We start from the raw sequence: 53,585 nt of genomic DNA, 5'->3' as shown, positions 1-53,585 counted from the left end.
GCCCCCCGCGCGCCCCCCCCCCCCCCCCCCCCCCCCCCCCCCCCCCCCCCGCCGCACCGCCTCGCGCAGCCGGTCCACCGACCGCAGCGGACGCGACCGCGCGGTCACGAGCAGGCGATGATCGACGCTGGCCCACAGCGTCGAGATATCGGTCGATGACACGCCGAAGTTGTAGATCACGTCGTTGACCACCGCGAGCAGGGCGTCGTCCTGCCGCTCGATACGCGTGGAATGCGACCCCTGCCGCAGCGCGGCGAAGAAATCCTCGGACAGGCCAAGCTGGCTCTTCATCCAGCGTTCGCAGGCGCTGTTCGAAAGATTGAAATGGAGCCAGAGAAAGCCCGCCCCTTCACCCGCCGGGTCGCCATGCAGCCACGCGATGGCCCGATGCGAGTCGATCTCGCGCGCGGGCTCGCCCGGCACGAACAGATAACCGCTGACCAGCCCGACCGGATCGGAACCATAGCCGGATTCGACGATGGCGGATGGCATGGGAAAGGCTCCGTCGATAAACGCAAAACCGAGACGGTATCACGGCACCATGGCAGTCAGTGCGAAACGTGCATGGCGCCTCGCCAAAAACAAAAAAGCCCGCTTTTCGCGGGCTTTTTTGCGATGGAACAGGGCTTAGGCGAAGTTCTTCGCGGCGAAGTCCCAGTTCACGACGTTCCAGAATGCCTCGACATACTTCGGGCGGGCATTGCGGTAGTCGATGTAGTACGCGTGTTCCCACACGTCGCAGGTCAGCAGGGCCTTGGCGTCGGTGGTCAGCGGCGTGGCGGCGTTCGAGGTGGACACCAGGTCCAGCGAGCCGTCGGCCTTCTTGACCAGCCAGGCCCAGCCCGAACCGAAGGTGCCGACGGCGACCTTCGTGAATTCTTCCTTGAACTTGTCGAACGAACCCCACTTGGCGTTGATGGCATCGGCCAGCGCGCCGGTCGGTGCGCCGCCGCCGTTCGGCTTCAGCGATTCCCAGTAGAAGGTGTGGTTCCAGACCTGGGCCGCGTTGTTGAAGATACCGCCCGAGGACTTCTTGACGATGTTTTCCAGCGACTCGTTCTCGAACTCGGTGCCCTTGATCAGGTTGTTCAGGTTCGTGACGTAGGTCTGGTGATGCTTGTCATGGTGGAACTCCAGCGTCTCCTTGGAGATGTGCGGAGCGAGGGCATCATGCGCGTACGGCAGCGGAGGAAGTGCGTGTTCCATTGTTCGGTCTCTGCGGGTTGTTTATAGGTGGGGACTGACGATTGTAGGTGACTTGCCAGACCCGCGCAAACGCAGGCGGAAAGCCCCCTGGACTCATGCTAGTTTGTCCTCGCCCGCGCGGTACGCATTCCCATGCGTCATCAAAAGGTCGCGAGCTTGGCCTGTACACCGGCGATTTCCACATCGGCCACGCCCTCCGCCAGATGCGCCTCGACAATGGTGCCGGCGCGCATCTCTTGCGGCGAACGCAGCGCGTGGCCGCGCTGGTCGATCAGCACCGCGTAACCGCGTTCCAGCGTACGCTGCGGTGCCAGCAACTCGAGCGCACCCGCGGCGCGGGCAAGCCGCGCGCCGGCGCGTTCGTGCTGTCGGTTGGCGGCCGCGGCGAGCCGCGCGGACAGGCGGCCGAGGTCGGTGCGCGCGCGGGCCACATCGGGCATGCACGCGCGCCAGCGCATGGCCAGCACCTGCTGGCGGTGACGTTGCACGGTCACCGTGTCGCGTAATGCCGCACGCAAGTGTCGGGCCAGATTGTCCACGCGCGCGCGGCGCTCCTGCAGTTGCGCCTGCGGGCTGCGCAGCCGGCGCGCGAGCCAGTCCAGATGCTGGGCGCGGCGGTCCAGCTGGCGCGCCATGCACTGGCGCAGCGCGTCCTGCGCGCGGCGCGCGAGCTGCAGCAGATGCGCGCGGTCGGGGCTCACCAGTTCGGCGGCACCGGTCGGCGTGGGCGCGCGCACGTCGGCGACGAAATCGGCAATCGTGAAATCGGTTTCATGCCCCACGCCCGACACCACCGGCATCGCACTGCGCGCGATCGCATGCGCCACCACTTCCTCGTTGAACGACCAAAGGTCCTCGATACTCCCGCCACCGCGGCACAGGATCAGCACATCGCACTCGGCCCGCGCGCTCGCGGCATCGAGCATCGCGGCGATGCGATCGGCCGCGCCCGCGCCCTGGACGGGGACCGGATACACGATGACAGGGACATGCGGCGCGCGCCGCCGCAGCGTGGTCAGCACGTCGCGCATCGCGGCCGCCTGCAGCGAGGTGACCACGCCGATCGCGCGCGGATGCGTGGGAATCGGGCGCTTTCGTTCATTCGCGAAAAGCCCCGCCTGTGCAAGTTTTTCCTTGAGCCGCAGGAACGCTTCGTAGAGATTGCCGAGCCCCGCGCGGCGCATCGCCTCCACGCCGAGCTGCAGTTCGCCGCGCGCCTCGTACATGGAGACCAGCGCGCGCACTTCCACCGCTTCGCCTTCGCGCGGCGAGAAATCGACATGCTGGTTGCGGCCGCGGAACATCACGCAGCGAATCTGCGCGCGGGCGTCCTTGAGCGAGAAATACCAGTGACCGCTGGCGGCCCGCGTGAAATTGGAGATTTCGCCACGCACCCAGGCAAGCGGAAATGTGCGCTCGAGCACCGACGAAATCGCGTGGTTGAGCTCGCTGACCGCAATCACTTCACGGCCGCCAGCCGAGGCGTTGGACGGCGTTGCGCGGGGAACGTTCGGAAAGTCGGGCATGGTCCACTGCCGCGCGGGCGGCGTGAAATTGACATGTCCACAGCATAACCGCTCTGTCAAGAGGCACACCTCACGCGACCCGTTTGATCTCGTAACCCGCTTGTCTCCGTACAACCCTTTGATTCTTATGCCTTTTCCGTCCAAGGCAAAAAATAGGCAATGTAAGAGAAACGCTTACGCGTCAACGACTTACGGCGCGCACCCCCGCATTGTTCACAAAGTTATCCACAGAAGTTCTGGATAAACGGCAACGCGCTGTGCGGCGCTGTGGATAATCGCGATCGCGGTTGCGCTGCTCGCGCTGGAGCAATCGCGCGGTCGGGAAGCATCACTTCCCCGCGTCGCGATGCGTGGGCGAGGGCCACACTGGCGTTTCGGCCCGATTTGCCTGTTTTTTAGGCAGAGATCGATTCGCCTTTACAAAACAAGGGGTTAGATACCCTGTCCGGTATTTGTCCACAACCCGTCCACAAGACTGTCCCGCAGGAATGTGGAAATTCGTCACAGTGTCGACACACTCGCCCGGCCGTCAACTGGGACCGCATTGCCCGTTTTTTGGGCAACGCGAGATTCTTCCTTTGCAATCAACGGGTTGAGTCAGTTTTGCGCAACCTGTCCACAACCGATCCACAATCCTGTCCCGCTCCCGTGTGGATACCGCGGGGTTCGGGGCAGCGCGGATGCGGTGCCCATTTTTCGGGCAGCCCGCGCGACACCCTTTACGATCAACGACTTAGCGCATCTATCCGGCGCGTATCCACAAGCGGTCCACAGTGCTGTCCTGCCCGTCTGTGGAAAGCCACAGGCGCCGAGAGCGGCTTGCCGCGCGCGAACGCGCGGGGTAGAGTGGCGCCTGATTTTTTCGAGCACGCCGCTGCGCGCCGCCGTCGGGCAGCACGCATCAAAGGCTGCCTAGGTCTGCTGTGTTTCGGGTCTGTTTTTTAGTCGATCTGTCGTCGGCTAGTCGAATCGGGGGTCCACGTGTTTTCCATCATTCAAGCGGCCGGCTGGCCGATCTGGCCGCTGCTGCTCGCCTCGGTCATCGCGTTGGCGCTGATCGTCGAACGTTTCCTGTCGCTGAAGCGCAGCAAGGTGCTGCCGCCGAAGTTATACGACGAAGCGCTGTCCGCCGCGCAACAGCGCCGCGCCACGCCCGAGGTCGTCAACAACCTCGAGAAGAATTCTCCGCTCGGCCGTATCCTGGCCGCCGGCCTGCGCCACGTCGTGCTGCAGCCGCATACCTCGCGCGATGCCGCCAAGGACGTGGTCGAGGAAGCGGGCCGTGCCGTCGCCCATGACCTCGAACGTTACCTGAACGCGCTGGGCACCATCGCTTCGGTGGCGCCGCTGATGGGCCTGCTCGGCACCGTGATCGGCATGATCGAGATCTTCGGCAACCAGAACGGCACGGGCGCCAATCCGGAGCAGCTGGCACATGGTATCTCGGTCGCGCTCTACAACACGGCGTTCGGCCTGATCGTGGCGATTCCCGCGCTGATCTTCTGGCGCTACTTCCGCCGCCGCGTGGACGACTACGTGGCCGAGCTGGAATTCCGCGCGACCACGTTCCTCGACGCCATCCTGCCGCAACGGCGTTCGTAAGCGCGCGGGAGCACGCCATGCACTTCCGTTCCCGCCAGCGGCGCGAGGAGCCGGAGATCAACCTGATCCCGCTCATCGACGTCCTGCTCGTGATCCTGATCTTCCTGATGATCACGACCACCTATTCGCGCTTTACCGAGCTGCAGATCCAGCTGCCGACCGCCGACGCCGAACGCGCCCAGCAACGGCCCAGCGAGATCGTGGTCTCGGTGTCCTCGCGCGGCGTTTATTCGGTCAACAAGCAGGTGCTCGAGCAGAAGGACGTGACGAGCCTCGCGGACCAGCTGCGTCATGCGGCCGGCCCCACGGGCAACGGCCCGCCGCCCGTCGTCATCGTCAATGCCGATGCACAGGCCACGCACCAGGCGGTGATCAACGTGATGGAGGCCGCGCGCGTCGCGGGCCTGTCGCGCCTGACCTTCGCCACGCAGAGCGCGCAGCCGCGCTGATCCGCCCGGCCCCGGGCGGCCATCGGCCCGGCGTCGTTGTACCATGCGGGCATTGCCGCTTCTGACCGCACTGCCCGACCTTTCCCCAATGCCCGCACCCCGACACGCCCTCGCCGCCTTTGTCACCGACCAGTGGCAACGCCGCGGCTGGTTCGCCTGGCTGATGCTGCCGTTCTCGCTGCTGTTCGGCCTGATCGCGCGCGTGCGCCGCTACGGCTATCTGCATGGCTGGTTCCGCTCGACGCGGCTGCCGATGCCGGTGGTGGTGGTCGGCAACGTCACGGTTGGCGGCACCGGCAAGACACCGGCCGTGATCGCGCTCGCGCAGGCGCTCGTCGAAGCGGGGCTGCGCCCGGGCGTGGTGTCGCGCGGCTATGGCGTCAAGCTCACGCACCCGCGCCGCGTCAAACCCAATTCGAACGCGGCGGACGTCGGCGACGAACCGCTGCTGATCGCGCGCGCCACCGAGGTGCCCGTGTGGGTGTTCCCGGACCGCGCGCTGTGCGCGCAGACGATGCTGGTCTCGCACCCCGGCGTCAACGTGCTGCTGCTCGACGACGGCCTGCAGCACTACCGCCTGCAGCGCGACTTCGAGATCGTGATGTTCGACGGCCGCATGGGCGGCAACGGCCTCCTGCTGCCGGCCGGCCCGCTGCGCGAGCCGCTGTCGCGGCCGCGCGACGCCACGCTGATCAACGACCCGCACTTCCGCGCCACGCCCGACAAGCCCGATGTCTACGGCATGCGGCTGGAGCTGGACGTGGCCTGGCAACTGTCCGACCCGACCATGACGCGCCCGGTCTCGGCGTTCGCGGACCGGCGCGTGTTCGCGGCCGCGGGCATCGGCAATCCCGAACGCTTCTTCGCAAGCCTGCGGCAGGCCGGCCTGAACCCGGCCACGCTGCCGCTGCCCGACCATTACGACTTCGCCGACGATCCGTTCGCCACGCATCCGGCCGCCATCGACGCGGAGGTGATCCTGATCACCGAGAAGGATGCCGTAAAATGCGAGCGCTCCGAGTACCATGGCGACCCGCGCATCTGGGTCGTCGCCACCACGCCCGTGATCGACGCGGGGCTCATCGATAAAATCCGCCGCGCCGTGACGGCGCGCGCGCCGGCTGTCGCCACCCCCGTGACCACGGGTTCGGCCGGCCTAGACAAGGAACACCAGGATGGACAACCGGCTGCTTGAGATCCTCGTTTGCCCGCTGTGCAAGGGCAAGCTGGAGTACAACCGTGCCGCCCAGGAGCTGATCTGCCATGCGGACAAGCTCGCGTATCCGATCCGTGACGGCATTCCCGTCATGCTCGCCGACGAAGCACGCCAGTCGGTCCCCGGCCGCGTGATCGACACCGACGCCGACAAGCCGGCCGCCGGGAGCGGCAACGCCAACCCCTGATCGTCCCCGCGCAGTCATGACCCTTCCGGACTTCACCGTCGTCATTCCCGCGCGCATGGCCTCCACGCGCCTGCCGGACAAGCCGCTGGCCGATATCGGCGGCCATCCGATGATCGTGCGCGTGGCCGAACGCGCGCACGCGTCGTCCGCGCGCCGCACGGTCGTGGCCACCGACGCGCCCGCCGTGGCCGAAGCCTGCGCCGCGCGCGGCGTCGAGGCCGTGCTCACGCGCGCCGACCATCCGTCCGGCACCGACCGGCTGGCCGAAGTGGCCACGCTGCTCGGCCTCCCCGACGATGCCATCGTCGTGAACGTGCAGGGCGACGAGCCCCTGATCGACCCGCTGCTGATCGACGAGGTGGCGCTGCACCTGGCCGCGCATCCGGACTGCGCGATCGCCACGGCCGCGCACCCGCTCCACGACATTGCCGACGTCTTCAACCCGAATGTGGTCAAGGTCGTGTGCGACGCCGCGGGCCGCGCGCTGTATTTCTCGCGCGCCCCGATCCCGTGGTCCCGCGACGCGTGGTCGGCCGTGCCGGCCCAGCCCGCCGCCGGCGCACAGGTCGCGCTGCCGTCGATGCCCGTGCTGCGCCATATCGGCCTCTACGCCTACCGGGCGGGCTTCCTCCGCCGCTTTCCGACGCTGGCCGCCGCGCCGCTCGAGCAGACCGAAGCGCTCGAACAGCTGCGCGCGATGTGGCACGGCGAACGGATCGGCGTACTGGTCACGGCCGCCGCGCCCGCACCGGGCGTCGATACGCCCGCCGACCTCGAGCGCGTGCGCGCGCTGTGGGCGGCCGGGATGGCGCAGGAAGGCCCCTGACCGTATCTCTTCACTTAAGTTCACACTGCTGCAACCGAAGCGGAGGCCGAATTCGCGCCGCCCATGGCATAATGCCTGCCGAAACAGAGCCTGCGCCGCGTGCTCGAGAGCGCGCGTCGCACAAGGCTCGGTGGGGAGATAGAACGAGCCCGTCCGGCAGGAACCCTCCGCCATCACCCATGGCAGCAGGTGTCCCTTGCCGTAAGTCCCGCGTCAAGTTGCGGCGTTACCCTCCTTCGAAGTCTCCCGCGTTACCAGATTCCAAAAAACTTCTGAGGACCCGTAAATGCGTTTGATCCTGTTGGGCGCTCCCGGCGCCGGCAAAGGCACGCAAGCCAAATTCATCTGCGAAAAATTTGGCATTCCGCAAATCTCGACCGGCGACATGCTGCGCGCCGCCGTCAAGGCCGGCACCCCGCTCGGCCTCGAAGCCAAGAAGGTGATGGACGCGGGTGGCCTGGTCTCCGACGACATCATCATCGGTCTGGTCAAGGATCGCCTGAAGGAATGCGACTGCGACCAGGGCTACCTGTTCGACGGTTTCCCGCGCACGATTCCGCAGGCCGAGGCCATGAAGGAAGCCGGCGTCGCCATCGACTACGTGCTGGAAATCGACGTGCCGTTCGACGCGATCATCGAGCGCATGAGTGGCCGCCGCGTGCACGCCGCCTCGGGCCGCACCTACCACGTCAAGTACAACCCGCCGAAGGTCCCCAATGTGGACGACGTCACCGGCGAGCCGCTGATCCAGCGCGACGACGACAAGGAAGAGACCGTGCGCAAGCGCCTGGACGTATATGCCAGCCAGACGCGCCCGCTCGTGGACTACTACTCGGGATGGGCCGCCAACGGCGATGCCACGGCCAAGGTTGCCGCGCCGAAGTATCGCAAGATCTCCGGCCTCGGCGACGTGGACAAGATCACGGCCAGCGTGTTCGAAGCGCTCAAGTGACCGGCGCCTCCCGCAAAAAAAAAGCGACCCCTCGGGGTCGCTTTTTTCTTTCCGTCGTACCGAAGCCGCCGTAGAATTGCCTTGAATTGACGTATACGTAAAGTAAGTACATCGATCCCACAACAAGAGGAAGAGACGGCATGGACATCCAGGGCAACGTATTCATCGTCACGGGCGGCGCGTCCGGACTCGGCGCGGGCGCCGCGCGCATGTTCGCGGAGCACGGCGGCAAGGTCGTGATCGCGGACCTCAACGAGAATGCGGGTCTCGCGCTGGCCAAGGAGCTCGACGGCGCGTTCGTGCGCTGCGATGTCACCTCGGAAGCGAATGGCCAGGCCGTGGTCACGGCGGCGCAGGCCATGGGCCGCCTTGCGGGACTCGTGAACTGCGCGGGCATCGCCACGGCCGCCAAGACCGTCGGCAAGAACGGCCCGCATCCGCTCGACCAGTTCGAGAAAACCATCCGCATCAACCTGATCGGCACGTTCAACATGATCCGGCTGGCCGCGGCGGCGATGGTGCAGAACACGCCGGACGCCGAGGGCGAGCGCGGCGTGATCGTGAATACGGCGTCGGTGGCCGCCTATGACGGTCAGATCGGGCAGGCCGCATACGCGGCGTCCAAGGGCGGCGTGGTGTCGATGACGCTGGCCATCGCACGCGACCTGTCGCGCGACGGCGTGCGCTGCATGACGATTGCCCCCGGCATCTTCGAGACGCCGATGCTGCTCGGCATGCCGCAGGAAGTCCAGGATGCGCTGGGCCGCATGGTGCCGTTCCCGCCGCGGCTTGGACGGCCCGCCGAGTATGCGCGGCTCGTGCGCGCGATCGTCGGCAACACGATGCTCAATGGCGAGGTGATTCGCCTCGACGGCGCGATCCGGATGCAGCCGAAATAATTCCCCTGGCCCGGTCACCGCGCGGGCAGCAGCATGACGAGCATCGTGCCGGGTGCCGCGGGCGGGATAAACGTCAGCTGCTCGAAGTAGACGGCGGCGCCCGCGCCTTCGCCCGTGGCGGTGTGAAATCCCCGCCTGCCGCCCTGCCGCTCCTCAACATCCTGCGACGCCCACGCGTCGCGAAACGCAGGACTTGCCGCCTGCAGTCCCGCCACGAGCGCGCGGGTCGGCGCGTCGCCCGCATGGCGCAGGCTATGCACGCGAAACTCGGCCACGAGCCGCGCCGCGCGATGCGGCCAGTCCTCGACGCGCGCCTGCAGGCGCGGCGACAGGAACATCGCGCGCAGCAGGTTGCGATCGTCGCTCTCCGCATCGAGCCATCCCACGAACAGGTCGGCGGCCGCCGCGTTCCAGGCCAGCGCCGTCCACTGGCGGTCGAGCAGATACGCGGGGCCCGCGATCGCCTGCACGCTCTCGAGCAACGCGGCCGGCACGGATGGATCGGCCGCCGCGCGTGGCTCTGCCTTGCCCGCGAGGGCGAACAGATAGGCGCGTTCGGCCCGCGAAAGCCGCAAGGCCTGCGCGAGCCCGTCGAGCGCGCGCGCCGACATCGCCACGGGCCGGCCCTGCTCGAGCCACGTCACCCACGTCGCGCTGAGTCCGGCGAGCTGGGCCACTTCCTCGCGACGCAGTCCCGGCGTCCGGCGGCGCCTGCCCGGCGGCAGGCCCACATCGGCCGGCGTCAGCCGCTCGCGATGATTGCGGAGGAACGTCCCGAGCGCGCTGTCTTTTGAAGAAAATTCGGAGGGAAGTTCGGAGGCAGGTGCGTTGGAGGGGGCGTCGGCGTCCATTGGGTGGTGCGATTTATACCAGGATAAACAAGTGAGTTGTACCGGGACAACCGGCCATCTACAGTACGTGAAGGTTGCCGCTCCGGCAACTGCCTGCCCCTCTTCCCACAAGAACAAGGTCGATCGTCATGCAACAACAGGAACTCGTCGCCGCCCAGTTCGGCGCCACCGCCAATGCCTACCTCACGAGCGCGGTCCACGCCCAGGGTGCGGATCTGACGCAGCTGAAGGAGATACTCGGCAAGCTGGAGACGGTGCGCACGGGCCGCGTGCTCGATCTCGGCTGTGGCGCGGGCCATGCGGGCTTTGCCGCCGCAGCCGTGGCCGCCGAGGTCGTCGCCTACGATCTGTCTTCGGAAATGCTCGACGTGGTCGCCAATGCCGCGCGCGACCGCGGCCTCGCGAATATCGGCACGCAGCAGGGTGCGGCGGAGACGCTGCCGTTCCCCGACGCAAGCTTCGACGCGGTGGTCTCGCGCATGAGCGCGCATCACTGGCGCGACGTGCCCGCCGCGCTGCGCGAAATGCGGCGTGTATTGAAGCCCGGCGGCACGGTCGTGATGATCGATATCGCGGGCGCGGAAGATCCGCTCTGCGATACGTGGCTGCAGTCGGTCGAGCTGCTGCGCGACCCGTCGCATATCCGCGACTACTCGCCCACGGTGTGGCAACAGATGTTCGAGGCGGCCGGGTTCGGCGCCGCGGTGGCGCCGCTCTGGCATATCGACCTCGAGTTCGGCACCTGGGTGGCGCGCATGCGCACCCCCGACGTCGCCATCGCGGCCATCCGCTATCTGTGGGAGAAGGCCCCGCGCGAGGTCGTCGAGCGCTACCGCGTCAAACCCGACGGCAGTTTCTCGCTCGAAACGATGATGCTGACGGCCAAGGCCCCCTGATCAGGCCGCCATCGCCTCGGCCGGGATCGGCAGGTTCTGGATCATGTTCCAGACCGCCGCGGCCGCGGGCGACAGCGAGCGGTCCTCGCGCCGGACCATCACGATGCTGCGCTCCTCGCGCGGCACGAGCGGACGCGACACCAGCGGCGAGGCGGCCGGCAGCGGCAGCGAGAACGACGGCAGCACCGACGCGCCGATGCCGGCTTCGACCATGCCGAACACGCTGGCCGAATGCCCGAGTTCCTGCACGACCTGCGGCGTCACGCCATGCCGCGCCAGAATGCGGTCGATCAGCGGGCGGCTGCCCGAAGCAAAGTCGAGCAGCGCGAGCCGCTCGCCGTGGAGCGCGCTCCATGGCACGGTCTCCGCGCCCGCCAGCGGATGATCGCGACGGCAGACGAAGCAGAACGGATCGGTCGCCAGCGACTCGATCGTCAGCCCCTCGCGCGCCATCGGATCGATCAGCACGCCAAAGTCCACGGCACCGGCGCGGATCTGTTCGAGGCCATCGGCCTGGACGTTGTCGCGAATAAACAACCGAATTTCGGGATACTCGCGCGCGCAGGCGGCCACGTACATCGGCATCAGCCGGGCCGATATGGTCGGCGCGCTCGCGATCACCACCCGCCCGCGATACCGCTCGCCCAGTTGCCGGGTCTCCTCGAGCGTGTCGTCGAGCTGGCCCAGCAGCCGTTCGAGCGCGGGCACAAGTGCAGTACCCGCATCCGTGAGCACCACTTCCCGCGTCGTCCGGTCGAGCAGACGCACGCCAAGTGCTTCTTCAAGCTCTTGTACACCCCGACTGACCGCGGGCTGGGTCAGGCCCACTGCGTCGGCAGCCCGGCTGAAGCTTCCATGTGCCGCAACAGCCAGAAAGACCCGCAACTGCCGAAGGGTGTAATTCATGCGAACGAAAGATTAATGAATGAAATAAATGAATTTGCATTCTAGACAGGTCTTGTGTCCAATACTAGGCGGAAACCCTTAGGCAATATCCCTAGTCATGACCACCGCCATTCTCGCGCCTTTCAAAAAAACCTACGACCTGATCGACGGCTTCGTCCTGATCATGCTGACCGCGATCGCGATCGCGCTGCTCGCCCCCGAGATCGGCACCGGTGACGGCCCGCTGCACCTCGGCATCGTCACCAACGTCGGCGTCGCGCTCGTGTTCTTCCTGCACGGCGCCGCGCTCTCGCGCGAAAAGCTCGTGGCCGGTGCGAAGCACTGGCGCCTGCACGCATTCGTGCAGTCGTTCACGTATATCGTGTTCCCGGTGGTGGGCGTGATCCTGATGCTCTCGCTGCGCCAGGTGCTGCCGCCCGATCTGCTGCTGGGCGTGTTCTACCTCTGCGTGCTGCCCTCCACGGTGTCCTCGTCGGTGGCAATGACCTCGATGGCGCGCGGCAACGTGCCCGGCGCGATCTTCAACGCCACGATCTCGGGCCTGATCGGCATGGCGCTCACGCCGCTGCTGATGGGCCTCGTCATCAGCGCGAGCGGCGCATCGATGCCGCTGGGCAAGGCACTGATGGGGGTGGCGCTGCAGCTGCTGTTGCCGTTCGCGCTGGGCCAGGCCGCGCGTCCGCTGATCGGCAACTGGCTCGCGAAGAAGAAGCAGATCACCAACAAGATCGATCGCGGCGTGATCGTGCTGATCGTTTATTCGTCGTTCTGCGATGCGACCGCGGCCGGCCTGTGGCACCAGTACCAATGGCAGACGATCGCCGCCGTGATGGCGCTGGCCGCCGTGCTGCTGTTCGTGGTGCTCGCCGCGACCACGTTCACCGCGCGCCGCCTGCACTTCCCGATCGAGGACGAGATCACCGCGGTGTTCTGCGGTTCGAAGAAGAGCCTGGCCAACGGGATTCCGATGGCCAAGATCCTGTTCGCGGGCCACCCCGCGCTGGGCCTGCTCGTGCTGCCGCTGATGGTCTATCATCAGCTCCAGCTGATCGTATGCTCGGTGATCGCGGCGCGCTACGCGAACCGCGAGGACGAGCCGGTGCGCAACCGCGCCGCGGTGCGCGCCTGATCTCGCGGCTGCCGTAACGTCAGACCGAAGGAGCCTTCGCCAGCGGAGGATTCTTCGCGAAGTAGGCCTTGATGCCGCGCAGGATCGCGTTGGCGAGCTGCTCCTGGTGGGCCTCGTCGTTGAGCTTGCGCTCCTCCTCGGGATTGCTGATGAAGGCGGTCTCGACGAGGATCGAAGGAATGTCCGGTGCCTTGAGCACCGCGAACGAGGCCTGCTCCACGCTGCCCTTGTGCAGGCGGTTGATCCCGCCGATCTCCTTGAGCACCGCGTTGCCGACCTGCAGGCTGTCGTTGATCTGCGCGGTCGTGGACAGGTCCAGCAGCACGCGCGCGACCTGCGCATCCTTGTTGCCCATATTCGCGCCGCCGATCAGATCGGCGGCGTTCTCCTTGTTGGCCAGCCAGCGCGCGGCCGAGCTCGACGCGCCGCGCTCCGACAGGGCGAACACCGACGCGCCCTTCGCCTCGGGCGACAGGAACGCGTCCGCGTGAATCGACACGAAAAGATCCGCCTGCACGCGGCGCGCCTTCTGCACGCGCACGTTCAGTGGCACGAAGAAGTCCGCGTCGCGCGTCATCATCGCGCGCATGTTCGGCTGGGCATCGATCTTCGCGCGCAGCCGATGCGCGATCTGCAGCACCACGTTCTTCTCGTGCGAACCCGATGCGCCCGTGGCGCCGGGATCCTCGCCGCCATGGCCGGGGTCGATCGCGACGGTCAGCAGGCGGCGCAGCTTGAACTGGCTCGGCGGCGGGACGTTGGTCTGCGCCATCGGGGGCGGAATCGCGGGCGCGGCCGGCGCGGAGGGTGCCGCTGGCGTGGCAGGCTTCGGCTTGACCGCGGCGATAGCGGGCGGCAGGGCCGTCGTGCCCGTGGGAATCTGGTCCTTGTCCTCGAGCTTGCGCACGATCGCGCCGATCGCATCTTCCTCGGCACCCGCCGGCGCGCCCGACACGCCCGCAGGTCCGGACGGCGGCTCGCTCGACGCGAAGCGCCGCTGCTTGTCCTCGGTATCGCGCACGAGTTTCCATAACGGATCGGGCGGATTCACGGGATACAGGTCGAAGACGAGGCGGTTACGGTAGTCGCCGACGGGCGCCAGCGTGAACACCTGCGGCGAGACGTCTTCCTTGAGATCGAACACGAGCCGGACCACGCGCGGCCGGTTCTGGCCCACGCGCACGCTCTGGATATAGGGGTCGTTGGCCGCGATCTTGGCGACGATCTCGCGCAGCGTGGGCGAAAGGTCGAGCCCATCGATATCGACGACGAGGCGATCGGGATTGCGCACCATCTGGTGCGAGGCGGCCAGCGCGCTGTCGGACTCGATGGTCACGCGCGTGTAATCCTCGGCGGGCCAGACACGCACGGCAACGATATTGGCGCCGAACGCGATCTGCGGCCCGGCCAGCGTGAGGACGGCCGTCCCGGCGCCGAACTTCAGGCACTGGGCCATCCACTTGCGGCGCGCCGTCATGACCCCGTCGGGGGCGTTCGAAACATCGGGTCGGTCGGTGGCGATTCGCTTGATCAGCATGCGGTCAGCAACGTAAGTCCAGTGGGAGTATAGGCCCGCAGGGTGGCCATGCGGGCATCGGCGCCCTCGTCGGCGCCGCCCGGCGCCGGATTCTGGCCGCGGCTGTCCGATTGGAGCAACACATGCAGATCAGGTTCCCCGAGCAGGCGTCCGGCCTTCTCGGGCCATTCGACCAGATTGAACGCGGGCTCGGCAAAACAGTCGCGAAAACCGGCATCGATCCATTCCTCGGGATCGGCGAACCGGTACAGGTCGAAGTGGTAGACAGTGAGCGGCGAACCATCGGCGCGCGCCACCTCGTAGGGCTCGCACAACGTGTAGGTCGGGCTGCGGACCTTGCCGGCATGGCCGAGCGCGCGCAGGACCGCGCGCGAGAGCGTGGTCTTGCCCGCGCCGAGGTCGCCGGACAGCTGGACATGGATCGTGTGCGGCGGCAGCGTGCGGACCGCGGCGGCGAGCGCCGCGCCGAACCGTTCGGTGGCGGCTTCGTCGGGTAGCGCGAGGATGCGTTCTTCGAGCAGGGGCATTGCGTACAATTCGGGGATGACCGAGCGAGCCGTACCCGCGCCAGCCACATCGGCGGCGCCGCAGCGATCCAGCCCCCCTATCGACGCAACAAGCGTCGGTGCGGACGCGCTGGAGGCGCTCGTCACGCGCATTCGTGCATGGGGCGCCGAACTCGGCTTCGATGCGGTACGCATCGCGGACGTCGATCTGAGCCACGCGGAAGCGGGATTGCTCGCATGGATCGCGGCCGGTCATCACGGCGACATGGATTATATGGCGAACCATGGCACACGGCGCGCGCGGCCCGCCGAACTCGTGCCCGGCACCGTGCGCGCGATCGTCGCGCGCATGCCCTATCTGCCGGCGGAAAGCCCCGAAAACTGGCGCGCGCACGAGTTCGCGCGGCTCGACGATCCGTCCACGGCCGTCATCTCCGTCTATGCGCGGGGCCGCGACTATCACAAGGTCCTGCGCAGCCGGCTGCAGCAGCTGGCGTCGCGCATCGAGCAGGCGCTGGGCGCATTCGGCTATCGCGTGTTCACGGATTCCGCGCCCGTCATGGAGGTGGCGCTCGCCGCGCAGGGCGGGCTCGGCTGGCGCGGCAAGCATACGCTGCTGCTCGACCGCGAAGGCGGCTCGATGTTCTTCCTCGGCGAGATCCTCGTCGATATCCCATTGCCCGCGGACCCGCCCGAGACGCCCCGCTGCGGCCAGTGCACGCGCTGCATCGACATCTGCCCCACGCAGGCGATTCTCGCGCCGTACCGCATGGACGCGCGGCGTTGTATTTCTTACCTGACCATCGAGCACAAGGGCGCGATTCCCGAGGCGCTGCGCGCGCCGATGGGCAATCGCGTCTACGGCTGCGACGACTGCCAGCTCGCCTGTCCCTGGAACAAGTTCGCGCATCGTGCGACGCTGCCGGACTTCGACGTGCGCAATGGATTCGACGCGCCGGACATGGCCGCGCTGTTCCTGTGGACGGAAGCGGAGTTCAACCGGCGGCTCGAAGGCAGTCCCATCCGCCGCATCGGCCACGAACGCTGGCTGCGCAATCTTGCCGTGGGCCTCGGCAACAGCCTGCGCGCGGCATCGGCAGCGCACGGCGACGCGGCGCTGGCCGCGCGCATCCGGACTGCCCTGCACGCGCGGCGACACGATGCGAGCGAACTCGTGCGCGAGCACATCGAGTGGGCGCTCGCGCAGGACGTCACGCCCGTCAGCTGACCAGCGCGAGCCAGAGCGGCGTCGTCACGATCGCCGCGACCGTCATCACCGAGATCGTCGCCGCCACCAGCGGTCCGTTGCCGCCCATGCGCACCGCGAGGATATACGCGCTGGACGCCGTGGGCAGCGAGGCGTAGAGCACCACGATCTGATACTGCAGCGTCGTCAGCGGCAGATAACGCCCGACGCACCATGCAAAGCCCGGCATCGCCAGCAGCTTCACACCGCTCCACCACGCCATGGGCCCCACCGTTGACGAAGCGGCCGCCATCTGCAGGCCCGCGCCGACCGTCATCAGCCCCAGCGCCGTCGAGGCGGAGCCGAGCCGGCCGAGGATCATGCCGGCCACTTCGGGCGGATGGAGGCCCAGCACGTTGGTCAGCAGCCCGCCCGCGGTGGCGAGGATCAGCGGGTTGCGCGCGAGCTCGCGCCACAGCCGCGACTCGCCATGCCGCGCGAGCGCCCATACGGCGACGACATTGCAGAGCGGTACCGAGCAGCCGACGATGATGGCCATCAGCGCGAGCCCCTCGTTGCCGCCGAGGCGCGCGGCAATCGCAAGCGCGATATACGAGTTGAAGCGGAACGCGGTCTGCAGGCCCGATGCGAAGTCGATGGCGTCGGGACGCAGGACCCACTTCACGAGGTAGCCGCCGATCATGCCGAACGCCGTGGTGGCCAGCGCCAGGCCGAGCATCGCGGACGTGGAAGAGAAGTCGAATGTCGCGCTGTTGGTGGACTGGAGCAGCAGCGCCGGGAACAGCACGAAGTAGACGAGGCGTTCGATACCGGCCCAGAACGCGCGGTCGAACGGCGAGTACCGCACCAGCAGCCAGCCGATCAGGATCAGGCTGAAGTCTGGAATCAGCAGCAGGGCGGATGACATGGGGCCGTGTGTCTCATTGTTATAAGTGCGTCTTAGGGCAGATACGGATGGGTATTGTTCCAGAGATCGGGCAAGATGGCATGCCGAATCCTGTTTTCGGACGTCTGCTTGGGCATACATTTGCGCGTGCAGGACCGTCCGCCGTGCCGCCGTAGCCATGTTGTCTGTGTTTCGCCTTCCATCCCGTGTTTCGCTGCGCGCCGTCCTGCTGGGTGCGTCGGTGGCGTTCGCCGCGTTCGCACTGTGTGCGCCGCCGGCCGGCGCGGGCGAGATCGAGGGCGTGCGCTTCGACGACGCGGCGCGGCTCGGCGGCAAGGAGCTCCCGCTCAACGGCACGGGCCTGCGCTCCGGATTCGTGATGAAGGGCTACGTCGCCGCGCTGTACCTGCCCGAGCGCGCGCGCAACGCGACCGTGGTGCTCGGCACGCCGGGCCCCAAACGGCTTCAGATCCGGCCTTTGCGCGAAGTGGAATCGGACACGTTCGTAAAGGCCCTCAACGACGGCCTGCGCGAGAACCACAGCGAGCTGCAGGTCAGGATGATGTCCGACCGGATGACCCAGCTCGCACAGGCCATGAACCAGGTGGGCACCGCGCGCCGCGGCGACATCATCAATCTCGATTTCACCCCGGACGCGGGCACCGTCGTGGCCATGAATGGCATTCCGCGCGGCAGGCCGATTCCGGGCGAAGACTTCTACCAGGCGGTGCTGCGCAGCTTCCTGGGCGAACACCCCGTGGACCGCGAGCTCAAGCGCGGACTGCTCGGGGACTGAGCGACCCGACTGGACATACCAACTGGCTTACCCGCCGGGCATTACCGTGCCCGGCCTACGTATCTAAACCGGAGACACCCTCTCATGCAAGCTGGCAAAACCGCTCTGTTCCTCGCACTCGCCGCCTCGGCTTCGCTGCCGGCCGTCGTGCAGGCCCAGTCCTACCCGACCAAGCCGATCCGCCTGATCATCCCGTTCGCGCCCGGCGGTACGACCGACATCGTGGGCCGCGGCGTGGCCGACCAGATGAGCAAGATCCTCGGCCAGCCCGTGGTGGTGGAGAACCGTGCCGGTGGCGGCGGTTCGATCGGCGCCGACGCGATCGCGAAGGCCCCGCCCGATGGCTACACGATCGGCATCTCGACCGTGTCGACGATGGCGGTGAACCCGGCCTGCAATCCCAAGCTCTCGTACGACCCGATCAAGGACCTGAAGCCGATCGCCAACGTCGCGAACGTGGCCAACGTGATCGCCGTGAACCCGAACTTCCCGGCCAAGGACTACAAGGAGTTCATCGCGGTACTGAAGGCGAATCCGGGCAAGTACTCGTACGCGTCGTCGGGCACCTGCGGCTTCGGCCACATGCTCGGCGAGCAGTTCAAGGTCTCGACCAAGACCTTCATCGTGCATATCCCCTATCGCGGTGCCGGCCCGGCCCTGAACGACGTGCTCGCGGGACAGGTGCCCATCATGGTGGACAACCTGCCGTCGTCGATGCCGTACATCAAGGCCGGCAAGCTGCGTCCGCTGGTCGTCGCATGGAACAAGCGCATCGAGGGCCTGCCCGATGTGCCGACCTTCGGCGAACTGGGCCTGAAGGAGCCGAACGATCCGGCCTGGTACGGCCTGGTGGCACCGGCCGGCACGCCTGACGACATCATCAACAAGCTCAATGCCGCCGTCGTGAAGGCGCTGCAGGACAAGGGCTTCGCGGATCGCCTGCACGCTGCCGGCGCCGAGCCGTCGGGCAACACGCCCGCGCAGCACGCGGCCGAGATCAAGAAGGAATACGAGAAGATGAAGAACCTGGTCAAGGTGCAGAACATCAAGCTGGAGCAATAACCGGGCCTTGATTTCGGCATGCGGTAACAAAAGGCATAGAATCCGTTCTGTGCCTTTTTTTTCGCCTTGATTCCCTGCCCCGCCGTATGACTGCCCAGTTCGATGCCATCCTCCCCGCACCGTTCGGCAAGGTCGGCGTACGGTCCGACGGCGATGCCGTCGCCGAGCTGGTCTACCTGCCCGATACATACGACGCCATCGCCCCGGCCAGCGCGCTGATGCGCGATGTCGCCGCGCAGCTCGATGCGTATTACGCCGACGCCGGCTTCGTGTTCGACCTGCCGCTCGCGGCGCGCGGCACCGATTTCCAGCGCCGCGTCTGGCGCGAAATCTGCGCCGTGCCGCGCGGCGGCCTGACCACGTACGGCACCATCGCGAAAGCGCTGCGCAGCGTGCCGCGCGCGGTGGGCCAGGCCTGCGGGCAGAACTGGTTTCCCGTCGTGATTCCGTGCCATCGCGTGGTCAGCGCCACCGGGCTTGGCGGCTTCGCGCATCACGGTGAAGAAGGCTTCCACCTCGGCGTCAAACGCTGGTTGCTGCGCCACGAAGGCGCGATGCTGCTGTGAGCGCCGCGCCCATGCCGGTGGATGACGCCGCGCTGGCGTCGGACCTGTCGCTCGTCGATCGCTTCTGCGACGCGCTGTGGCTCGAGGACGGACTGTCGCGCAATACCATCGACGCCTATCGCCGCGACCTGTCGATGCTCGCGCGCTGGCTGCACGAGAACGACCACGGCGCGCTGCTCGCCGTCAACGACACGTCGCTGTCGGCCTACTTCGCCGCGCGCCATATGGAAACGCGCGCGTCGTCGGCCAACCGGCGGCTGACGGTGTTCCGCCGCTTTTTCCAGTGGGCACTGCGCGAGCACATGGTGCAGGCCGATCCCTGCCTGCTGCTGCGGCCCGCCAAGCAGCCGCCGCGTTTCCCGAAGACGCTGTCGGAAGCGCAGGTGGAAGCGCTGATCGACGCGCCCGATACCGGCACGCCGCTCGGCCTGCGCGACCGCACGATGGTCGAGCTGATGTATGCGAGCGGGCTGCGCGTCTCCGAACTCACGCAGATGAAGACGGTCGAAGTCGGCCTCAACGAAGGCGTGGCGCGCGTGGTCGGCGGCAAGGGCAACAAGGAGCGGCTCGTGCCCTTCGGCGCGCAGGCCGGCGACTGGCTGCGCCGCTACCTCGCCGAATCGCGCCCGGCATTGCTCGCGGGCCGCGCATGCGACGCGCTGTTCGTCACGCAGCGCGGCGAGGGCATGACGCGGCAGGCGTTCTGGCACCTGATCAAGAAGCACGCGCGCGAGGCCGGCATCCATGCCCCGCTGTCGCCGCACACGCTACGGCACGCGTTCGCCACGCATCTGCTCAACCATGGCGCGGATCTGCGCGTGGTGCAGCTGCTGCTGGGTCACGCCGATATCTCCACCACGCAGATCTACACGCACGTCGCGCGCGAGCGCCTGCGCGAGCTGCACCAGCAACATCATCCGCGCGGGTAACCCCGCTCCCGCGGATCGTCCGTCATGAGCAAAGCGAAACACATCTCCGAAACTCCCGCCACACAGTTCCTGCGGCAGCATCGCATCGCGTTCGGCGAGCATCCCTACGACTACGTCGATCACGGCGGCACGGGCGAGTCCGCGCGCCAGCTCGGCGTGCCCGAGCATGACGTGGTCAAGACCCTCGTGATGGAAGACGAGCGCGCGCAGCCGCTGATCGTGCTGATGCACGGCGATTGTTCGGTATCCACCAAGAACCTCGCGCGGCAGATCGGCTGCAAGAGCGTGCAGCCGTGCAAGCCCGAAGTGGCGCAGCGCCACAGCGGCTTCATGGTCGGCGGTACGTCGCCGTTCGGCACGCGCAAGAAGCTGCCCGTCTACGTCGAGTCGTCGGTGCTCGCGCTGGAAAAAATCTACATCAACGGCGGGCGGCGCGGCTACCTCGTCAGTCTCGCGCCCCAGGTGCTGGTGGACGTGCTCGGCGCGAAACCGGTCGAATGTGCATTGCCCGATTGATTCCTGACGGGCCCCGCGTCCGGGCGCGCTACAATCGCGCCAGCCCAAAAACAGCCAACACCCCGCAATGGTCAATCTGATATTCGCTGTCGCCGCCTACCTGATCGGGTCGGTGTCCTTCGCCGTCGTGGTCAGCAAGCTCATGGGGCTGCCCGATCCGCACAGCTACGGCTCGGGCAATCCCGGCGCCACCAATGTGCTGCGCACCGGCAACAAGAAGGCCGCCATCCTGACGCTGATCGGCGACGGCCTCAAGGGATGGCTCGCGGTCTGGCTCGCGCAGCGTTTCGGGCCGGCATACGGCGTGCAGGACGCCGGCATCGCCCTCGTGGCGGTGGCGGTGTTCCTCGGTCACCTGTTCCCCGTTTACCATCGCTTCGCGGGCGGCAAGGGCGTGGCCACGGCGGCCGGTATCCTGATCGCGATCGACCCGATCCTCGGCCTCGCGACGCTGGCCACGTGGCTGATCATTGCGTTCTTCTTCCGCTACTCGTCGCTCGCGGCGCTGGTCTCGGCGATCTTCGCGCCCTTCTTCCACGTGCTGATGTCCGGCGTCGATATCACGACGGGCGCGATCTTCGTGATCAGCGTGCTGCTGATCATGCGCCACCGCGCGAATATCGCCAAGCTGCTGGCCGGCAAGGAAAGCCGGATCGGCGAGAAGAAAAAGCCGGGTTGAGCCTTAGCGCGCGATCGGGCTCGCCGGAGACGCCGCCGGCTCGCTCGCAATCTCGGTCCCTTCCGCATGCCATCCGCCGCCGAGCGCGGCAATCAGGATCACCGCCGTGGTGTACTGGCGGCTCGTGATCGACAGCGCGGTGCGCTCCGCGGTATAAGCCGCGGTCTGCGCGGTGAGCACGTCGAGCAATGCCGCGGTGCCCGCCTTGTAGCGGTTGTTGACCAGCGCGAGCGCATCGCGCGCGGAGCGCAGCGCGTCGTTCTGCACGACCGACTCCTGCTCCAGCAGACGCGCCGCCGCGAGGTTGTCTTCGACTTCCTGGAACGCATTGAGCACCGTCTGCCGGTAGTTGGCGACCGTCTGGTCGTACACGGCCACGGCCTGCGCCTTGTTCGCGCTGCGCAGGCCGCCATCGAAGATCGCACCGGCCAGTGAAGGACCGAACGACCAGATACGGTCGGGCAGCGACAGCCAGCGCGCGAGCGTGGCCGCGGTGAGGCCGCCCGTGGCCGACAGCGATAGCGTCGGGTAGTACGCGGCCTGCGCCACGCCGATCTCGGCATTGGCGGAGGCCATGCGCCGCTCGGCCGCGCCGATGTCGGGCCGGCGCTCGAGCAGTTGCGACGGCACCGCGACCGGCACGCGCGGCAGCGTGGTGGCGAAGTCGGCCGCATGCATCGTCAGTTCGGACGGCGACCGACCGATGAGCACCGCAATGGCGTGTTCGAGCTGCGCGCGCGTGATCTGGATATCGATCTGCTGCGCCTGCGCGGACTTGAGCTGCGTCTCCGACTGCAACACGTCGGAGCGCTGCGCGGTGCCCGCCGCGTACTGATTGCGCACGAGCTGCAGCGAGCGTTCATAGTCGCTCACCGTGCGATCGAGCAGCGCGCGCTGCGCATCGGCGATGCGCAGCAGGAAATAGCTCTGCGCGAGCGTCGACTGCGTGGACAGCAATACGGCGGCCAGATCGGCCGCGCTGGCCTGCGCGCTCGCCTGGTTGCTTTCCACCTGACGCCGCACCCGGCCCCACACATCGAGTTCCCACGCCGCGGACAGCGTGACGCTCTGCCCATTGCGGATATTGCCGGCCTGGCTGGTGGTGCTGCTGCCCGAGCGCGACGCGCTGGCCGAACCGTTGAGCGTCGGGAAGAAGCCCGCGCGCGCGGCCTGCAGCGCGCCGGCGGCCTGGCGATACTGCGCTTCCGCCGCCTTGATGTTCTGGTTCGAGATCTGGACCTGCGCCATCAGGATATCGAGGTCCGGATCGTTGAATACGCGCCACCATTCGGCGCGCGCGGTCTGATCCTGCGGCTCCGCGGTCTTCCAGTCGCCGGTCCACGCGGGCATGTCGGGCGTGGCTTCCTTGAACGCGGAGGGGGTCGGCGCATCGGGCCGCTTGTAGTCGGGACCGACCGCGCAGCCGGACAACAGGGCGAGCAGCAGCGCGCCGGCCAGCGTGGCCAGACGGGGAACGGGGGAGCGGTGCATCGGCATCGTGGATCGCATCAAAGGCTTCGTTCGCTTCAATGGCTCGGCTTGGTTCAATGGCTCGGCTTGGTTCAATCGATCGGTTCTTTTCAATTCGGTTCGCATCAATGGAGACGAGGCTCGGCGTCGGGTTCCTGCCGCCGGTGGCGCGCGCGCCATGCGTTGACCTTCAGGCGCCAGCGGTCGAGCGTCAGGTACACCACCGGCGTCGTGTACAGCGTCAGCAGCTGGCTGACCAGCAGGCCGCCGACGATCGAGATGCCGAGCGGCGCGCGCAGTTCGGCCCCGTCCCCGCGCCCGAGCGCGAGCGGAATCGCGCCGAGCAGCGCGGCCATCGTCGTCATCATGATCGGACGGAACCGCAGCAGGCACGCGCGATGGATCGCCTCGCGCGGCGACAGCCCGTCGCGCCGCTCGGCATCGATCGCGAAGTCGATCATCATGATCGCGTTCTTCTTCACGATGCCGATCAGCAGGATCACGCCAATCAGCGCGATGATGCTGAAGTCGGTCTTCGAGGCCAGCAGCGCAAGCAGCGCGCCCACCCCCGCCGACGGCAGCGTGGAGAGGATCGTCAGCGGATGCACATAGCTCTCGTACAGCACGCCCAGCACGATATAGATCGTGATGAGCGCCGCGAGGATCAGGTACGGCTGGCTCTTGAGCGAGTCCTGGAACGCCTTGGCGCCGCCCTGGAAATTCGCCTGCAACGTCTCGGGCGCGCCGATACGCGCGAGCGCATCGCGAATCGCATCGGTGGCCTGCGACAGCGAGAACCCCTCGGCCAGGTTGAACGAGATGGTCGAGGCCGCGAACTGCCCCTGATGGTTCACGCCGAGCGGCGTGCTCGTCGGCGTGACGCGCGCGAACGCGGAGAGCGGCACGCGATTGCCGCCGCCGGTGACCACATAGATGTCCTGCAGCGCATGCGGACCCTGCAGGTATTCCTGGCTCAGCTCCATCACCACGCGGTACTGGTTCAGCGGGTGATAGATCGTGGAGACGAGGCGCTGCCCGAACGCATCGTTGAGCACCGCATCGACCTGCTGCGCCGTGACGCCGAGCTTCGAGGCCGTGTCGCGATCGATGATCACGGACGTCTGCAGGCCCTTGTCGTTGGTGTCGGTGTCCACGTCCTCGATACCCTTGATGTTCGAGATCGCGGCGCGTACTTTCGGCTCCCACGCGCGCAGCACTTCGAGGTCGTCCGACTGCAGCGTGAACTGATACGCCGAACTGCTCTGCCGGCCACCGATGCGAATATCCTGCACGGGCGTGAGGAACAGGCTCGCGCCGGGCTCCTTGGCGAGCTTGACGCGCAGCCGCGCGATGATCGCATCGGCCGACTCCTTGCGCTCGGAGAGCGGCTTCAGCGTGACGAACATCTGACCCGTGTTGCGCTGGGAGCCGCCCGTGAAGCCCGTCACGTTGACCACGGCCGGGTCGGACCGCACGATCGTGATGAAGTTGTCGAGCTTCTTGGTCATCGCCTGGAACGACGTGGCCTGGTCCGCGCGGATAAAGCCGATCAGCCGGCCCGTGTCCTGCTGCGGGAAAAAGCCCTTGGGCACGATCACGTAGAGCCACACGTTCAGGCCGATCGTCGCGATCAGCACGAGCCAGACCAGCGCGCTGTGGCGCAGCGCCACGCCAAGCGTGCGGGCGTACTGGTCGTGCAGCCAGTTGAACACGCGCTCGCTCGCGTGATAGAAGCGGCCGCGCTTCTCGTCTTCCTTGACCGGACGCAGCAGCTTGGCGCACATCATCGGCGTGGTGGTCAGCGAGACCACGAGCGAGACCAGGATCGCCACCGACAGCGTGATGGCGAACTCCTGGAACAGCCGGCCCACGATGCCGCCCATGAGCAGCAGCGGAATGAACACGGCGATCAGCGACAGGCTCATCGAGATGACCGTGAAGCCGACCTCCCGCGCGCCGCGCAGCGCGGCCTCGCGCGGCTTCATGCCGTTCTCCATATGCCGGGAGATATTCTCGAGCACGACGATCGCATCGTCGACGACGAACCCCGTGGCAATGGTCAGCGCCATCAGCGAAAGATTGTTCAGCGAGAACCCGGCCAGATACATCACCGCGAACGTGCCGACCAGCGAGACGGGCACCGCCACGCTCGGGATCAGCGTCGCGCGCACGTTGCGCAGGAACACGAAGACCACCATGATCACGAGCGCGATCGAGATCAGCAGCGTGTGCTCGACCTCGCGCAGCGACGCGCGGATGGTCGGCGTGCGATCGAGCATCACGTCCATCGAGATCGCGGCCGGAATCATCTTGCGCAGCTGCGGGAGGATGTCGTTGACGCGATCGACGGTCTCGATGATGTTGGCGCCGGGCGAGCGGTTCAGCACGAGCAGCACCGACGGCTTGCCATTGGCGGAGCCCGCGTTGCGGATGTCCTGCACGGAGTCCGTCACGTTGGCCACGTCGGACAGGCGCACCGGCACCTGCAGCGAATTCGGTCCCGAGTTGCCGTTGCCGCCGCCCGTGGCGCCGGTGGTGATCGTCGTGGTGCCGCTGCTCGTGGTCAGCGTGGTCGTGGTCACGCCGTTGACGGTCTTGGTGCTGACATTGCCGCCCGCGGTGGCGTTGGCCGTGCTCGCGATCAGCGCGCCCGCCGATGCCGACGAGTAGGTGCCCGGCGTGGCGTAGCGCACGATCAGCGGCATGTAGTCCTTGGCCGCCATCGCCTGGTCGTTCGCGTAGACCTGCCAGTTGTTATTGTTGTTCTCGAGGACGCCCAGCGGCCGGTTGGCATTGGTCGCGCTGATCGTGTTGCGCACGTCCTCCAGCGAGATGCCGTACTTGTTGAGCGCGGTCGGATTGAGCTCGACGCGCACGGCGGGCAGCGACGAGCCACCGATGGTCACCTGCCCGACGCCTTCCACCTGCGAGAGCTTCTGCGCGAGGATCGTCGACGCCGCGTCGTAGAGCTGGCCGCGCGTCATGGTCGGCGACGTCAGCGCGATGATCATGATCGGCGCGTCGGCCGGGTTGACCTTGCGATAGGTCGGGTTGTTCGGCAGGCTCGTCGGGAGCGTGGCGCGCGAGGCGTTGATGGCCGCCTGCACGTCGCGCGCGGCGCCGTCGATATCGCGCGACAGATCGAACTGCAGCGTGACGCGCGTGGAACCGAGCGAGCTAGACGACGTAATTTCGTTGACGCCCGCGATCGTGCCGAGCGCGCGTTCCAGCGGCGTGGCCACGGTCGCGGCCATCGTCTCGGGGCTCGCACCGGGCAGCGATGCGGAGACCGAGATCGTGGGGAAGTCCACCTGCGGCAGCGGCGAAACCGGCAGCAGCCGCAGCGCCGCCAGCCCCGCCAGCAGGATGCCGATGGTCAGCAGCGCGGTCGCGACCGGGCGTTGGATAAAGGCGGCGGAGACGTTCATCAGGCGTGCGTCTCCCCTTCGGGGTCGCCGAACTTGCGCCGGCGCCAGCTATTGAGCTGGAGCGCCACGCGGTCGAACGCGAGGTAGATCACGGGCGTGGTGAACAGCGTGAGCACCTGGCTCACGAGCAGGCCGCCGACCATCGTCACGCCGAGCGGCCGGCGCAGTTCGGAACCGATGCCGGTGCCGAGCATCAGCGGCAGCGCGGCGAGCAGCGCCGCCATCGTCGTCATCAGGATCGGGCGGAAACGCAGCAGGCAGGCCTGGAAGATCGCCTCGCGCGGCGCCATGCCGCCCTCGCGCTCGGCCTCGAGCGCGAAGTCGATCATCATGATCGCGTTCTTCTTGACGATACCGATCAGCAGGATGATGCCGATGATCGCGATGATGCCCAGATCCTGCCGCGCGACGAGCAGGGCGAGCAACGCGCCGACGCCCGCTGACGGCAGCGTGGACAGGATCGTCACCGGGTGGATCGTGCTCTCGTACAGCACGCCGAGCACGATATACATCGTGATCACCGCGGCAAGAATCAGCCAGAGCGTATTGGAGAGCGACGCGCTGAACGCGAGCGCCGCGCCCTGGAACTCGGTAGCCATCGAGATCGGCAGGCCGAGCTCCTTCTCCACCTTGAGGATCTTCTCCACGGCGGCGCCGAGCGACTCGCCTGGCGCGAGATTGAACGAGATCGTCGCGGCCGGGAACTGGCCCTGATGGTTGATGACGAGGGGACCCGTGCGCTCGCTGATGCGCGCGATCGAGCCCAGCGGCACCTGGCCGCCCGACGACGACGGCAGCCGCAGTTCGGACAGCGATTGCGGGCTCGTGCGGAACTGCGGCATCGTCTCGAGCACCACGCGGTACTGGTTGGACTGCGTGAAGATCGTCGAGACCAGGCGCTGGCCGAACGCGCTATATAGCGCGCTGTCGATCACGGCCGTGGTAATGCCGAAGCGCGCGGCGGCATCGCGGTCGATCTCGACGTAGGCGCGCAGGCCGTTGTTCTGCTGATCGCTGGTCACGTCGCGCAGCTCGCGCTCCTGGCGCAGGCGCTCGACGAGCTTCGGCACCCATTCGGCCAGCACCTTGGGATCGGGGTCCTCCACCGTGAACTGGTATTGCGTGCGCGAGACGCGGTCCTCGATGGTCAGGTCCTGCACGGGCTGCATGTACAGCGAGATACCGCCGAGCTTCTGCGCGGCATCCTGCAGCCGGTCCATCACCACATCCATGCTGTCCCGGTCGCCCTTGGGCTTGAGGTTGATCAGCATGCGGCCCGCGTTGAGCGTGGTATTGGTGCCATCGACGCCGATGAACGACGACACGCTCGCCACCGCCGGGTCTTCCAGGATGACCTTCTGCACGGCCTCCTGCTTGCGGCCCATCGCGGTGAACGAGGTCGTCTGCGCGGCTTCGGTAATCGCCTGCAGCACACCCGTGTCCTGCACCGGGAAGAAGCCCTTGGGCACCACGAGGTACAGCAGGCCCGTCAGCACGAGCGTGCCGACGGCGACGACGAGCGTCGCGGTCTGGCGCCCGAGCACCCATTCCAGCGCGCGGCCGTAGCGATCGATCACGTTGTCGAAGAAGCGGCCCGTGGCGCGGTGAAAGCGCGACAGGTTCTCTTCGGGCACATGGCGCAGCAGACGCGCGCACATCATCGGCGTGAGCGTCAGCGATACCACGGCCGAGATCAGGATGGACACTGCCAGCGTGATCGCGAACTCGCGGAACAGCCGCCCCACCACGTCGCCCATGAACAGCAGCGGAATCAGCACCGCGACGAGCGAGAACGTCAGCGAGATGATGGTGAAGCCGATCTGCTTGGAACCCTTCAGCGCCGCGGCCATCGGCGTATCGCCCTTCTCGATGTACCGCATGATGTTCTCGATCATCACGATCGCATCATCGACGACGAACCCCGTGGCGATGGTCAGCGCCATCAGCGTCAGGTTGTTGATCGAGAAGCCCGCCAGGTACATCACGCCGAAGGTGCCGACCAGCGAGAGCGGCACCGCCACGCCCGGGATGATCGTCGCGGGGATATTGCGCAGGAAGACGAAGATCACCATCACGACGAGCGCGATGGCCAGCAGCAGTTCGAACTCGACGTCCTTCACCGACGCGCGGATGGTCGTGGTGCGGTCGGTCAGCTGCTGCACGTGCACCGAGGCGGGCAGCGCATTCTGCAGCTGCGGCAGCAGCGACTTGATGCGATCCACCACCTCGATCACGTTGGCGCCGGGCTGGCGCTGGATGTTCAGCACGATCGCCGGCTTGCCGTTGGCCCACGCGGCCAGCCGCGTGTTCTCGGGGCCATCGACGATATCGGCGACGTCGGTAATGCGGATCGGCGCGCCGTTCTGGTAGCCGATGATGATCTGCCGGTATTCATCGGCGGAGCGCAGCTGGTCGTTGGCGTCGATCGTCGAGGCGCGCTGGGGCCCGTCGAAACTACCCTTCGCGCCATTGACGTTGGCGCTGCCGATCGCGGTGCGCAGGTCGTCGATCGACATGCCCAGCGCGGCCAGCGCCGTGGGGTTGGCCTGGATGCGCACGGCGGGACGCTGCCCGCCGCTGATCGTGACGAGGCCCACGCCCTGGATCTGCGAGATCTTGGCCGCGATACGCGTATCGACCATATCCTGCAGTTGCGGCAGGGGCAGCGTGTCGGAGGTCATCGACAGCGTCATGATCGGCGCGTCGGCCGGGTTCACCTTGCTGTAGACCGGCGGCATCGGCAGGTCGGCCGGCAGCAGGTTGCCGCCCGCGTTGATGGCGGCCTGCACTTCCTGCTCGGCCACGTCGAGCGAGAGCGACAGCTCGAACTGCAGCGTAATGACCGACGCGCCGCCCGAGGACGACGACGACATCTGCTTGAGGCCCGGCATCTGGCCGAACTGACGCTCGAGCGGCGCGGTCACCGACGACGTCATCACGTCCGGGCTCGCGCCCGGGTACAGCGTGGTGACCTGGATGGTCGGGTAGTCCACCTCCGGCAGCGCCGACAGCGGCAGCAGGCGGAATGCCACCAGCCCGGACAGCAGGATGGCGAGCATCAGCAGCGCCGTGGCGACTGGCCGCTCGATAAAGATGCGTGACGGGTTCATGCCGCTCCTCGATTCCTTCGCCGCTTACTGCTGCGGGCGCTGGCCGACGTTGCCGGCGGGGTTGGCGGGGGTGTTCCGGGTCGGGTCGGGGACCGCATCCGCATCGCGCTGGCGGCGCGGCTCGGCCATCGGCGCGCTGGCACCGCTCGCCCCGTCGCCACGGCGCGCATGGGCACCGCTCGCGCCGGCGCCGCTCGCGCCGCCCCAGTTGCTGCCCTCGCGGTGGCGGCCGCGCCCGCGCGGCTGGCTCGCAGGTACCAGTTGTGCCGCGCGCGCGGCCGGATCCACGGCCTCCACCGTCATGCCTTCCTTCAGGCGGTCCGCGCCGTCGATCACCACGCGCTGGCCGGGCTGCAGGCCCTTCGTCACCGCCGTGCGCGTGCCATCGCTGGCGCCGAGCGTGACCGTCGCCACATGGACCGTGCTGGCCTCATCGACCACGTACACGAACGTGCCCTGCTGGCCGCGCTGGATGGCCGCCACCGGAATGACCGTGGCGTCCTCGAGCGTATCGATGCGCGTGCGCACGTTGACGAACTGGTTCGGGAACAGCATGCCGTCCTTGTTCTCGAACTGCGCCTTGAGCTTGACCGTGCCGGTGGTGACGTCGATCTGGTTGTCGGTCGTCAGCAGCGTGCCTTCGGCCAGCTGCGTGCGCATCTGGCGATCCCAGGCCTGCACGGGCAGCTTCTTGCCCGCATTGAGCTGCCGGAGCACCTGCGGCAGGTTGTCCTCGGGAATCGTGTACAGCACGGTGATGGGCGTGATCTGCGTGATCAGCGCGATGCCGTTGGTGTCGCTGGTGCTCACGATATTGCCGGGGTCCACCTGGCGCAGGCCGATGCGGCCGGACACCGGCGCGACGATGCGCGTGTAGCCCAACTGGATCCGCGCGTTGTCCACATTGCCCTGATCGGTCTTGACCGTGCCTTCGTACTGGCGCACGAGGGCGTCCTGCGTGTCCACCTGCTGGCTCGAGATCGAGTCCTGCTGGAGCAGCGTCTTGTAGCGCTTCTGGTCGAGCCGCGCATTCTGCAGCAGCGCCTGATCGCGCGCGAGCTGGCCCACGGCCTGGTCGTAGGTGGCCTGGAACGGACGCGGGTCGATCTCGGCCAGCACGTCGCCGGCCTTGACCATCTGGCCTTCCTTGAACAATACGCGCAGCAGCGGGCCGGAAACCTGCGCGCGCACGGTCACATTGGCCAGCGGGGTCACGTTGCCCAGCCCGTTGAGCACGACATCCATGTCCCGGCGCGCGACCGTGGACACGACTACGGGAGAGCGCGGCATATTGGCGCCCGGTCCACCGGGCCCGCCCGGGCCGCGCGCCTGCCGGCCGCCCGCCGCGGCCCCGCTCGCCCCGGCCTGGCTCCCGGCGCCATCGGCCGCCGCGCGATGGCCCTGCCACCAGTACCAGCCGGCACCGGCCAGCACCACGACGACCGCGATCGCGATCCATGTGCGGCGCGATGACGCGCCGCGCTGTGGCGAGGGCCCCCGGGGCGGGGTGGGTGGCGAGGAGGGTTGACCGTTTTCGGGTTGCGACATATCCGGAATCCTGGGAACGGCGCGCCCGGGATGGGGCACGCCAACGATATTCGCGCGGCGGCCGGGGGCCGGCCAGCGGGCGAAATGGCAAAGTATGCCAAATCGCGCTACCGGAAAGACCATTCGCCCTGGCCGCCTATGGAGGGGCTTCCCTTTCGGGTCCCGTTTTTCCTCTGGGGCAAGGTTCGGGAGGGCGATCGATCCGGTGCGGCTGGCAGGTAGGCGCCGCGCGATTGGCAGTGGCGAAAAATATCGCCACGTTGGGACGAAGCATAATGTGCCGGGATGACCGCGCCTGTTTCTGGCACCCGCTCTTTTATTACAGCGGATTACCAGCGGGCCGGGTGTAACCTCCGGAAACAAAACCGCGGACGCCAATCGCGTTCCCACGCCGCCAGCCTGACTATCATTTGCCTATGCGAACGAACCAGCCCACCCAGATCCTCGTCGTGGACGACGATCCCGAACTTCGCGACCTGCTGCGCGAGTACCTGACCTCGCAGGGCTTTGCCGTGTCCGTGCTGCACGACGGCGACGGCCTGCAGGCGCGCCTCGAGCGCGAGCGGCCCGCGCTGATCGTGCTGGACCTCATGATGCCCAAGGTCGATGGCCTGACGGCGCTGCGCAACCTGCGTGCGAAGAACGACGATATTCCGGTGATCCTGCTGACCGCGCGCAGCGACGAGATCGACCGTATCGTCGGGCTCGAGATCGGCGCCGACGACTACCTCGGCAAGCCGTTCTCGCCGCGCGAGCTGCTCGCGCGCATCAACGCGGTCCTGCGCCGCAAGCTCGCCCGGCCCGCGGCTGCACCCGAGGACCGCGAGTCGATCGCGTTCGGCCCGTTCCGCGTGAACTTCCGCCAGCGCTCGCTGCTCCGGACCGGGCAGGCGGTATCGATCAGCGACACCGAGTTCGCGCTGCTCAAGCTGCTGCTCATGCATCCGCTGGAAGTGCTGTCGCGCGAGCGCATCGTCGAGCTGATGTACGGCACCGCGAGCGGCATCAGCGACCGCGGCATCGATGTGCAGATCTGGCGCCTGCGCCGGCTGCTGGACGAGGACGCGCAGCGCCCGCGCTATATCCAGACCGTGCGCGGCAGGGGCTATACGTTCGTGCCCGACGAGGCCGAAGAGATTCCGCAGTAGGACTTTCGCACCAAAGACGCTGAGCAATGAAGCTGAGGATTGACACCCTGTTCGGACGCATGGCACTGCTGATTGCAGCGGTGCTCATGATCAGCCATTTCTCCTGGCTGACGATTCTTCGCATGGATCGTCGCCAGCAGCAGGTCGACTATTCGGTCGAACAGATGCTGTTCCAGCTGCAGAGCATCGAGCACGCGCTCGATGCGCGGCCGCCGCTGCCGTTGCCGAGCCTCGTCGAGATCGGCGACAACACGCGGGCGGAAGAATTGTCGGCGGTCCCGCAGGGTGGCCGGCCGCGCCGGCTGATCGAACAGTTCGGCAGCCGCCTGCCGAAGGGCAGCGAGTTGCGGATCGAGGACGAAGCCACGCCGCGGCTGTGGGTCAAGCTGCCGACGCGCGCGCAGTGGATCGCCATGCCGATCCTGTGGGTGCACAACCCCCCGCCCGACAACCGGCTCGTGCCCGGCGTCATCCTCGTGGTCGCCGTGGCGACGATCTTCGCGCTGCTGATCGCGTGGCAGATCCAGCGGCCCGTACGCGACATGGCCGAGGCCGCGGCGCGATTGTCGCGGCAGGAGATGGTGCCGCCGCTACGCGAGCGCGGGCCGCATGAGCTGCGACAGCTGATCGAGCGTTTCAATCGCATGGTCGCGGACCTCGTGCGCACGGACCAGGAGCGCAACACGATGCTCGCCGGCATCGCGCACGACCTGAAGACCCCGCTCGCGCGGCTGCGGCTCCGCGCCGAGATGCTGAGCGACCCGAAGGCCGCCGCGGGCGTCACGCGCGATGTGGAGTCGATGTCGGCGATCGTCGAGCAGTTCCTGACCTTCGCGCAGAGCAGCGAGCCCACCGCGCGGCCCGTGCCCGTGGAGAAGCGCATTTCCGAACTCGCGGCATCGCTGGCGGAGCAGGACCGCTTCGTCGAACTCGACCTCGCCGCGGGCGACGGCTTCCGCATGATCGCGACGCAGCTCGACCGCATCGTCGGCAACCTCGTCGATAACGCCTATGCGTACGGCGCACCGCCCGTCCATGTGTCCACCGCGCGTACGAACGAAGGCTGGCGCCTGACCGTGGAGGATCACGGCACGGGCATTCCCGACGATGCGATGGACCGCGTGACGCTGCCGTTCGTGCGGCTGGATCCGGCGCGCGGCGGCAACGCGCACTCGGGGCTGGGACTCGCGATCGTCGATCGCCTGGTCCGCCAGGGCGGCGGGCGCCTGAACCTCGTCAACCGCGAGGAAGGCGGCCTGCGCGTGGAGATGGTGTTTCCGTTTGCGCCGCTGGCGCAGGCGGCATAGGCGGTGCCCCTTATTGCCGCCCCTTATTGCCGCCCCTTATTGCTGCCTCCTACCGCCGCGCCGATCCGCCGCCCGAGACCGGAACCGGCAACGGCTCGCGTTTCACGCGCTCCCGCAGCCATGTCGCCGCCTTGCCGAGCGGCCGCTGCTTGTGCCACACGAGCTCCATCGCCACGGGCCAGTCCTTTTCCTGAAACGCGAGTTTCGGTGACACCAGTTGTGCCGCGGCCGGCGAGTTCGCGGCCACGTGCCAGGGTACGAATCCCCAGCCCAGATTGCGCTTGATCAGTTCGACGATGACCCACTGGCTCTCGACCCACCAGACATCGGCCGCGACGCGCAGGCGCTTCTTTTCTTCGCTGTCGCTGCGCGTGGCCACCATCAGCTGGCGATAACGCTTGAGCTCTTCCCAATCGACGCGCGGCTGGTGCGCGAGCGGATGCTCGGGCGCGCAGAGGATCGGCATCGGCACCCAGCCGAGCGCATGAAACGCGAGTTCGGCCGGCAGAATCTCCTGCCGCCACATGATGCCGAGGTCCGCGCACTGGCTCATCACGAGCCGGCTCACGTCCTCCATCAGCGGAAACAGCAGTTCGAGCTCCACCGCCGGAAACTGCCGCGAGAACTCCTCGAGCATCACGCCGAGAATCTCTTCCGGATACAGCTCGTCCACGGCCAGCACGAGCCGCGTCTCGACGCCCTCCCCCAGGCTCTTGGCCACGCCGCGGAAATGTTCGCAGCGTTCCAGGATCACGCGCGCCTCGGCCAGCAGGCGCTCCCCCGCGGGCGTGAGCACGGGATAGCGCGCGCTGCGATCGAACAGCGCATTGCCGAGGTCGATCTCGAGGTTGGCCACGGCCGCGCTGACCACGGACTGCGCCTTGCCGAGCCGGCGCGCGGCGGCCGAGAACGAGCCCGTTTCGGACGCCGCGACAAAGGCCTGCAACTGGTCGATGGAGAGACTCATACGCCTCCTTCCCTGCTATCTATCGGATAAACCGATGGTATCCAACTTGGCAATATCAATCCAGCAGATAGACTGTGTCCCATCGTCGTTTTTGCTGGAGAGGATCATGCGCACTACCGGAGACCGGATCCGACATGCGATCGGTTTCGAGTTGATCGGCCTGTTGGCCTTCGCCCCGCTTGCCAGCTGGGTGTTCGGCTATGCGCTGCACCAGATGGGCCTGATCGGTGCGGTGGCATCGCTGATCGCCGCCGCATGGAACTACGTCTACAACCTGATGTTCGACAAGGCGATGCTCCGCGTCCGCGGGGACGTCCACAAGACGCCGGCCATTCGCGTGCTGCACGCGATCCTGTTCGAGGGCGGCCTGCTGATCGTGTTCCTGCCGTCCGTCGCGTGGTACCTCGACATCAGCCTGTTCGACGCGTTCATCATGGACATCGCGGTGGCCGGCTTCTACATGGTCTACGCGCTGATCTACAACTGGGCCTACGACCTCGTGTTCCCGATTCCGAAGGCGCCCGCCCCCGTGAGCGGCGCGCGGTCGACTTCGCTGTCGAATTGACACGGTAACCGAGCGTTTCACGTCATCCGAACCGCGTTGGGCATGCGTTAACATCTCCGCCATGCCCATGCCCAATGCCCTGCCCCGCATCGTTCCGGCCGCCGCGCTCCTGGCGTGCCTTGCCGCCGGACTCGCAACCGTCCCCGCGGACGCCAAGACCGCCAAGGCCAAACCGGCCGCGGCGGCAAAGTCCACCTCCCCTTCTTCGTCCGCGCCGGCAAAGCATGCCGCCGCGGAGACCGTCGATCCCGCCGCCCTGCGCGCCGGGTTGCCGGCCAACGTCGTCACGGCATTACGCCGCGCCAACGTGCCGTTATCGGCCGCGAGCTTCTATGTCGTGAAGGTTGGCGCGCCCGCGCCGCGCGCGAGCTGGAATGCCGAGCAGCCGATGAATCCGGCCTCGACGATGAAGGTCGTGACGACGTTTGCGGGACTCCAATTGCTGGGGCCCGACTTTCGCTGGCAGACGTCGCTCTATGCCGACACGCAGCCCGGTGTCGACGGTTCGCTCAACGGCAATATCTACCTGCGCGGCCGGGGCGATCCCAAGCTCGTGCCCGAAGAGATGGCCAAGCTCGTGTCGTCCGCGCGGCGCGCCGGTGTCAACAATATCAATGGCGACCTCGTGCTCGACCGCAGCTTCTTCGCGGATGGGCTCGATGGCAACGGCACGATCGACGGCGAGTCCACGCGCGCGTACAACGTGAATCCGGACGCGCTGCTGTATGCGTTCAAGACGCTGTCCTTCACGATCAGTCCGGACCCGGCGAGCCGCTCGGTGGCGGTGTCGGTCACGCCCTCGCTGGCGCAACTGCGGGTGGACAACCGGCTGGCGCTGACGAACGGCCGTTGCGGCGACTGGCGGACGCGGGCGAACCCGGCCATCATGCCGCAGCCGGACGGCACGGTCGTGGCCGCGTTCGACGGCAGCTATTCGACCGATTGCGGCGAACATGTGATCAACCTCGCGACGCTGTCGCACAGCGATTTCATCTGGGGTGGATTCGTCGCCGAATGGCAGCTCGCGGGCGGAACGTTCACGCATGCGCCCGGCGTGCGCAGCGGCCCGGTGCCGCGCAACGCGGTGCTGCTGGCGCGGCACTATGGCGAGCCGCTCGGCGATATCGTGCGCGATATCAACAAGTATTCGAACAACGTGATGGCGCGCCAGCTGTTCCTGACCATCGGTGCGGAAATCGACCGTGGCGGCCCCGCGAGCACCGCGCGTTCGGCAACCGTGATCCAGCGCTGGCTGCAGAAGCAGGGGCTGGACCTGCGCAGCCTCGTGCTCGACAACGGCTCGGGCCTCTCGCGCGACGAGCGCATCAGCGCGTACGACATGGCGCGCCTGCTGCAGCAGGCGCTCGCGAGCAACGTGGGCCCGGCCCTGCTCGACTCGCTGCCGATCCTCGGCGTGGACGGCACCCTGCGCAACCGCCTCACGCGCGCGAACGCGGCGGGCAATGCGTATCTGAAGACGGGGACGCTGCAGGATGTGCGCGCGCTGGCGGGCTATGTCGATGCGCTGAACGGCGACCGGTATGTGGTGGTGGCCTACATCAACCACCCGAACGCATCCGCCGCGCAGGAGGCGCACGACGCGCTGATGCAGTGGGTGTACCGCGGCGCGCCTTGACGATCTGAGGACCCGACGACCTGGAGGCGGCGGCTATTCGAACGCCGCCGCGGCGCGGCCGAGGCGGTCCCGTACGCCATCCCATTCGTGCCCGGCCGGCACCGGCTCGAACACGAGCCGGCCGAACCCTTCCTTGTCGAGCCGGCGCAGCAGGCGATAGAGCTCGCGCGCATAGGCCTCCGGCGTAGCCGGCGCCGCCACGAACGCGCAGCGTGCGTCCAGACCCGAAGGCGCCTCGCGTCCAACGAACGCCAGCCGCCCATCGGCCGGCAGCGCGGCCAGGTAGGCCGGCAGCGCGGACGCATCGGCCAGCACCAGCGCCGTGCGCGGCGCGTAGTGGGCGCGCAGCGTGCCCGATGCCCGCGGCGCGGCCGCATCGGGCGGCAACGGCGCGGTGCCCAGCACGGCTTCCATCATCGCCGGGGTGATCGCACCGGGCCGCAGCAACACGGGGCCGACGCCCTGATCGAGCCGCGACAGATCGACGATCGTCGACTCGATGCCGACATCGACCCCATCGCCTTCCAGCACATAGACCGCATCGCCGAACTCGTCCCGCACATGCTGCGCGGTGGTCGGACTCACCTGCCCGAACTTGTTCGCCGAAGGCGCCGCGATGCCGCCGCGACCCCGCCGGAAACGCGACAGCAGCGCCTGCGCGACCGGATGCGACGGGCAACGCAGTCCAAGACTGTCCTGCCCGCCGGCCACGGCGGCCGGAATATGCGCGGCACGCTTGAGAATCAGCGTCAGCGGTCCCGGCCAGAACGCATCGATCAGCTTCTGCGCCGCCTCGGGCACCGAGTCGGCCCAGTAGCTGACGTCGCCGCCATCGACCACATGCACGATCACGGGATGATTCGACGGACGGCCCTTGGCGGCGAAGATGCGGGCAACGGCCTCGGGATTCTCGGCGTCGGCACCGAGCCCATAGACGGTCTCGGTCGGAAACGCGACCAGCTGTCCCGCTTCGAGCAGGCGAACCGCTTCGTCGAGCTCGGCGGCCGTGGGCATGCGTGAGGACATGAAAAGACTCAGAGCGGAATATGCAGCGCCTGGGCGGCCGCGACGAACGCCGCATCGGCTGCAGCGGCCGCATCACCGACGCAATTCACATGGCCCATCTTGCGCGCGGGGCGCGCATCGCTCTTGCCATAGAGGTGGAGCTTGGCGCCGGGCTGCGCGATGACCTGATCCCACGCGGGCGTGCGCTCGAGGCCGAACTCGAACCACGCGTCGCCCAGCAGGTTCAGCATCTTGCCGGCCGAATGCTGGCGCGTGCTGCCCAGCGGCATGCGCGCCATCGCGCGAACCTGCTGCTCGAACTGGCTGGTCTCGCAGGCATCCATCGTGATGTGACCCGAATTGTGCGGGCGCGGTGCCATCTCGTTGGCCACGAGCGAGCCATCGGTCAGCACGAAGAACTCGATGCACAGCACGCCGACGTAACCCATCTCGGTCGCGATGATCGCCGCCGCGGCACGCGCGCGATCGGCGATATCGTCGGACACGCTCGACGACGGCATCGTCGTCGAGAACAGGATGCCGTCGCGATGGACGTTCTCGGCCAGCGGCCACGTCGCGGTAGAACCGTCCGCGGCGCGTGCGGCCAGCACGGACACTTCGTAGGCCAGCGGCAGCATCTGCTCGAGCACGCACGGCACATGCTGCATCGCGCGCCACGCGGCCCGGACGTCCTCGCGCGTCTTCACACGCGCCTGGCCCTTGCCGTCGTAGCCCATGCGCGCGGTCTTCAGAATGCCGGGCAGCAGCGCCTCGGGCACCTGATCGACGTCCGCATCGTGCTGGATGACCCAGTGCGGCGCGGTGGGCACGCCCGTGCGCTCGGCACACGACGCAAAGAACTTCTTCTCGCCGATGCGGTTCTGCGCAATCGACACGCAATAGCCGCGCGGCGCCACGAACGCACCCAGTTGCTCCAGGCGGTCCAGCGACATCGACGGCACGTTCTCGAACTCGGTGCTCACGGCCTGGCAAAGCTTCGCCATCTCGTTGAGCGCCGCCTCGTCGGTGTACGGCGCGCAGATATGACGGTCGGCCACGATGCCTGCCGGGCTGTCCTGATCGGGATCGAGCACGCAGACGCGATAGCCCATCGACTGCGCCGCGTGCGTGAACATGCGGCCGAGCTGCCCGCCGCCCAGCATGCCAAGCCAGGCACCCGGCAGAATCGGCGCACCGGGCTGATCGACGCCGAACTCGGCGCGCGACTCGGGCGTATGGGCTTCGGACAGGTAAGGATGGATATCGGTCGGCATGCGTAGAACAGGAAAGAGCAGCTAAAACAGGCAGCTTGAAACAGGCGGCCAACGCGGCCGCGGAACGCGCGGATCGGACTCAGACGGGCAGCTTCATGGCCCGCGCGGCCTCGGTCTGCTTCGCGCGGAACGCTTCCAGCGCGTCGGCCAGCGCCGCGTCCGTGGTCGCGAGCGTCGCTATCGCATGCAGCGCCGCGTTGGCCGCGCCGGCCTCGCCGATCGCGAACGTCGCCACGGGCACGCCCTTCGGCATCTGCACGATCGACAGCAGCGAATCCTCGCCACGCAGGTACTTCGACGGCACGGGCACGCCGAACACCGGCACGATCGTCTTGGCGGCGATCATGCCGGGCAGATGCGCGGCACCGCCGGCGCCCGCGATGATCGCGCGAATGCCGCGGCCGCGCGCGGTCTCCGCATACCGGAACATGTCGTCGGCCATCCGGTGCGCGGATACCACCTGCGCCTCGAACGGTACGCCGAAATCCTTGAGCATGGCCACGGCGTGCTGCATCACGTCCCAGTCGGAACTGCTGCCCATGACGACGCCCACCACGGGCTTGTTTGCTTCGTTGCTCATGTTGCGAGATCCGTCGTCGATTATTGCAGCGCTTCGCCGGTCAGGCGCGTCAGCGCTTCCTTGTACTTGTCGGCGGTCTTCTGCACGACGTCGTCCGGCAGCTTCGGCGCCGGCGCGGTCTTCGGCCACGGCTTGCCGTCGATGCGCACGGCTTCCAGCCAGTCGCGCACGAACTGCTTGTCGAACGACGGGGGATTGGTGCCGACCTGATACGAATCGGCGGGCCAGAAGCGCGAGGAGTCGGCGGTCAGCACCTCGTCCATCAGCGTCAGCGTGCCGTTCTCGTCCAGGCCGAACTCGAACTTGGTATCGGCGATGATGATGCCGCGCGTGGCCGCGAACTCGGCCGCTTCCTTGTACAGGCGAATCGAGATATCGCGCATCTTCGCGGCCAGTTCCTTGCCGATGCGCTGCTCGACTTCGTCGAACGAGATGTTCTCGTCGTGCTCGCCCATCTCCGCCTTGGCGGCCGGCGTGAAGATCGGCTCGGGCAGCTTCTGCGCGTTCTGCAGGCCGGCCGGCAGCGCGATGCCGCACACCTTGCCCGTCGCCTGGTAGTCCTTCCAGCCGCTACCGGCGAGGTAGCCGCGCACCACGGCCTCGACGAGGATCGGCTTCAGGCGCTTGACCACCACCGCGCGGCCCCGCACCTGCGCCACTTCGTCCGGCGCCACGACGCTCTCGGCGGACACGCCGGTCTCGTGGTTCGGCACGATGTGCGCGAGGCGCTTGAACCAGAAGTTGGCCATCTGGTTCAGCACGCGGCCCTTGGCCGGGATCGGCTCCCCCATGATCACATCGAACGCGGACAGGCGGTCCGTCGTGACGATCAGCAGCTTGTCGTCGCCGACGGCATAGTTGTCGCGCACCTTGCCGCGGCCGAGCAGCGGCAGGGATTGAATGGAGGAATCGTAGAGGGCTTCGGACATGGTGGAAGAACTGAGAAACGTAAACGTAAAACTGCCCTCCCCGGAGGGGGAGGGCATCGGGCGTATTACTGCACGACTTGCGACAGCTTGCCCGACTTGTACTGCTGGGCGATGTCGGTCAGCGAAACCGCCTTGATCTTGCTGGCCTGGCCTTCACAGCCGAACGCCACGTAGCGCGCCTTGCAGACCTGCTTGGCGGCTTCGCGCGCGGGCTTCAGGTATTCGCGCGGGTCGAACTTGCTCGGGTTCTCCGCAAAGAAGCGGCGGATCGCGCCGGTCATCGCCAGGCGGATGTCGGTGTCGATGTTGATCTTGCGCACGCCGTACTTGATGGCTTCCTGGATCTCTTCGACCGGCACGCCATACGTTTCCTTCATGTCGCCACCGAACTGGCGAATTTCCTCGAGCAGTTCCTGCGGCACCGACGACGATCCGTGCATCACGAGGTGGGTGTTCGGAATGCGCGCGTGGATTTCCTTGATGCGGCTGATGGCGAGGATGTCGCCCGTGGGCTTGCGCGTGAACTTGTACGCGCCGTGCGAGGTACCGATCGCGATGGCCAGCGCGTCCAGCTGCGTGGCCTTGACGAAGTCGGCGGCCTGCTCGGGATCCGTCAGCAGCATCGAATGGTCGAGCTTGCCTTCGGCGCCGATGCCGTCTTCCTCGCCCGCTTCACCGGTTTCCAGCGAGCCCAGGCAGCCCAGTTCGCCTTCGACGGTCACGCCCAGCGCGTGGGCCATCTGCACGACCTTGCGGGTCACGTCCACGTTGTACTCGTAGTCGGCCGGCGTCTTGCCGTCTTCGCGCAGCGAGCCGTCCATCATCACGGACGAGAAATTCAGGTCGATGGCGGCCTGGCAGATCGCCGGCGACTGGCCGTGATCCTGGTGCATCACCACCGGGATATGCGGATACGCTTCCACGGCCGCTTCGATCAGATGCCGCAGGAAGTGCTCGCCCGCGTATTTGCGCGCGCCTGCCGATGCCTGCATGATCACCGGAGCGTTGACCTCGTCGGCCGCCTGCATGATGGCCTGCACCTGCTCGAGGTTGTTGACGTTGAACGCGGGCAGACCGTAGCCGTTCTCGGCGGCGTGGTCCAGCAGCTGGCGCATGGAAACGAGTGGCATCTCAAACTCCTGAATAAAAAATTGTTTCTGTATTCGTTCCGGTATTGGTTCCGGTATGCATGCTTTCCGGGCCTCGGGAGGCTCGCACACGCGGGCCCGGCCGTCTGTCCGGCGGGGCACACACGCGTTGTCGGTCAACTCCCTACGCGCACGATCTTTAGCGTATTCGTCCCACCCGCCTGGCCCATCGGCTCGCCGACCGTCAGCACGATGAAGTCGCCCCGCTGCACCACGCCCTGCGCCAGCAGCAGCGCCTCGGCCTGCTCCAGCGCGGTATCGCGATCCGTGCTCGACTCCAGCGGCAGGGGCACCACGTTGCGGTATAGCTGCATCTTGCGCTGGGAGGCCAGGTTCGGCGTCATCGCGTAGATCGGCACATGGATCCGGTGGCGGCTCATCCACAATGCCGTCGCACCGGAATCGGTCAGCGCGGCAATGGCCTTCACTCCAAGATGATAGGCGGTGAACAGCGCACCCATCGCAATCGACTGATCGATGCGCGAGAATGTCTGATTCAGGAAATCGGTATCGAGCTGCACCACCTCGGATTTCTCGGCCTCGAGGCAGATCGCGGCCATTGCCTCGACCGTTTCCACGGGGTAGCGGCCCGCGGCCGTTTCCGCCGACGTCATGACCGCATCGGTCCCGTCCAGCACCGCATTGGCCACGTCCGACACCTCGGCGCGCGTCGGCACCGGGTTCACGATCATGCTTTCCATCATCTGCGTGGCGGTGATGGTCAGCTTGTTGGCCTCGCGCGCAAGCTTGATCATGCGCTTCTGCAGCGCCGGGACCGCGGCGTTGCCCACTTCCACGGCCAGGTCGCCACGCGCGACCATGATGCCATCGGACGCCTGCAGGATTTCCTCGAGCACGCCCGGGCGGATGGCTTCCGCGCGCTCGATCTTCGCGATCATGCGCGTCTTGTGGCCATGCGGCTGGCCCGCGACGGCCGCCAGCTGGCGCGCCATTTCCATATCGGTGGCGTTCTTGGGAAAGCTCACCGCGACATAATCCGCGCCGAGCGCCATGGCGGTCTTGATGTCCTCCATGTCCTTCGCGGTCAGCGCCGGCGCCGACAGCCCGCCGCCCTGGCGGTTGATGCCCTTGTTGTTCGACAGGTCGCCGCCGATCTTCACCGTGGTGAAGATCTCCGGGCCGAACACGCGATCGACCACGAGCACGATCAGCCCGTCATTGAGCAGCAGCACATCGCCGGGACCGACGTCGCGCGGCAGGTCGCGGTAGTCCAGCCCCACGCGCTCCTGATTGCCGAGCTCGCAGGTCGCGTCGAGGACGAACGCGTCGCCCGGCTTCAGCGTGACCTTGCCGTGCTCGAACTTGCCGACACGGATCTTCGGGCCCTGCAGGTCGCACATGATCGCGACTTCGCGCGAGCACGCCTTCGCCGCCTCGCGGACGAGCGCGGCACGGTCGATATGGTCCTGCGCGGTGCCGTGAGAGAAATTGAGGCGTACCACGTCGACGCCTGCAGCGATCATGCGCGTCAGCATTTCGAGCGTGCTCGAGGCCGGGCCGATCGTTGCGACGATCTTGGTCATGCGGGTCATGCGGGCAACTCCTTCTGTCGGGGGTTTTCGTGGGGGGCGTTCTTCGGGAGACGTTGGTCAGCCTGCCGCGCGCTGTTCCAGCACTTCGAATGCGGGCAGCTTCTTGCCCTCGAGGAACTCGAGGAACGCGCCGCCACCGGTGGAGATATAGCCGATGCGATCGGCAATGCCGTACTTGGCGATCGCGGCCAGCGTGTCGCCGCCGCCGGCGATCGAGAAGGCGCTGGAGTCGGCGATCGCCTGTGCGAGGACCTTCGTACCGTTGCCGAACTGGTCGAACTCGAACACGCCGACCGGACCGTTCCAGACGATCGTGCCGGCGGCCTTGAGCTGATCCGCCAGTTGCGTGGCCGTCTTCGGGCCGATGTCGAGAATCATGTCGTCGTCGGCCACATCCTTGACGTCCTTGACCGTCGCGGTCGCGGTGGCGCTGAATTCCTTCGCGCAGACCACATCGACCGGAATCGGCACCGACGCGCCGCGCGCGGCCATGATGTCGATGATGGTCCTGGCGTCGGCGACGAGGTCGGCCTCGGCCAGCGACTTGCCGATCTTCAGGCCAGCGGCCAGCATGAACGTATTGGCGATACCGCCGCCGACGATAAGCTGATCGACCTTGTCGGCGAGCGACTTCAGGATGGTCAGCTTGGTGGAAACCTTGGAGCCCGCGACGATCGCCACGAGCGGACGGGCCGGCTGGCCCAGCGCGCGGCCCAGCGCGTCGATCTCGGCCGCCAGCAGCGGACCCGCGCATGCGATGGGCGCGAACTTCGCGATCCCATGCGTCGTGGCCTCGGCGCGGTGCGCCGTGCCGAACGCGTCGTTTACGTAGACGTCGCACAGACGCGCCATCTTCTGCGCGAGCTCGTCGCTGTTCTTCTTCTCGCCCTTGTTCACGCGGCAGTTCTCGAGCAGCACCACCTGGCCCGGCGCCACCTGCACGCCATCGACCCAGTTCTGCACCAGCGGCACCGGCTTGCCGAGCAGTTCGGACAGACGGGTGGCGATCGGCGCCAGCGAATCCTCGGGCTTGAGTTCGCCTTCGGTCGGGCGGCCCAGGTGCGACGTGACCATCACGGCGGCCCCGGCCGCGAGGCAGGCCTCGATGGCCGGCACGGACGCGCGGATGCGCGTGTCTTCCGTGATATGGCCCGCGTCATCCTGCGGCACGTTCAGGTCTGCGCGGATGAATACGCGTTTGCCGGAGATTTTGCCTTCGGAAATGAGATCGGAAAGACGCAGGACAGAGGTCATGGCGATATGCGGCGGGAACAGTCGGGGAAACCGGCATTTTACCTGATCGCCGTTGCGGAATTGCGCGTTGGCAGGAACTCTGACGCGACCGACGTTCCCGCCGCAACCAGATCGTCGTCAGATCCGGATTTGATAGTTCGTCGCATTTCTGCCATATCCCCCCCGCAGGCGGGGGTAACCGGCGTTGCCCCCGCAGAGGCAGTTCGAGTACTGTAGCAAGAAATGTATCCAAAACGTCTGCAATGTCAGACAAGTGGGATGCCGCCCGGTAAGGGACGTAAAACAGACGGACGCAAAAGAGACGGCAACCTGCGCACGGGGGCAGGGGGAAAGCGGCGCAGCGTATCGACGACAACGCCGGGGCGGCAAAGACTCGTACAGCAATCGGTACCCGGGGAGATGGCCATGCATGAGACGATCCGTGGCCTCTACGAGGGGATGCTAGACCGCACGGCATGGCGTCGCAGCCTGAAGTCGCTCTGCACCAAGAGCGACAGCGTGCGGGCCTCCATCGTCATCGTGGAGCACGTCAACGCGCACGCTCGCGTGGAAGAGATCGCGCATTCGGAATTGGGGGAGGTCGAGCCGGTCAGCCCACCGCCGCTCAGCCCGCCGCGTGACCCGCGCATGGGCCTGGCCGGTCCGCTGGCCGTGGGGCAATGGCAGATCGGCATCCGGCGCCCGTCGGGCGTGGCACAGATGTTCGGCAATGCGCCGGTTCCGCCCTTCATGACCTGCCTCGTCGATCGCAATCCGCGTCGCGAGATCTACCTTTGCCTGCAGCGGCGCCTCGAGCAGCCCCCTTACGATACGGCCGACGCGCAGGCGCTCGACTGGGCCGTTCCGCATCTGCGGCAGGCCATGGCCCTGTGCCAGCGCGCGCAGTCCGAGGCGCTCGCGCTGCGCGCCTCCATCGACGTCATCGGGCGGCTGCAATATGCGGTGCTGGTGGCGCGCGGCAATGGCACGCTGATCGTCGCGAACCCGGCCGGAGAGGCCTGGGCGCGCCGGCTATTGCCGCAGCATTCCAACGGGACCAACGGCACCAGCGGCACCAGCGGCAGCACCAGCGGTAGCACGGCCATGGCGCCGGGGGTGGCGGGCGCATCGGGATGGCGCCTGTCGCGGCCGCTGCCGGACGTGCTGCGGCTCGTCTGCGAGACCGCCTCGCCGCCGCAGGCGATTCACGCCATCGGCCACGAGGGCCGTACCGCGCAGATCGTGATCCAGCCGGTACGGCCGGGCGGCGAAATCAACGCGGCGCTCGTGGCCATTCACGAGAACCGCGGCGCGCCCCTGACGATGGCCACGATCCTGCGCGACCTGTACGCGCTCACGCCGGCCGAGTCGCGGCTGGCGTCGCTGATGATGACGGGCATCGGCCTGCCGGAAGCCTGCACGCAACTCGGCGTCAAGCGCGAGACCAGCCGCACGCAGCTCAAGTCGATCTTCACGAAGACCGGCACGGGCACGCAGGCACAGCTCGCGCACCTGCTCACGCGGCTCGGCAGCGTGCTCGCCGGCCCCGCCTGAAGTCAGCGGAAACAATCAGCCGATAAACCGCAGCACCGTGTAGACGGCCATGCCGACCGCGATCATCCCGACCATGCGGCGCGTGGCCAGATAAAACAGCGTGGCCGCGATGCCGGCCATCATGCGGTCATTGGCGGGCGAGATCGTGAAGTGCCCCTCGAACGTCAGGAAGTCGGGCAGGATGATTGCCGCGAGCGCGGCCGCCGGCGCATAGCGCAGCGCGCGCTGGATGCGATCGGGCAGCGTCACGCGTTCGCCGGCCATCAGGAACAGCGCGCGCGTGACGATCGTCACGGCCGCCATGCCGACCAGCGCGATCCAGATTTCGGTATGGCTCAGCGGCGTCGTCATCGCGACTCTCCCGACTTGCCCACGCCCTGCGCGCGGTTGCGGAGGCGAATCGCGCGCAGCGTGGCGCGATTTGCGAGTTCGTCGCTGGCCATGCCCGCCGCGATCGCGCCGACCACGGCCACCACGAGGCTGAGGCGGTACGGCAGGTCGAAGCACAGCAGCGCGAGCACCGAGGACACCACCACCGCCAGCATCGTCGAGCGCGAGGTGATCGTCGCGATCATCACCGGAATCAGCGCCATCGTCCCCGCGAGGCCGAGGCCCCAGCTATCGGGGAACAGGCTCGCGAGCAGGATGCCGACGATCGACGATGTCTGCCACATCGTGAAGTTGGTCAGCGCCATCCCCCAGAAGAATCCTTCCTTGCCGGGCGTGTAACCGATCTGGCTGCCATAGCGCTGCATAAAGTAGACGAAGTGCAGGTCGCCGTTGAACGACCCCATGAGCGTCCGGCGCCAGAGCGGCATGTAGCTGAAGTGCGGCTGCAGCGCCGCGCTGAAGATCACGAAGCGGAGATTCACCACGGCCGCGGTCAGCCACACGGTCCAGATCGGCAAGCCCGCCGCGAACAGCGGCAGCGCGGCCAGTTGCGCGGAGCCGGCATAGACCAGCAGCGACATGCCGATGGCCTCGGGCACCGTCAGCACCGACTTGCTCATGGCCACGCCGGTGACCAGACCCCATGAGAACACCGCGGGAAGGGAGGGCGCGAAGTAGCGCGCGCCTTCAAGGAAGCCCGTGCGCTCGGCCTCGGCAAAGCGATGCCAGAGGCGTTGCCACACGGGGGACGACATTCGGGGCGTCATGGCGAGATGAAAACCGGAAAGGCCAACGGCCGCACAGGACGCGCGGCCGTTGGCAGAGAGCCCCCATTATAGGCCCGTGGCGCCCGCTGGTAAGCAGCGACTTAAAAGCGCCCCGGGGAGTGTTGTTTCGAGGTCAAAGCGGTCAGGCGAGCTTTCCCGCCGGCGTCACCGGCGACGGCGCGCCCGCGACGGGCCCCACCGTATCGCGGTTCTCGCGCTTGTCGCGCGCGTCGCGGTCATCGTCACCGCCGCCGGCCTCGCCAAGGTCGATCCCCGACGTCTCCGGCAGCAGCGCCGCCGACACCATCACGAGCGCATACCCCACGCCCGCCACCATGGCGATGGCCAGCGCCAGCGACGTCCGGCCGCTGTTGAGCCAGCCTACGGCCAAAGGGAAGAACGAGCCGATCACGCGGCCGAGGTTGTACGCCACGCCGTAGCCGGTGGCCCGTACGCCGCTCGGGTACGACTCGGAGATCGTCGCGCCGATGCCCGAGAACACCCCCTGCATCAGCACGCCAAGCGGAAACCCGAGGAAGAGCATCGAGGTATTCGAGACGGGGATGATCATGTAGATCATCGCCATCACGAACGCGCCGGCCGCGAACGCGATATAGGTCAGGCGGCGGCCCCAGCGGTCGGTGGCATAGGCGCCGGCCACATAGCCGACCAGCGAACCGAGGATCGTCACGGCCAGGTAGGAACTGGTGCCGAACACCGACAGCCCGCGTTCGGTCTTCAGGAACGTCGGCAGCCACGTGGCGATCGCATAGTAGGCGCCCAGCATGCCGCCGGACAGCAGGCTGCACAGCACGGTCTTGCGCAGCAGCGGCCGCCGGAACACGCGCGACAGGTCCGCCATCGGCGAATCGTTGCCCCCGCGGCTACCGCGCTCGGCCCGGCTCTTGAGGAAGACTTCGGGCTCCTCGAGGTTGCGGCGCAGATAGACGACCACCAGCGCGGGGAGGATGCCGAGGAAGAAGCAGACGCGCCATGCCACCTCGGGCTCGAACAGGTTGAACGTGATGGCGTACGCGATGGCCGCGCCGCCCCATCCGAACGAGTAGCTGCTGGCCGTAAAGCCCGAATACTTGCCGCGATGCGCCGGATTGCGGATCAGCTCCGTCACCAGCACCATGCACAGCGACGACTCGCCGCCAAACCCGAGTCCTTGCAGCATGCGGAACGCCATCAGCTGCTCGGGCGAATTGGCGATGCCGCACAGGAAACACGACACCGCGAACACGAGGATCGTCCAGCGCAGCACGCGCACACGCCCGAACCGGTCCGCCAGCAGGCCCGCGCCGATCGCCCCGACGAGCGACGACACCAGCGTCCACGTGACGATGGCCCCCGCCATCGACTTGCTCATGCCCCACTGCGCGAGCAGTGTGGAAATCAGGAACGAATAGATCATGAAGTCGAACACATCGACCGCATGCCCCAGGAACGCTCCGTAGAACCCTTTGCGCTCCGCGCGCGACAACTCCCTGAACCAGTCCAGCATGATCTCCCTCCCCTGTTTGTCTTTCAGCGATGATGTTCAGGCCGGCGGCGGACGGAACGCATGGCCCGCGTCTTCCAGCAATTGCGCGAAGCGCAGCGACGTCAGGTCGCCATAGCGGCGCGCCACGATCTGCACGCCGACGGGCAGGCCGTCGCTCGCGGGCCCGATCGGCGCGACCGTGGACGGCAGGCCGCACAAGCCGGAATGGCCCGCCCAGAACAGTTGCGACGTGAGCGGCAGCGGCTGGCCGTTGACCGTGATCGTGCGTTGCCACGGCTCGCCGCGCTCGTCGATCGGAAACGCGGTGGTCGAGGCCGCTGGGCACAGCAGCACGTCGTACTCGCCGAAGAAGCGGTGCCATGCGCGCGCGAACCCCTCGCGCGCCTGCTGCAGCAACAGCCATTGCCGATGGTTCAGCGCGGCGCCCGCGAACTGCAGCGTGGCGTAGTCGCTCGATGCGCGGTCACTGCCATTGGCGCGCAGCAGCGCATCGGCAAACGCCGCGTCGTCCATATAGACGGATGTGGTCGCGCGCAGCAGCAGCACGTACACGTGCCACAAGTGCGCGGCATCGAAATCGGGCCGGACGTTCCAGCTCACGCGCGCACCGGCGCGCGCCAGGTCTTGCCCGAGCGACTCGATGGCCCCGCTCACCGCGACGTCGGCCTCGGCAAGCGGATGGGTGGGGAGCACGGCGACGCGGAAATCGGCCAGCCGCGTGTGTCCGCACGCCGGCAGGTCCATGCGCCATGCAGACGCCTCGGCACTGTCCGGGCCGGCAATCGCGTGCAGGACCAGTTCGAGGTCGCGGGCGCTGCGGGCAATCGGGCCCGCCACGTTGATGTCCTGTTCGGCAAACCCCGCGGGCGCGTTGCCGTGGCCACGCAATGGCACGATGCCGTGGCTGCTCTTGTGCGAGAACACGCCGCAGTAATGCGCGGGATTGCGCAGCGACGAGCCGATGTCCGAGCCGATGTCGAAGTAGCTCATGCCCGCGCACACCGCGGCCGCGCTGCCGCCGGACGAACCGCCCGGCGTGCGCGACGGATCGTGCGGGTTGCGCGTGGTGCCGTAGATCGCGTTATAGCTTTGCCAGTCGCGCAACCCCAGCGGCACATTGGTCTTGCCCAGCAGCACAGCCCCTTGCGCGCGCAGGCGCTCGACCACCGCGGCGTCTCCCGCGGCGCGATGGGCCGCGCGCGCGGGTACCCCGCACGTCGTCGGCCACCCCTCGACGTCGAACGATTCCTTGATCGAAAACGGCAATCCGTCGAGCGGCCCGCGCGAGCGTCCGGCCTGTCGCCGGGCGTCGCTCTCGGCAGCGGCTTCGCGCGCCGCTTCGAAATCGGCCAGCACCATCGCATTGACCGCCGGATTGCGCTCGGCCCATGCCGCGTGGCAGGCCTCGGTCAGCGCCATCGAGGTGGTCTCGCCGCTCGCCATCCGCGCGGCGGCGATATGCGCCGGCACCCAGCAGTCGGCAAGCGGCGCCTGCGCGACGCGCGGCGGAACAGGGTCGGACACGACTTCGGGGGACAAGGGGGCTCCGGTCTGTTTTTGTGGTTCGGTATACTATATTCAGATATCCCAAAACCTCAAGGCCGGGTTTATGCGAAGGCCCCGTTGCACCGCAACGGGCCAGAACCGCCACCCGATGCGCCATAACCGTACCTCGTATGCGCCAAAACGGCGCCGCGGGCATATCGCACCGCACCAGCAGGCAGCAACATAAGCGGCAATTTGTATACCGTTTGAGAGTCAAGCGCCTTGACTCGCGTTAATCAGCGGCGCAGCAATCCCACGAGCTCGTCGATATCGGGCAACGCCGCCTCCCTGCCCACCGCTTCCCCTGCGGTGGCGTCCAGCACCCCTTCGGCCAGCGCGCGCTTGCCCAGATGCAGATCGACGATGCGCTCCTCGATCGTGCCGGCCGTGATCAGCCGGTAGACCGTGACGGGACGGCTTTGGCCGATACGGTGGGCGCGGCCCATCGCCTGATCCTCGGCAGCGGGGTTCCACCAGGGGTCCGCGATCACGACGTAGTCGGCCGCCGTGAGATTGAGCCCGAAGCCGCCGGCCTTCAGGCTGATCAGGAAGACGTCGCCCTCGCCCGCCTGGAAGGCGGCCACGCGCCGCGTGCGTTCGTCGGCCGACGTGGCGCCATCGAGGTACTGCCACGCCAGCCCCGCCTCGTCGAGCGCCTGCCGCAGCAGCTGCAGGAAGTCGACGAACTGGCTGAACACGAGCGTGCGGTGCCCGTTGGCGGCGAGCGTGGCGGCCAGATCGGCAAACGCCCGCACCTTCGCGCCCGCGTGCCCGATCTCCGGTGTCACCAGGCGCGGGTCGCACGCGGCGCGGCGCATGCGCATCAGCTGCGCGAGGATGTGGATGCGCGCTTCGGGCTCGGGCAGCCGCGCGCGCCTGACGCGGCGCCGGCCTTGTTCCTTCGGTTGCAGCAGCGCGCGCTCGGCTTCGGAGAGCGCCTGCCGCCGCAGCGCCTCGTAGTGCGCGGCCTCGGCGGGCTCGGGGGCGACGCGGATCACGAGTTCGGTGCGCGGCGGCAGTTCGTCGAGCACCTGCGCCTTGGTCCGCCGCAGCACGAACGGCGCAATCATGCGGCGCAGGCGCGCACGCGGATCCCGTGCGCCATTGCGCTCGATCGGGTTCGCAAAATGCTCGTTGAAGCGGACGAGCGAACCGAGCAGGCCCGGATTGCAGAAGCGCATGACGGCCCAGAGCTCGGCCAGCCGGTTCTCCACGGGCGTCCCCGACAGCGCGATGCGGCAGTCCGCCTGCAACGCGAACATCGCCTGCGCCCGGCGCGAGGAAGGATTCTTGAACGACTGCGCCTCGTCGGCGACCACCGTGTGCCACGCGCGCTCGCAAAACGCCTTGCGCGCCTGCTGGAGCAGCGTATAGGAAACGATCACCACATCCTGCGCGCCGGCCTGTTCGACGATGGCGGTGCGATCGCCATCGGCATAGACGTGGACCCGCAGCGAGGGCGCGAAGCGGCGCGCCTCCGCGGCCCAGTTGCCGCAGACCGATGTCGGCGCCACGACGAGCGCGGGCCCCTCCGCCGCGCGCGCGAGCAGCACGGCGAGCGCCTGCAGCGTCTTGCCGAGCCCCATGTCGTCGGCCAGACAGGCGCCGAGACCGGCCCGGGCGAGCGACATCATCCAGCGATAGCCCTCCAGCTGGTACGGACGCAGCTCGGCGGCCAGCGTGGCGGGCACCGGCATATCGGCCTCGCGGGCCTCGCGCAGCCGTTTGATGCGCGTGCGGAAGTGCGCGTCGGGGTCGATGCCGGCCCCGGCGAGCACGTCGTCGAGCCAGGGCGTGGCCACCAGCGGCACACGAATGCCGTCGCGCACGGCGTCCCCGACGGCGGCGAGATCCCGCAGCCGGTCGCGCAGCTGGCGCGTCAGCGCGACGTACACCCCGTGCTCCATCGCCATGAAGCGGCCCGCGTGGCCGTGCGCCCAGGCCACGAGTTTTTGCAGGGACAGCACGAGCCCCTCGGCCACGTGCAGTTCGCCGACCAGCTTGAACCACTCGCTGCCCGTTTCCACGCTCACGGCAAGTTGCGGCAGATCGGCCGGTATGACGCGAATCTCGCGGCCCCGCGGCCATTCGAGATCGATCACGCCATCCAGCCCCGGCAGCGTCTCCACCACCGTGAGCGCGTCCTCGGGATCGTCGAGCGTCCACACCAGTTCGCCGCTGCCCGGCGCCTGCCGCACGAGGCACGGCAGCGCGTTGAACACCTCGGCCACGTGAGCCAATTCGGCATCGAGGTCGCGGCGCGTCGCGAGCGTTTCCACGCCGATGGTCGCCATCAGCTGCGCGCGGCCATGTCCGGGCGCGAGGCGCGGCCCCATGGCGCCCAGCGGCGTCACGACCAGCCGGAGGCTGATGCCACGCCCCACCGGCGCCACTTCGGCACGCAGGCGCGAATCGGGATCGCGTTCGCGCGCGTCGCCGGCGCCATCGGCATGGATCTGGAAATGGCCCGCAAGCGCCCGCAGCGTGCCGTCCAGCCGCGCCTGCGCGCTGGCGGGGACGGCGAGCCCATCGGCGATCAGCCGCGCCGCGGCCTGCTGGGCGGGCGTGAACCGCACGATGCGCAGGCGGCGCGGGCCGTCCTGCAGCACGGTGATCTGCCGCAGCGCCTCGGCTTCCTGCCGCGCGGCGGCCGGCAGAAAGTCCTCCATCGCGCGCGCCTGGCGCAGCGGCGGCACGATGCGGAGCACGAAGCGGTCTTCCTCGCGCACCGCCTCCAGCGCGGGCGAGGACTCCAGCACCTCCACGGGCACCGTCGGCGCGTGCGCCAGCACCACGGCCGGATGGCCAACCAGCGCCATGATGGCGGCGGCGCGGTCCAGCACATAACGCCGGTTGCGGGAGGCGTCCCGCCGCACGGCCTGCGCCACGCGGGCGTCCCACGGCGGCAGCGTGTCATCCTCGGCCACGCGGGCGAGCGGCACGGGCCGGGGCTTGCCCCAGCCGCGCGCGCCCCACGCCTGCTCCATCGGCTCGATCGTGCCCACCTCGCCGTCGGCGTCGAACGTCAGCGCCCAGATCAGGCGCCGTCCGGCGCCGGGGGCTTCCGGGGCCGCGTCGCCGCCGGCCAGCGCCTGCAGCGCGCCCAGCGCCGATTCCCAGCGATCCTCGGCGGGGGGCGTGCCGGTATCGGTATTGGGGTCGGTGGAGGCGGAAAGCTCGGAAGTCGGACGCACGCGTGCGGGGGGTGGGTCGGGAAGGTGCGATTGTAGATCCACAAGGGCCCGCGTTGGCACGCAAGGCCTCGCGGCTTACAATGGCGATCTTTCGATTTTTTCTGGTGCTCAGGAGACCAACCATGTCGATGGCGGATCGCGACGGCAAAATCTGGATGGACGGCAAGCTGATCGAATGGCGCGACGCCAAGATCCACGTGCTGACCCACACGTTGCACTACGGCATGGGCGTCTTCGAAGGCGTACGCGCTTACAAGACGCCGGAAGGCACCGCGATCTTCCGCCTCAAGGAGCACACGCGCCGCCTGTTCAACTCGGCCAAGATCTTCCAGATGGAGATGCCGTTCGACCAGCCGACGCTCGAAGCCGCGCAACGCGAAGTGGTGCGCGCGAACAAT

General features: G+C 67.6%; 47 protein-coding genes (1 of these 47 only partly in view). 22 read left to right on the top strand and 25 right to left on the bottom strand.

The annotated features are described in order from the left end of the window. From AAHB16_RS25345 to xseA, 3 genes are all read right to left on the bottom strand, one after another. Positions 1-492: CorA family divalent cation transporter (locus tag AAHB16_RS25345; RefSeq protein WP_342052284.1), on the bottom strand; the 492-nt coding region annotated here is incomplete at its 3' end. Positions 493-627: 135 nt separating this feature from the next. Then, positions 628-1,206, bottom strand: coding sequence for a superoxide dismutase [Fe] (gene sodB / locus AAHB16_RS25340; protein ID WP_109581967.1), 579 nt, complete (start codon positions 1,204-1,206; stop codon positions 628-630). 140 nt (positions 1,207-1,346) lie between these two features. Beyond that, on the bottom strand, positions 1,347-2,732 hold the full coding sequence (gene xseA / locus AAHB16_RS25335) for an exodeoxyribonuclease VII large subunit (RefSeq protein ID WP_342052283.1): 1,386 nt from the start codon (positions 2,730-2,732) through the stop codon (positions 1,347-1,349). A gap of 981 nt (positions 2,733-3,713) precedes the next feature. Here xseA and AAHB16_RS25330 point away from each other — a divergent pair. The 7 genes from AAHB16_RS25330 to AAHB16_RS25300 all read left to right on the top strand — a co-directional run bounded on the left by AAHB16_RS25330 (position 3,714) and on the right by AAHB16_RS25300 (position 8,863). Then, positions 3,714-4,334 carry a MotA/TolQ/ExbB proton channel family protein gene (locus tag AAHB16_RS25330; RefSeq protein WP_150372693.1) on the top strand — a complete coding sequence of 207 codons (621 nt, stop codon included), beginning with the start codon at positions 3,714-3,716 and terminating at the stop codon, positions 4,332-4,334. Positions 4,335-4,351: 17 nt separating this feature from the next. Next, the gene (locus tag AAHB16_RS25325) at positions 4,352-4,783 is read left to right on the top strand and encodes an ExbD/TolR family protein (RefSeq protein ID WP_150372694.1); all 432 of its coding nucleotides are present in this window, start codon (positions 4,352-4,354) and stop codon (positions 4,781-4,783) included. Between the two features lie 88 nt (positions 4,784-4,871). Continuing rightward, on the top strand, positions 4,872-5,978 hold the full coding sequence (gene lpxK, locus AAHB16_RS25320) for a tetraacyldisaccharide 4'-kinase (RefSeq protein ID WP_342052282.1): 1,107 nt from the start codon (positions 4,872-4,874) through the stop codon (positions 5,976-5,978). Then, entirely contained in the window at positions 5,959-6,186 is a 228-nt protein-coding gene (locus AAHB16_RS25315; RefSeq protein WP_150372696.1) for a Trm112 family protein, read from the top strand. Before lpxK ends, AAHB16_RS25315 begins: the two co-directional genes overlap by 20 nt. A 16-nt stretch (positions 6,187-6,202) precedes the next feature. After that, complete coding sequence (gene kdsB / locus AAHB16_RS25310; RefSeq protein ID WP_342052281.1) at positions 6,203-7,012, top strand: 3-deoxy-manno-octulosonate cytidylyltransferase; 810 nt, start codon at positions 6,203-6,205, stop codon at positions 7,010-7,012. Between the two features lie 286 nt (positions 7,013-7,298). Next, the gene (gene adk / locus AAHB16_RS25305; RefSeq protein WP_150372698.1) at positions 7,299-7,964 is read left to right on the top strand and encodes an adenylate kinase; all 666 of its coding nucleotides are present in this window, start codon (positions 7,299-7,301) and stop codon (positions 7,962-7,964) included. A 140-nt stretch (positions 7,965-8,104) separates the two neighbouring features. Beyond that, positions 8,105-8,863 carry an SDR family NAD(P)-dependent oxidoreductase gene (locus AAHB16_RS25300; protein WP_150372699.1) on the top strand — a complete coding sequence of 253 codons (759 nt, stop codon included), beginning with the start codon at positions 8,105-8,107 and terminating at the stop codon, positions 8,861-8,863. A gap of 14 nt (positions 8,864-8,877) precedes the next feature. On the opposite strand, the gene AAHB16_RS25295 is transcribed toward AAHB16_RS25300, so the two are convergent. Beyond that, entirely contained in the window at positions 8,878-9,714 is an 837-nt protein-coding gene (locus AAHB16_RS25295) for a helix-turn-helix transcriptional regulator (RefSeq protein WP_150372700.1), read from the bottom strand. Positions 9,715-9,842: 128 nt separating this feature from the next. Between AAHB16_RS25295 and AAHB16_RS25290 the strand changes: the two genes are divergently transcribed. Next, positions 9,843-10,610: a class I SAM-dependent methyltransferase gene (locus AAHB16_RS25290; RefSeq protein WP_342052280.1), complete on the top strand. Its 768-nt coding sequence runs from the start codon at positions 9,843-9,845 to the stop codon at positions 10,608-10,610. Here the strand turns inward: AAHB16_RS25290 and AAHB16_RS25285 are convergent, their stop codons facing one another. After that, positions 10,611-11,516 (bottom strand): LysR family transcriptional regulator, encoded by a 906-nt coding sequence (locus AAHB16_RS25285; RefSeq protein ID WP_150372702.1) that lies wholly within the window; start codon positions 11,514-11,516, stop codon positions 10,611-10,613. A gap of 97 nt (positions 11,517-11,613) precedes the next feature. On the opposite strand from AAHB16_RS25285, the gene AAHB16_RS25280 reads away from it, so the two are divergent. Further along, positions 11,614-12,645 carry a bile acid:sodium symporter family protein gene (locus AAHB16_RS25280; RefSeq protein WP_150372703.1) on the top strand — a complete coding sequence of 344 codons (1,032 nt, stop codon included), beginning with the start codon at positions 11,614-11,616 and terminating at the stop codon, positions 12,643-12,645. 19 nt (positions 12,646-12,664) lie between these two features. Here the strand turns inward: AAHB16_RS25280 and AAHB16_RS25275 are convergent, their stop codons facing one another. Further along, positions 12,665-14,182 carry an N-acetylmuramoyl-L-alanine amidase gene (locus AAHB16_RS25275; protein WP_342052279.1) on the bottom strand — a complete coding sequence of 506 codons (1,518 nt, stop codon included), beginning with the start codon at positions 14,180-14,182 and terminating at the stop codon, positions 12,665-12,667. Next, positions 14,176-14,709, bottom strand: coding sequence for a tRNA (adenosine(37)-N6)-threonylcarbamoyltransferase complex ATPase subunit type 1 TsaE (gene tsaE, locus AAHB16_RS25270; RefSeq protein ID WP_342052278.1), 534 nt, complete (start codon positions 14,707-14,709; stop codon positions 14,176-14,178). Before tsaE ends, AAHB16_RS25275 begins: the two co-directional genes overlap by 7 nt. Before the next feature lie 16 nt (positions 14,710-14,725). On the opposite strand from tsaE, the gene queG reads away from it, so the two are divergent. Continuing rightward, complete coding sequence (gene queG / locus AAHB16_RS25265; protein ID WP_342052277.1) at positions 14,726-15,916, top strand: tRNA epoxyqueuosine(34) reductase QueG; 1,191 nt, start codon at positions 14,726-14,728, stop codon at positions 15,914-15,916. Here queG and AAHB16_RS25260 read toward each other — a convergent pair. Then, entirely contained in the window at positions 15,909-16,802 is an 894-nt protein-coding gene (locus tag AAHB16_RS25260; RefSeq protein ID WP_150372707.1) for an AEC family transporter, read from the bottom strand. The two genes, queG and AAHB16_RS25260, sit on opposite strands and share 8 nt — an antisense overlap. A 157-nt stretch (positions 16,803-16,959) precedes the next feature. Between AAHB16_RS25260 and AAHB16_RS25255 the strand changes: the two genes are divergently transcribed. The 6 genes from AAHB16_RS25255 (at position 16,960) to plsY (ending at position 21,329) form a co-directional block, all read left to right on the top strand. Beyond that, a complete protein-coding gene (locus tag AAHB16_RS25255) occupies positions 16,960-17,577 on the top strand; it encodes a chalcone isomerase family protein (RefSeq protein ID WP_150372708.1) in 618 nt (205 codons plus the stop codon). Positions 17,578-17,661: 84 nt separating this feature from the next. Next, positions 17,662-18,639, top strand: coding sequence for a tripartite tricarboxylate transporter substrate binding protein BugE (locus AAHB16_RS25250; RefSeq protein WP_342052276.1), 978 nt, complete (start codon positions 17,662-17,664; stop codon positions 18,637-18,639). An 86-nt stretch (positions 18,640-18,725) separates the two neighbouring features. Next, complete coding sequence (locus tag AAHB16_RS25245; protein WP_150372710.1) at positions 18,726-19,205, top strand: methylated-DNA--[protein]-cysteine S-methyltransferase; 480 nt, start codon at positions 18,726-18,728, stop codon at positions 19,203-19,205. Between the two features lie 11 nt (positions 19,206-19,216). Further along, positions 19,217-20,134, top strand: coding sequence for a site-specific tyrosine recombinase XerD (gene xerD, locus AAHB16_RS25240; RefSeq protein WP_150373876.1), 918 nt, complete (start codon positions 19,217-19,219; stop codon positions 20,132-20,134). Between the two features lie 24 nt (positions 20,135-20,158). Next, positions 20,159-20,650, top strand: coding sequence for an aminoacyl-tRNA deacylase (locus AAHB16_RS25235; RefSeq protein ID WP_150372711.1), 492 nt, complete (start codon positions 20,159-20,161; stop codon positions 20,648-20,650). 67 nt (positions 20,651-20,717) lie between these two features. Continuing rightward, entirely contained in the window at positions 20,718-21,329 is a 612-nt protein-coding gene (plsY, locus tag AAHB16_RS25230) for a glycerol-3-phosphate 1-O-acyltransferase PlsY (protein WP_150372712.1), read from the top strand. Between the two features lie 3 nt (positions 21,330-21,332). Here plsY and AAHB16_RS25225 read toward each other — a convergent pair whose 3' ends face one another. The 4 genes from AAHB16_RS25225 to AAHB16_RS25210 form a co-directional block, all read right to left on the bottom strand. Next, a complete protein-coding gene (locus tag AAHB16_RS25225; RefSeq protein WP_446718133.1) occupies positions 21,333-22,838 on the bottom strand; it encodes an efflux transporter outer membrane subunit in 1,506 nt (501 codons plus the stop codon). 86 nt (positions 22,839-22,924) lie between these two features. After that, positions 22,925-26,227, bottom strand: a complete 3,303-nt coding sequence (locus tag AAHB16_RS25220) for an efflux RND transporter permease subunit (RefSeq protein WP_150372713.1) — start codon at positions 26,225-26,227, stop codon at positions 22,925-22,927. Next, on the bottom strand, positions 26,227-29,337 hold the full coding sequence (locus AAHB16_RS25215) for an MdtB/MuxB family multidrug efflux RND transporter permease subunit (RefSeq protein WP_150372714.1): 3,111 nt from the start codon (positions 29,335-29,337) through the stop codon (positions 26,227-26,229). Before AAHB16_RS25215 ends, AAHB16_RS25220 begins: the two co-directional genes overlap by 1 nt. 24 nt (positions 29,338-29,361) lie before the next feature. Next, complete coding sequence (locus tag AAHB16_RS25210; protein WP_150372715.1) at positions 29,362-30,885, bottom strand: MdtA/MuxA family multidrug efflux RND transporter periplasmic adaptor subunit; 1,524 nt, start codon at positions 30,883-30,885, stop codon at positions 29,362-29,364. A gap of 416 nt (positions 30,886-31,301) precedes the next feature. On the opposite strand from AAHB16_RS25210, the gene AAHB16_RS25205 reads away from it, so the two are divergent. Both AAHB16_RS25205 and AAHB16_RS25200 read left to right on the top strand, forming a co-directional pair. Then, positions 31,302-32,033 (top strand): response regulator, encoded by a 732-nt coding sequence (locus tag AAHB16_RS25205; RefSeq protein ID WP_150372716.1) that lies wholly within the window; start codon positions 31,302-31,304, stop codon positions 32,031-32,033. Between the two features lie 26 nt (positions 32,034-32,059). Then, a complete protein-coding gene (locus AAHB16_RS25200; RefSeq protein WP_150372717.1) occupies positions 32,060-33,340 on the top strand; it encodes an ATP-binding protein in 1,281 nt (426 codons plus the stop codon). A 49-nt stretch (positions 33,341-33,389) separates the two neighbouring features. On the opposite strand, the gene AAHB16_RS25195 is transcribed toward AAHB16_RS25200, so the two are convergent. After that, positions 33,390-34,307, bottom strand: a complete 918-nt coding sequence (locus AAHB16_RS25195) for a LysR family transcriptional regulator (protein WP_150372718.1) — start codon at positions 34,305-34,307, stop codon at positions 33,390-33,392. 106 nt (positions 34,308-34,413) lie between these two features. Here AAHB16_RS25195 and AAHB16_RS25190 point away from each other — a divergent pair, with 106 nt between their 5' ends. Together AAHB16_RS25190 and dacB are read left to right on the top strand one after the other, a co-directional pair. After that, positions 34,414-34,872: a PACE efflux transporter gene (locus tag AAHB16_RS25190; protein ID WP_150372719.1), complete on the top strand. Its 459-nt coding sequence runs from the start codon at positions 34,414-34,416 to the stop codon at positions 34,870-34,872. A gap of 52 nt (positions 34,873-34,924) precedes the next feature. Next, entirely contained in the window at positions 34,925-36,508 is a 1,584-nt protein-coding gene (dacB, locus tag AAHB16_RS25185) for a D-alanyl-D-alanine carboxypeptidase/D-alanyl-D-alanine endopeptidase (protein ID WP_446718135.1), read from the top strand. 33 nt (positions 36,509-36,541) lie between these two features. Here dacB and AAHB16_RS25180 read toward each other — a convergent pair whose 3' ends face one another. From AAHB16_RS25180 to AAHB16_RS25150, 7 genes are all read right to left on the bottom strand, one after another. Then, entirely contained in the window at positions 36,542-37,534 is a 993-nt protein-coding gene (locus AAHB16_RS25180; RefSeq protein WP_150372721.1) for an L-threonylcarbamoyladenylate synthase, read from the bottom strand. A gap of 8 nt (positions 37,535-37,542) precedes the next feature. Further along, positions 37,543-38,787, bottom strand: a complete 1,245-nt coding sequence (locus tag AAHB16_RS25175; protein ID WP_150372722.1) for a 5-(carboxyamino)imidazole ribonucleotide synthase — start codon at positions 38,785-38,787, stop codon at positions 37,543-37,545. Positions 38,788-38,866: 79 nt separating this feature from the next. Then, entirely contained in the window at positions 38,867-39,367 is a 501-nt protein-coding gene (gene purE / locus AAHB16_RS25170) for a 5-(carboxyamino)imidazole ribonucleotide mutase (protein ID WP_150372723.1), read from the bottom strand. A 20-nt stretch (positions 39,368-39,387) separates the two neighbouring features. Continuing rightward, positions 39,388-40,296, bottom strand: a complete 909-nt coding sequence (locus tag AAHB16_RS25165) for a phosphoribosylaminoimidazolesuccinocarboxamide synthase (RefSeq protein WP_342052275.1) — start codon at positions 40,294-40,296, stop codon at positions 39,388-39,390. A 65-nt stretch (positions 40,297-40,361) separates the two neighbouring features. Next, positions 40,362-41,426, bottom strand: a complete 1,065-nt coding sequence (fba, locus tag AAHB16_RS25160) for a class II fructose-bisphosphate aldolase (protein ID WP_109582002.1) — start codon at positions 41,424-41,426, stop codon at positions 40,362-40,364. A 134-nt stretch (positions 41,427-41,560) separates the two neighbouring features. Next, a complete protein-coding gene (gene pyk, locus AAHB16_RS25155; protein WP_150372725.1) occupies positions 41,561-42,997 on the bottom strand; it encodes a pyruvate kinase in 1,437 nt (478 codons plus the stop codon). Between the two features lie 57 nt (positions 42,998-43,054). Continuing rightward, positions 43,055-44,251 carry a phosphoglycerate kinase gene (locus AAHB16_RS25150; protein WP_342052274.1) on the bottom strand — a complete coding sequence of 399 codons (1,197 nt, stop codon included), beginning with the start codon at positions 44,249-44,251 and terminating at the stop codon, positions 43,055-43,057. 405 nt (positions 44,252-44,656) lie between these two features. Between AAHB16_RS25150 and AAHB16_RS25145 the strand changes: the two genes are divergently transcribed. Next, a complete protein-coding gene (locus AAHB16_RS25145; protein WP_342052273.1) occupies positions 44,657-45,784 on the top strand; it encodes a helix-turn-helix transcriptional regulator in 1,128 nt (375 codons plus the stop codon). A gap of 15 nt (positions 45,785-45,799) precedes the next feature. On the opposite strand, the gene AAHB16_RS25140 is transcribed toward AAHB16_RS25145, so the two are convergent. From AAHB16_RS25140 to AAHB16_RS25120, 5 genes are all read right to left on the bottom strand, one after another. Next, positions 45,800-46,123 (bottom strand): AzlD domain-containing protein, encoded by a 324-nt coding sequence (locus AAHB16_RS25140; protein WP_342052288.1) that lies wholly within the window; start codon positions 46,121-46,123, stop codon positions 45,800-45,802. Positions 46,124-46,131: 8 nt separating this feature from the next. Then, positions 46,132-46,941, bottom strand: a complete 810-nt coding sequence (locus AAHB16_RS25135; protein ID WP_223851316.1) for an AzlC family ABC transporter permease — start codon at positions 46,939-46,941, stop codon at positions 46,132-46,134. A gap of 142 nt (positions 46,942-47,083) precedes the next feature. Next, complete coding sequence (locus AAHB16_RS25130; protein WP_150372728.1) at positions 47,084-48,448, bottom strand: MFS transporter; 1,365 nt, start codon at positions 48,446-48,448, stop codon at positions 47,084-47,086. 36 nt (positions 48,449-48,484) lie between these two features. Then, entirely contained in the window at positions 48,485-49,918 is a 1,434-nt protein-coding gene (locus tag AAHB16_RS25125; protein WP_342052287.1) for an amidase, read from the bottom strand. A gap of 311 nt (positions 49,919-50,229) precedes the next feature. Next, positions 50,230-53,187 carry a DEAD/DEAH box helicase gene (locus AAHB16_RS25120; RefSeq protein WP_342052272.1) on the bottom strand — a complete coding sequence of 986 codons (2,958 nt, stop codon included), beginning with the start codon at positions 53,185-53,187 and terminating at the stop codon, positions 50,230-50,232. 122 nt (positions 53,188-53,309) lie between these two features. Here AAHB16_RS25120 and AAHB16_RS25115 point away from each other — a divergent pair, with 122 nt between their 5' ends. Then, positions 53,310-53,585: the start of a branched-chain amino acid transaminase gene (locus tag AAHB16_RS25115; RefSeq protein WP_109582010.1), read on the top strand. Its footprint extends 645 nt past the window's final position; only the first 276 of its 921 coding nucleotides appear in the window; its start codon is at positions 53,310-53,312; its stop codon lies beyond the right edge, outside the window.

The sequence above is a fragment of the Cupriavidus sp. OTU4054 genome (assembly GCF_038440175.1).
Lineage (GTDB): Bacteria > Pseudomonadota > Gammaproteobacteria > Burkholderiales > Burkholderiaceae > Cupriavidus > Cupriavidus pauculus_D.
This window is presented reverse-complemented; position numbering and strand designations above follow the sequence as displayed.

What these genes read in the sequence shown, in the direction of transcription:
- sodB (WP_109581967.1), bottom strand. Translation starts at nt 1,206, where the DNA reads ATGGAACACGCACTTCCTCCGCTGCCGTACGCGCATGATGCCCTCGCT.
- xseA (WP_342052283.1), bottom strand. Translation starts at nt 2,732, where the DNA reads ATGCCCGACTTTCCGAACGTTCCCCGCGCAACGCCGTCCAACGCCTCG.
- AAHB16_RS25325 (WP_150372694.1), top strand. Translation starts at nt 4,352, where the DNA reads ATGCACTTCCGTTCCCGCCAGCGGCGCGAGGAGCCGGAGATCAACCTG.
- lpxK (WP_342052282.1), top strand. Translation starts at nt 4,872, where the DNA reads ATGCCCGCACCCCGACACGCCCTCGCCGCCTTTGTCACCGACCAGTGG.
- AAHB16_RS25315 (WP_150372696.1), top strand. Translation starts at nt 5,959, where the DNA reads ATGGACAACCGGCTGCTTGAGATCCTCGTTTGCCCGCTGTGCAAGGGC.
- kdsB (WP_342052281.1), top strand. Translation starts at nt 6,203, where the DNA reads ATGACCCTTCCGGACTTCACCGTCGTCATTCCCGCGCGCATGGCCTCC.
- adk (WP_150372698.1), top strand. Translation starts at nt 7,299, where the DNA reads ATGCGTTTGATCCTGTTGGGCGCTCCCGGCGCCGGCAAAGGCACGCAA.
- AAHB16_RS25300 (WP_150372699.1), top strand. Translation starts at nt 8,105, where the DNA reads ATGGACATCCAGGGCAACGTATTCATCGTCACGGGCGGCGCGTCCGGA.
- AAHB16_RS25295 (WP_150372700.1), bottom strand. Translation starts at nt 9,714, where the DNA reads ATGGACGCCGACGCCCCCTCCAACGCACCTGCCTCCGAACTTCCCTCC.
- AAHB16_RS25290 (WP_342052280.1), top strand. Translation starts at nt 9,843, where the DNA reads ATGCAACAACAGGAACTCGTCGCCGCCCAGTTCGGCGCCACCGCCAAT.
- AAHB16_RS25285 (WP_150372702.1), bottom strand. Translation starts at nt 11,516, where the DNA reads ATGAATTACACCCTTCGGCAGTTGCGGGTCTTTCTGGCTGTTGCGGCA.
- AAHB16_RS25280 (WP_150372703.1), top strand. Translation starts at nt 11,614, where the DNA reads ATGACCACCGCCATTCTCGCGCCTTTCAAAAAAACCTACGACCTGATC.
- AAHB16_RS25275 (WP_342052279.1), bottom strand. Translation starts at nt 14,182, where the DNA reads ATGCTGATCAAGCGAATCGCCACCGACCGACCCGATGTTTCGAACGCC.
- tsaE (WP_342052278.1), bottom strand. Translation starts at nt 14,709, where the DNA reads ATGCCCCTGCTCGAAGAACGCATCCTCGCGCTACCCGACGAAGCCGCC.
- queG (WP_342052277.1), top strand. Translation starts at nt 14,726, where the DNA reads ATGACCGAGCGAGCCGTACCCGCGCCAGCCACATCGGCGGCGCCGCAG.
- AAHB16_RS25260 (WP_150372707.1), bottom strand. Translation starts at nt 16,802, where the DNA reads ATGTCATCCGCCCTGCTGCTGATTCCAGACTTCAGCCTGATCCTGATC.
- AAHB16_RS25255 (WP_150372708.1), top strand. Translation starts at nt 16,960, where the DNA reads ATGTTGTCTGTGTTTCGCCTTCCATCCCGTGTTTCGCTGCGCGCCGTC.
- AAHB16_RS25250 (WP_342052276.1), top strand. Translation starts at nt 17,662, where the DNA reads ATGCAAGCTGGCAAAACCGCTCTGTTCCTCGCACTCGCCGCCTCGGCT.
- AAHB16_RS25245 (WP_150372710.1), top strand. Translation starts at nt 18,726, where the DNA reads ATGACTGCCCAGTTCGATGCCATCCTCCCCGCACCGTTCGGCAAGGTC.
- xerD (WP_150373876.1), top strand. Translation starts at nt 19,217, where the DNA reads ATGCCGGTGGATGACGCCGCGCTGGCGTCGGACCTGTCGCTCGTCGAT.
- AAHB16_RS25235 (WP_150372711.1), top strand. Translation starts at nt 20,159, where the DNA reads ATGAGCAAAGCGAAACACATCTCCGAAACTCCCGCCACACAGTTCCTG.
- plsY (WP_150372712.1), top strand. Translation starts at nt 20,718, where the DNA reads ATGGTCAATCTGATATTCGCTGTCGCCGCCTACCTGATCGGGTCGGTG.
- AAHB16_RS25225 (WP_446718133.1), bottom strand. Translation starts at nt 22,838, where the DNA reads ATGCGATCCACGATGCCGATGCACCGCTCCCCCGTTCCCCGTCTGGCC.
- AAHB16_RS25220 (WP_150372713.1), bottom strand. Translation starts at nt 26,227, where the DNA reads ATGAACGTCTCCGCCGCCTTTATCCAACGCCCGGTCGCGACCGCGCTG.
- AAHB16_RS25215 (WP_150372714.1), bottom strand. Translation starts at nt 29,337, where the DNA reads ATGAACCCGTCACGCATCTTTATCGAGCGGCCAGTCGCCACGGCGCTG.
- AAHB16_RS25210 (WP_150372715.1), bottom strand. Translation starts at nt 30,885, where the DNA reads ATGTCGCAACCCGAAAACGGTCAACCCTCCTCGCCACCCACCCCGCCC.
- AAHB16_RS25205 (WP_150372716.1), top strand. Translation starts at nt 31,302, where the DNA reads ATGCGAACGAACCAGCCCACCCAGATCCTCGTCGTGGACGACGATCCC.
- AAHB16_RS25200 (WP_150372717.1), top strand. Translation starts at nt 32,060, where the DNA reads ATGAAGCTGAGGATTGACACCCTGTTCGGACGCATGGCACTGCTGATT.
- AAHB16_RS25195 (WP_150372718.1), bottom strand. Translation starts at nt 34,307, where the DNA reads ATGAGTCTCTCCATCGACCAGTTGCAGGCCTTTGTCGCGGCGTCCGAA.
- AAHB16_RS25190 (WP_150372719.1), top strand. Translation starts at nt 34,414, where the DNA reads ATGCGCACTACCGGAGACCGGATCCGACATGCGATCGGTTTCGAGTTG.
- AAHB16_RS25180 (WP_150372721.1), bottom strand. Translation starts at nt 37,534, where the DNA reads ATGTCCTCACGCATGCCCACGGCCGCCGAGCTCGACGAAGCGGTTCGC.
- AAHB16_RS25175 (WP_150372722.1), bottom strand. Translation starts at nt 38,787, where the DNA reads ATGCCGACCGATATCCATCCTTACCTGTCCGAAGCCCATACGCCCGAG.
- purE (WP_150372723.1), bottom strand. Translation starts at nt 39,367, where the DNA reads ATGAGCAACGAAGCAAACAAGCCCGTGGTGGGCGTCGTCATGGGCAGC.
- AAHB16_RS25165 (WP_342052275.1), bottom strand. Translation starts at nt 40,296, where the DNA reads ATGTCCGAAGCCCTCTACGATTCCTCCATTCAATCCCTGCCGCTGCTC.
- fba (WP_109582002.1), bottom strand. Translation starts at nt 41,426, where the DNA reads ATGCCACTCGTTTCCATGCGCCAGCTGCTGGACCACGCCGCCGAGAAC.
- pyk (WP_150372725.1), bottom strand. Translation starts at nt 42,997, where the DNA reads ATGACCCGCATGACCAAGATCGTCGCAACGATCGGCCCGGCCTCGAGC.
- AAHB16_RS25150 (WP_342052274.1), bottom strand. Translation starts at nt 44,251, where the DNA reads ATGACCTCTGTCCTGCGTCTTTCCGATCTCATTTCCGAAGGCAAAATC.
- AAHB16_RS25145 (WP_342052273.1), top strand. Translation starts at nt 44,657, where the DNA reads ATGCATGAGACGATCCGTGGCCTCTACGAGGGGATGCTAGACCGCACG.
- AAHB16_RS25135 (WP_223851316.1), bottom strand. Translation starts at nt 46,941, where the DNA reads ATGACGCCCCGAATGTCGTCCCCCGTGTGGCAACGCCTCTGGCATCGC.
- AAHB16_RS25130 (WP_150372728.1), bottom strand. Translation starts at nt 48,448, where the DNA reads ATGCTGGACTGGTTCAGGGAGTTGTCGCGCGCGGAGCGCAAAGGGTTC.